General features: G+C 37.1%; 38 protein-coding genes and 1 CRISPR repeat array. Of the genes, 17 read left to right on the forward strand and 21 right to left on the reverse strand.

Annotated elements, in window-relative coordinates; translation table 11 throughout:
• Positions 1 to 61: 61 nt before the first annotated feature.
• A CRISPR array of direct repeats spans positions 62 to 485; the repeat unit is 46 nt; unit sequence GTTGTGAATTGCTTTCAGTTCTTTAATTTTAGAGATTATTCACAGG.
• Between the two features lie 107 nt (positions 486 to 592).
• The 3 genes from cas2 to cas9 all read right to left on the reverse strand — a co-directional run bounded on the left by cas2 (position 593) and on the right by cas9 (position 6,115).
• Positions 593 to 898, reverse strand: a complete 306-nt coding sequence (gene cas2 / locus HCG49_RS15460) for a CRISPR-associated endonuclease Cas2 (protein WP_205764419.1) — start codon at positions 896 to 898, stop codon at positions 593 to 595.
• Between the two features lie 160 nt (positions 899 to 1,058).
• Positions 1,059 to 1,976, reverse strand: coding sequence for a type II CRISPR-associated endonuclease Cas1 (gene cas1 / locus HCG49_RS15465; RefSeq protein ID WP_168470431.1), 918 nt, complete (start codon positions 1,974 to 1,976; stop codon positions 1,059 to 1,061).
• A gap of 11 nt (positions 1,977 to 1,987) precedes the next feature.
• The gene (cas9, locus tag HCG49_RS15470) at positions 1,988 to 6,115 is read right to left on the reverse strand and encodes a type II CRISPR RNA-guided endonuclease Cas9 (protein WP_168470432.1); all 4,128 of its coding nucleotides are present in this window, start codon (positions 6,113 to 6,115) and stop codon (positions 1,988 to 1,990) included.
• A gap of 1,478 nt (positions 6,116 to 7,593) precedes the next feature.
• Between cas9 and HCG49_RS15475 the strand changes: the two genes are divergently transcribed.
• Positions 7,594 to 7,914, forward strand: coding sequence for a hypothetical protein (locus tag HCG49_RS15475; RefSeq protein WP_168470433.1), 321 nt, complete (start codon positions 7,594 to 7,596; stop codon positions 7,912 to 7,914).
• Between the two features lie 174 nt (positions 7,915 to 8,088).
• On the opposite strand, the gene HCG49_RS15480 is transcribed toward HCG49_RS15475, so the two are convergent.
• From HCG49_RS15480 to HCG49_RS15500, 5 genes are all read right to left on the reverse strand, one after another.
• Positions 8,089 to 8,985, reverse strand: a complete 897-nt coding sequence (locus HCG49_RS15480; RefSeq protein WP_168470434.1) for an endonuclease/exonuclease/phosphatase family protein — start codon at positions 8,983 to 8,985, stop codon at positions 8,089 to 8,091.
• Between the two features lie 172 nt (positions 8,986 to 9,157).
• On the reverse strand, positions 9,158 to 11,461 hold the full coding sequence (locus tag HCG49_RS15485) for a beta-N-acetylhexosaminidase (protein WP_168470435.1): 2,304 nt from the start codon (positions 11,459 to 11,461) through the stop codon (positions 9,158 to 9,160).
• 360 nt (positions 11,462 to 11,821) lie between these two features.
• On the reverse strand, positions 11,822 to 13,918 hold the full coding sequence (locus tag HCG49_RS15490) for an alpha-L-fucosidase (RefSeq protein WP_168470436.1): 2,097 nt from the start codon (positions 13,916 to 13,918) through the stop codon (positions 11,822 to 11,824).
• Between the two features lie 204 nt (positions 13,919 to 14,122).
• Positions 14,123 to 15,865, reverse strand: a complete 1,743-nt coding sequence (locus HCG49_RS15495) for a RagB/SusD family nutrient uptake outer membrane protein (protein ID WP_168470437.1) — start codon at positions 15,863 to 15,865, stop codon at positions 14,123 to 14,125.
• 28 nt (positions 15,866 to 15,893) lie between these two features.
• The gene (locus HCG49_RS15500) at positions 15,894 to 19,130 is read right to left on the reverse strand and encodes a SusC/RagA family TonB-linked outer membrane protein (protein ID WP_168470438.1); all 3,237 of its coding nucleotides are present in this window, start codon (positions 19,128 to 19,130) and stop codon (positions 15,894 to 15,896) included.
• Between the two features lie 392 nt (positions 19,131 to 19,522).
• Between HCG49_RS15500 and HCG49_RS15505 the strand changes: the two genes are divergently transcribed.
• The 7 genes from HCG49_RS15505 to HCG49_RS15535 all read left to right on the forward strand — a co-directional run bounded on the left by HCG49_RS15505 (position 19,523) and on the right by HCG49_RS15535 (position 31,025).
• Positions 19,523 to 23,563 (forward strand): hybrid sensor histidine kinase/response regulator transcription factor, encoded by a 4,041-nt coding sequence (locus tag HCG49_RS15505; RefSeq protein WP_168470439.1) that lies wholly within the window; start codon positions 19,523 to 19,525, stop codon positions 23,561 to 23,563.
• A gap of 1,561 nt (positions 23,564 to 25,124) precedes the next feature.
• A complete protein-coding gene (locus tag HCG49_RS15510; RefSeq protein WP_168470440.1) occupies positions 25,125 to 25,826 on the forward strand; it encodes a DNA alkylation repair protein in 702 nt (233 codons plus the stop codon).
• Between the two features lie 135 nt (positions 25,827 to 25,961).
• Positions 25,962 to 26,657 carry a hypothetical protein gene (locus tag HCG49_RS15515; RefSeq protein ID WP_168470441.1) on the forward strand — a complete coding sequence of 232 codons (696 nt, stop codon included), beginning with the start codon at positions 25,962 to 25,964 and terminating at the stop codon, positions 26,655 to 26,657.
• 80 nt (positions 26,658 to 26,737) lie between these two features.
• Positions 26,738 to 27,079 (forward strand): Crp/Fnr family transcriptional regulator, encoded by a 342-nt coding sequence (locus tag HCG49_RS15520; protein ID WP_168470442.1) that lies wholly within the window; start codon positions 26,738 to 26,740, stop codon positions 27,077 to 27,079.
• A 740-nt stretch (positions 27,080 to 27,819) separates the two neighbouring features.
• Positions 27,820 to 29,406, forward strand: a complete 1,587-nt coding sequence (locus HCG49_RS15525) for a glycoside hydrolase family 16 protein (RefSeq protein ID WP_168470443.1) — start codon at positions 27,820 to 27,822, stop codon at positions 29,404 to 29,406.
• A gap of 447 nt (positions 29,407 to 29,853) precedes the next feature.
• The gene (locus tag HCG49_RS15530; RefSeq protein ID WP_168470444.1) at positions 29,854 to 30,588 is read left to right on the forward strand and encodes a hypothetical protein; all 735 of its coding nucleotides are present in this window, start codon (positions 29,854 to 29,856) and stop codon (positions 30,586 to 30,588) included.
• Positions 30,589 to 30,902: 314 nt separating this feature from the next.
• Complete coding sequence (locus HCG49_RS15535; protein WP_317167509.1) at positions 30,903 to 31,025, forward strand: M81 family metallopeptidase; 123 nt, start codon at positions 30,903 to 30,905, stop codon at positions 31,023 to 31,025.
• 98 nt (positions 31,026 to 31,123) lie between these two features.
• Here the strand turns inward: HCG49_RS15535 and HCG49_RS15540 are convergent, their stop codons facing one another.
• Entirely contained in the window at positions 31,124 to 32,308 is a 1,185-nt protein-coding gene (locus HCG49_RS15540; protein ID WP_168470445.1) for a helix-turn-helix domain-containing protein, read from the reverse strand.
• A 638-nt stretch (positions 32,309 to 32,946) separates the two neighbouring features.
• Here HCG49_RS15540 and HCG49_RS15545 point away from each other — a divergent pair.
• From HCG49_RS15545 to HCG49_RS15570, 6 genes are all read left to right on the forward strand, one after another.
• Positions 32,947 to 33,387 (forward strand): SRPBCC domain-containing protein, encoded by a 441-nt coding sequence (locus HCG49_RS15545; RefSeq protein WP_168470446.1) that lies wholly within the window; start codon positions 32,947 to 32,949, stop codon positions 33,385 to 33,387.
• A gap of 4 nt (positions 33,388 to 33,391) precedes the next feature.
• Positions 33,392 to 33,592 (forward strand): hypothetical protein, encoded by a 201-nt coding sequence (locus HCG49_RS15550; protein ID WP_168470447.1) that lies wholly within the window; start codon positions 33,392 to 33,394, stop codon positions 33,590 to 33,592.
• Between the two features lie 255 nt (positions 33,593 to 33,847).
• Positions 33,848 to 34,675: a DUF5694 domain-containing protein gene (locus HCG49_RS15555; RefSeq protein ID WP_168470448.1), complete on the forward strand. Its 828-nt coding sequence runs from the start codon at positions 33,848 to 33,850 to the stop codon at positions 34,673 to 34,675.
• Positions 34,676 to 35,118: 443 nt separating this feature from the next.
• The gene (locus HCG49_RS15560) at positions 35,119 to 35,667 is read left to right on the forward strand and encodes a GNAT family N-acetyltransferase (RefSeq protein ID WP_168470449.1); all 549 of its coding nucleotides are present in this window, start codon (positions 35,119 to 35,121) and stop codon (positions 35,665 to 35,667) included.
• Between the two features lie 245 nt (positions 35,668 to 35,912).
• Positions 35,913 to 36,677, forward strand: a complete 765-nt coding sequence (locus HCG49_RS15565; RefSeq protein ID WP_168470450.1) for a DUF1796 family putative cysteine peptidase — start codon at positions 35,913 to 35,915, stop codon at positions 36,675 to 36,677.
• Between the two features lie 264 nt (positions 36,678 to 36,941).
• Positions 36,942 to 38,507 (forward strand): M81 family metallopeptidase, encoded by a 1,566-nt coding sequence (locus tag HCG49_RS15570; RefSeq protein WP_168470451.1) that lies wholly within the window; start codon positions 36,942 to 36,944, stop codon positions 38,505 to 38,507.
• A 498-nt stretch (positions 38,508 to 39,005) separates the two neighbouring features.
• Here HCG49_RS15570 and HCG49_RS15575 read toward each other — a convergent pair whose 3' ends face one another.
• The 5 genes from HCG49_RS15575 to HCG49_RS15595 all read right to left on the reverse strand — a co-directional run bounded on the left by HCG49_RS15575 (position 39,006) and on the right by HCG49_RS15595 (position 43,737).
• A complete protein-coding gene (locus HCG49_RS15575; protein ID WP_168470452.1) occupies positions 39,006 to 39,638 on the reverse strand; it encodes an SDR family oxidoreductase in 633 nt (210 codons plus the stop codon).
• Positions 39,639 to 39,659: 21 nt separating this feature from the next.
• Positions 39,660 to 39,935 carry a zinc-binding dehydrogenase gene (locus tag HCG49_RS15580; RefSeq protein WP_168470453.1) on the reverse strand — a complete coding sequence of 92 codons (276 nt, stop codon included), beginning with the start codon at positions 39,933 to 39,935 and terminating at the stop codon, positions 39,660 to 39,662.
• A gap of 278 nt (positions 39,936 to 40,213) precedes the next feature.
• Entirely contained in the window at positions 40,214 to 41,311 is a 1,098-nt protein-coding gene (locus tag HCG49_RS15585) for an endonuclease/exonuclease/phosphatase family protein (RefSeq protein WP_168470454.1), read from the reverse strand.
• A gap of 722 nt (positions 41,312 to 42,033) precedes the next feature.
• On the reverse strand, positions 42,034 to 42,432 hold the full coding sequence (locus HCG49_RS15590) for an SRPBCC domain-containing protein (protein ID WP_317167510.1): 399 nt from the start codon (positions 42,430 to 42,432) through the stop codon (positions 42,034 to 42,036).
• A gap of 783 nt (positions 42,433 to 43,215) precedes the next feature.
• Entirely contained in the window at positions 43,216 to 43,737 is a 522-nt protein-coding gene (locus HCG49_RS15595; protein WP_168470456.1) for a YybH family protein, read from the reverse strand.
• A gap of 515 nt (positions 43,738 to 44,252) precedes the next feature.
• Here HCG49_RS15595 and HCG49_RS15600 point away from each other — a divergent pair.
• On the forward strand, positions 44,253 to 44,453 hold the full coding sequence (locus HCG49_RS15600) for a hypothetical protein (RefSeq protein WP_168470457.1): 201 nt from the start codon (positions 44,253 to 44,255) through the stop codon (positions 44,451 to 44,453).
• A 90-nt stretch (positions 44,454 to 44,543) separates the two neighbouring features.
• Complete coding sequence (locus HCG49_RS15605) at positions 44,544 to 45,221, forward strand: class I SAM-dependent methyltransferase (RefSeq protein ID WP_168470458.1); 678 nt, start codon at positions 44,544 to 44,546, stop codon at positions 45,219 to 45,221.
• 112 nt (positions 45,222 to 45,333) lie between these two features.
• On the opposite strand, the gene HCG49_RS15610 is transcribed toward HCG49_RS15605, so the two are convergent.
• On the reverse strand, positions 45,334 to 45,792 hold the full coding sequence (locus HCG49_RS15610) for a GNAT family N-acetyltransferase (RefSeq protein WP_168470459.1): 459 nt from the start codon (positions 45,790 to 45,792) through the stop codon (positions 45,334 to 45,336).
• Between the two features lie 746 nt (positions 45,793 to 46,538).
• On the opposite strand from HCG49_RS15610, the gene HCG49_RS15615 reads away from it, so the two are divergent.
• Entirely contained in the window at positions 46,539 to 47,783 is a 1,245-nt protein-coding gene (locus HCG49_RS15615) for an amidohydrolase family protein (RefSeq protein WP_168470460.1), read from the forward strand.
• A 215-nt stretch (positions 47,784 to 47,998) separates the two neighbouring features.
• Here HCG49_RS15615 and HCG49_RS15620 read toward each other — a convergent pair whose 3' ends face one another.
• The 6 genes from HCG49_RS15620 to HCG49_RS15645 form a co-directional block, all read right to left on the reverse strand.
• Complete coding sequence (locus HCG49_RS15620) at positions 47,999 to 49,108, reverse strand: SGNH/GDSL hydrolase family protein (RefSeq protein WP_168470461.1); 1,110 nt, start codon at positions 49,106 to 49,108, stop codon at positions 47,999 to 48,001.
• A 108-nt stretch (positions 49,109 to 49,216) separates the two neighbouring features.
• Positions 49,217 to 50,653 carry a sulfatase gene (locus HCG49_RS15625; RefSeq protein ID WP_168470462.1) on the reverse strand — a complete coding sequence of 479 codons (1,437 nt, stop codon included), beginning with the start codon at positions 50,651 to 50,653 and terminating at the stop codon, positions 49,217 to 49,219.
• A 466-nt stretch (positions 50,654 to 51,119) separates the two neighbouring features.
• Positions 51,120 to 53,267 (reverse strand): cation:proton antiporter, encoded by a 2,148-nt coding sequence (locus HCG49_RS15630; RefSeq protein ID WP_168470463.1) that lies wholly within the window; start codon positions 53,265 to 53,267, stop codon positions 51,120 to 51,122.
• A 495-nt stretch (positions 53,268 to 53,762) separates the two neighbouring features.
• Positions 53,763 to 55,184 carry an amidohydrolase family protein gene (locus HCG49_RS15635; protein ID WP_168470464.1) on the reverse strand — a complete coding sequence of 474 codons (1,422 nt, stop codon included), beginning with the start codon at positions 55,182 to 55,184 and terminating at the stop codon, positions 53,763 to 53,765.
• Between the two features lie 17 nt (positions 55,185 to 55,201).
• Complete coding sequence (locus tag HCG49_RS15640; RefSeq protein ID WP_205764420.1) at positions 55,202 to 56,386, reverse strand: MFS transporter; 1,185 nt, start codon at positions 56,384 to 56,386, stop codon at positions 55,202 to 55,204.
• A gap of 78 nt (positions 56,387 to 56,464) precedes the next feature.
• The gene (locus HCG49_RS15645; protein ID WP_168470465.1) at positions 56,465 to 57,262 is read right to left on the reverse strand and encodes a helix-turn-helix domain-containing protein; all 798 of its coding nucleotides are present in this window, start codon (positions 57,260 to 57,262) and stop codon (positions 56,465 to 56,467) included.
• Positions 57,263 to 57,671: the final 409 nt, after the last annotated feature.

A 57,671-nucleotide genomic window follows, 5' to 3' on the forward strand; every position in this document is an offset into this window, starting at 1 on the left:
CAGTTCTTTAATTTTAGAGATTATTCACAGGTGGTTTGTCTGCCAATTTTAATGCTATCGGGTTGTGAATTGCTTTCAGTTCTTTAATTTTAGAGATTATTCACAGGTCGTTTTCTTACCAATATAGCAATGGGAGGGTTGTGAATTGCTTTCAGTTCTTTAATTTTAGAGATTATTCACAGGCCATCCCTTATACAAATCCAATCATCCTCGTTGTGAATTGCTTTCAGTTCTTTAATTTTAGAGATTATTCACAGGTTTTGCGTCAATTTTGTAAATCATTTCCGCGTTGTGAATTGCTTTCAGTTCTTTAATTTTAGAGATTATTCACAGGTAAGCAACCCCCAGAACATACCCCAAGAGGTTGTGAATTGCTTTCAGTTCTTTAATTTTAGAGATTATTCACAGGAAGTGGCGGTACAATTTACCGAGGGAAACTGTTGTGAATTGCTTTCAGTTCTTTAATTTTAGAGATTATTCACAGGATACCCGCTATAACTAGCTGGTATCCTGTTTATTACATCATTTATTAGGATTTAAAAACAAGGATCCAATGCAACCCCTTAACTACCAGCTACCTATGGTTTTTATTTCAGAACAATTCTAATTGCTGTCCTGGAGTATCGGGTTCCACTTCCGTATGACCATGAAAGAGCTCAATCATCCCAAACTGTTTGTCAGTGATTTGCATAATACAGACTTTTCCCTGTTTAGGAAGGTTGCTTTTGGTTCGCTTAATATGTACGGCTGCATTTTCCCTACTGGCACAAAAGCGTAAGTAAATACTAAACTGAAACATATTAAAGCCATCGTCCAACAGGATTTTCCGGAACCTAGTCGCTGCCTTGCGGTCCTTTCTGGTTTCTGTCGGGAGATCAAAAAATACAAGTACCCACATGCTTCTATATTGGTTTAAACGCGAAAAATGGTTCTGGTTTATCATTTAGTACTACTAATGCACATTCCTTTAAACGCCCTTAAATATTATCTTCTTTATATATGATGCAATCATGGTTAACTCCCATTATACCATCTAACAACCTATACTTCTTGTGTCTCTATATGGGAGACCATTGCTTTTGAAACTCTGGGTAAAGAATCTTTCGACTCGATCCCAAAAAACAATCATACAAACTATTGGTGGTGCGGCTCATGGCCACCATCAGCGGACTCCATTTCCCGTCAAGAAAAACATCTAAGGCAGGAATAGTCAGTAATTGTGATTTCAAATTAGTACTGAGTTCACTAATATTGCCGCCCGTTTCTACCATTTCATACACTACGGCATCCACATAAGGCCTATATGGCTCCATAATATCATCGGCCAAGCAAAAAGCATTGTACTTATTACGATGGTAAATCCCAACCGAGGGCAGCATCCCACTACTAACCAATGCTCTTGCCGTAACCGCTCTTAGAATAGCATAACCATAATTGAGTAAATTATTAGGAGGTACTCCCTTTTGGTTGCGACTAAATCCTTCGACCTCTGAAAATAGGGATTGAAAATAGTAGGCCGCGGCAATAGCTTCACGATTTCCGCTATCCCCGCTTCTTACTTCATTGGCCCATCGTTTTAATTTTAAGGCATTCTTTTCGCGCCGTAACAAATGGTTGGCCTGATTTTCAACTTTTATTTGTACCGTCTGTTGCCATAGGTTCTTTTTTAAAGGCAAGCTAGCATTCAATTGATGCCGCATCCGCTCGGTCTGCTCGGTATGCCCCACCAAAGGCTGTAATATGGAACAGGGCATATGCTGTTGATCACAAGTAATAATCGCCGTTTTATTCTCCACCAATTTTCGTATAAGTCCATTAGTAATGGTTATCTGTGGATCTTCCAATACCACATACCCCAAATCCTCTATAGGTATAGATGCTTCCTTCTTACCTTCCTCAGGAAAACTCACTACCAACTGTTCATTTTTAGTACTGAGATAGGCCGGGTTCCCAAAAAACAAGGTGCGTTTGATCATTTCTATAGTTTTTAATACTCCCCAACATGTACAATATTTCCTAAATGGTTTATTCTAACCTTAACCGCGCCTTCAAGGTGTTTTTCACTTCGACAAGAGCGGTAGGCCACATCCGCTAGCATCTTTTTAGTTTTAAATGTTTCAGCCCCTACTGCCTCTGTTTCCAAATGATGGTTGAATACATAGTTTTTTGTTGAAATTTTCTGTACCCGAAACATGTTTTCGCTAATTTCAGACTTGTTCTTTAAATCCATTAAATCGAGTTCATCTGGATTAAAACCATTTTTAGGAAAAACAAACATTTCATTTTGTTTCATCGTGAACATAAACTCCCATCCTTTTTCGTGATTCTTTTTAACAATAGGATGCCTCATACTTTTTCGGGTCACAGCCTCGTAAAAAGAAACCACTTCTTCTATTAAATTTCCTCTATCATCTCTATAAATGGCCACATGATGATTATTCCCGGTACTCACATAATCTACTGGGATCTCTTTTCCTTCACCATCAAAAATTTCCTTCCCGTTTAAATCTTTGGCTATATGTAAGGGCTCAGCATTACTTACGCCCGTAATTGTAACTCGTTTTATCTGAATACCTTTTTCTTTATTAAGCCAAATCGGATTTTCATCAAGATTGGCGAATGCTTCTTTAGGTTTACCGTTAAACAGTTTTAGTCTATCTTGAAGTATCCTTTTTACGCCTTCATCTACCACTTTATCAATTTTTAAATCAGGAGTAATTTCTTTTCTGATTGTAAATTGAGATTGTACCGTTTGCGTTTTCACCTTATCAGGGACGTTTGTTTCTGAACCATTGATAAAAATTGGATTCTTCGTTAAGGCATTTTTACCCGCAAAAGCTTTTTTAGGATCATTGTCAAACAATTCAAGCCTTTTCAGCAATGCTTCTCGATAAATCGGTTTGGTTACCGTTCCAATTTTTTCCTTGTCAAAAGAAGCATTTATCTTTTCTTCCTTGACGTCGTAAATATGGTTTTTCCCATAAATAGTTTCTTTGTGTAACTGCCCTCGTGGCGTTAGCTCAATCTTTGTTTTGTATTTTTCTTTCCCCTTAATTTTTGTTTTATTCTTGTTAAGGGTAACCACCTTGTTTTTAGTCTTGTGTGAAACCAGGATAGAAGCCAAATGTTTTTTAGCTTCCTCACGTATACTATCAAATGGTTTTTTAAACTTTCTTCCTCCTTCGTTATCCCGGTAGGTGTATTTTTCTTTTATGGCATAAATAATAGGGTCCTTATTACTATCTGCATTCATATTGTTTAGATACTGTACAAAAGCTGGTTTGGTAAAAGCTACCGTTATCGCATCCATTGCATGATGGCGATGATCGTTTCGCTTAGTCCAATCTATTATACGTGGTAGTGCCTTCCCCTCTTTATTGTACTCATAAAAAGTAAGGTCTAATTTTTCATATTTATCCCAAGTAAGTTCCTGCAATACATTTATCAATTCCCAATCGGAACGAAGTTTATCAGTAATGGTTCCCGAGGTTGCCGATACTGTTCGAGTTATACCTTTTAATAATTCAGAAGCTTTCCTTGCGATATAGGCTGAATTCCCCAAATCCCTATTTAAAAACCCTTCTGGGATATCCGCTTTGGACATCAATAATTTTTTTAATTTCCCATAAAAGATTCCTTTTTGTGCAAACACCTCTTGTACCCGTGAATCAAATTGTTTTGCCCAACCTTTGCGTTCACAATAGTCAAACGCTGTTTCATTTCCTTTTTCCAGATTGACATCCCTTAATTCAATTGTTTTGTTCGAAAATGAGTCATCAAAAAGTACAGATTGCGGAATAATATGTTCTACATCAAATTTATTGGTAAACAATTCTTCCGGTTTTATATAAGTTCCAGAATACAGCGTTTTAAACCCAATAGATTTGAGCTCTAGGTACAATTTATATTTTATCAGGTCTTTTCTACTTACATAAGAAAGACCAAATTCCTTTTTAATCTTTTCCCGGTATTCTATGTGTTCCTTTGTAGCCTTACCGATTGCCTGCGTCATTTCCTTCCGCTGCTTAGCTGTCTTTTTCAATTCCCTTGCCAACTCTACGCGTATTTCATCAGGTCTTCCCATATCTGGGTCATCCATGATAGCATTTACTACATTGATCATTTGGTTGAGAATTTTTTCCACAACAGGATTTCTCAAAGAATTTTTCTTTAAGATTTCTAAGCGGTCTTGTAGTAACCTTTCTTTGTTTTCCTCAGCGGTAATAGAATTGGAATGGTTATAACCAGCTAGCTTACAAGCTTCATCATACATTTTCCCCTCCTCTAAAAATGGATAAATCTTTCTTAAAGCCCGTACACTTAGACCCCCATAATCTTCTTGAAAAGTAACTGCTGCCAATAATTGGGCATGTTCCCTATTAAAACCAAAATTTGACTGGAGTTTATTGAGTAAACTTTCGGTGCCGGTAGTAGAATCATCATCTTCATAAGAATATAATAAATGCCAAAGTTGATAGCCTGGTTGTTTGCTAAAGTTATTCCCTACAATACCCATATCAAGATTAAATATTTTGGGATCGATTCCAATCTCCTCAAAACAAGTCCGTAGTATTTCTATTATTTCTTTGGTTGGTTTACCGTAGTCTATTTTATCATACCCCTCCAATTCCACAATCTTTTTATACACTGAAAATAAAGCTGATTGTGTTCGATTTCCCTCTATACTTTCAAAATTAATTTTCCAATCCTTGGCATTGTTTTTCGAATCTTTAAATAGCCATTTCAAAAAATCACGGTCTTTCATAGACTCCACCAGATTCAACTCATTAAAAAGCAACTGTTTTGTTTCATCTTCAATGCTAAAAAACTCATTTTCATTAGATTTTAGACTTACTCTAATCGCATTAATATTTTGCCAAACCTTGGCTTGTTGAAATACGGGAGAAGATTTAGGAGCAACTCTTGGGCCTACTAACTTCTTTTTAGTTGTATTTCCTACGGTGACATCTCGTTCAACAGATTCAAATTCACATATATTGATAAGGCCTTTTTGAGATTTTAACCTTCTTTGGTAAAAAATAGTAATATCTCGTAATTCCTTTCGAATCTCCTCAGTTAATTCAGGATAGTATTTAGATTGCTCCTTCCAGATGGCGTCAAATTCATCCATATAATCCTGACGGTAAAACACTTGATTTTTAAGTGATGTATGAGGCTTTGTTTTGATCAGATTATATTGAAATTGTCCAACTGTGAGGTTATTAAAATAAAGCTCCTTACTCCTATCACTTATCGCCCCCAAATAACCACTAGATTGATTGATTTGATTATTTATTTCCGTAAGTATATAAGCAATCTGTGGTAACGACAATTTTCCAGAGATAGCATTGGTTCGCCATTCGTATTCTTGAAGCTTCTTAGTTGCCCCTTTATTTTCAGCTCTTTCCGTACCTATTTTCTTTTCAAAATATTGTCCTGTAGTTGTTTTGTTCAACCCTTGAAGAGCTTCCTTATGAAAGTCCGTTAAATAATTAGGATAAAATTGCTTTTGGAAATTCCAGATAGCATCAAATTCTCCTTGTAAATCGGAACGATAGTAGTCTGGCAATAACTTTTTACCTTCCTTAATTAAACAATATGAAAGTTGCCCAGGAGTAAGTTTTTCATTATTAAGCCTTTTCGCTACAGCCATACCATCTATAAGCTGTCCTTCTTCCTGATTATTGGCCTTTCTACTACTTTTGTACCCACGCTTCTTATTTATCATCAAAAGAACCCTTGCAAAATCTTCTTTTGAAATCTTTTCGGATGGAGCCTTAGCCCTTAATTCATAAGTACTATGAGTTGTTTTGTTTTGTTCTGAAAGAGCCGTTTCCTTAGTAATAAAACCAATTTTGGTCAGGATTTCTATTACAGCCTCACGTCTTTGTTTGTAACGCTGTAGATTTCGACGCATTCCACGTTTTAGGGTACGGTCAGCATTAATCGTAATTGTATTCCCTTTTGTAAAATCTTGTTGCTCGTCCGTAGATAAAGGAATAACACGTACTCCAGTTCTAACTATAGCGGATACTTCATTTTCACTATCTGCTTCGTTTACAAATGCCCAACCTATGGATGTCGTTCCCAAATCCAATCCTAAAATTCGTTTCATATTTGGTTTTTAATTTTATTAGTTTATATTTACAGAACTGAAAGCAATTCACAATAAGGATTATTCCGTTGTGAGAACATTCAAGGACGCCCTCGCCTTTCTACGGGGGCTTTTTTATATCATCAATTTAACAAAGTGCATGTAAGATAATTCCGAATATAAGAAGAATTTTCTTTAAGTTAACACTTTTCTGTTTTTAGAATCAGCTTTTTTTTATAATAAAGTCTTGCAGAACAATATTAACGGCAGTCGCCGCTAATAGTATTTAATTAAAATTCTATAAATAACTGTTGTAAAGCACCTATCTTCTTACCATTTACCATTAAAAAGTGCTTTTAAAAGAACAATTCACTTTTAACGCACTAATCTCCAATTCTTCTCGCCATAGACACCTTAGCAATAATAGAATAACACAAGCTTTAGGCTTTGAAGTCCGGTTTGTGTCAATTTTTTTCAATATTTACTAGGGTTACGGAGCTATTTGACACAAAAAAGGGAAGTTTTCTAAATCTCAAGTTTTATTTACATCCTAAAAACCTGATAAATTGTACACCCAGATAAACGAGTATGTTTATTGCTACTGAAAAAACATCAATAAACACAGGCGTTCCGAAGGTTTTCTCTATTCAATTCATATAATTCCTGAAAACCCTCCTCACTCTAAACAACTACTTTTTAGTGTTTTATAATATGTAACATCGCTTTAGCGTGTTACCCTCTTGCTATTCCACCTCTTTTGGTTCCCAAAAGAATATTAGAAAACACAAACCCTTAGAATTATGGTTGTCCCTCACAAATAGTTCTAAACAGAGCCGTACATCTTATATAAGGAAACAACATTTTTTTTATCCCCTTCTCCCCTACTCCAATTCTTTTTTTATATCCTTTTTTATCATCCATATCCGACAACGATTTTGGCTTATTTAGGATTTATAAAAAGAGCGCTAAAAGTGGTCGAAAAAAGCAGAAAAAAAGCGCCTGATTATGCAATCCGATTAAGGCGAAATCGGTTCATTTTTGTGATGAAAAAGGAGCTATAAAACAATGCCATATACCCATAAAGGATACCGTTTTAATTCTCAAAAAAACACTTTAGTTATATGCTAATTTAACACTACCAAATTTGGGCATAGAAGTAAACTAGTAATGGACTAGCAGTGGACAAGGAGTGGACTAGCGGTGGTATCATATACAAACATTAATAAACATAAAACAAACATATTTAAACTCTCTAGAGAAAAATAAAAAAGACTTGACCATTTTTTAATCACTTAACAAAACCAGCAAGAAAAATCAATTTAAAACCAGCTTAAACATGCCTTGTTTCTTATTTTAAATATGTTTTCAGACACTCAAACCTACTTTGAATGGTAAGTATTGTCGGCCTGTTAATTAACACATTAGATGTCTTTAAAATACTTTTTATACTGTAAATTAAACGATTACTGCAATTTACCACCAAATAGTATCATTTAACATTGCTTTCAAAAATAAAATATTTTATAAAAAATATAGGTCCAAAATCCTTGAAAAATCACGGCGGAATTAAGCCGATTTTCTCTTTAGAAAATGGCTTGTTTCCAAGACCGTTTTTACGATGCTTTTTTGCCGAAATTTTATGGAGGAAAAAAGGCGGAGTTTGCTATCGAGGTAAAACCATTAAAAATGTATCGTTGACCGAGCTAAAGCATTTCAAACTAGAAAGTACAGAATTTCCTAAATTTGAATTCACTGCCCTAAATGATGACCATTATACAAATGAAAACACAAAGAGAAAAGTTATGGTGTTTAAAACTTAGTTCATTCACTGTATACCTTGTGTTACGGAATTCCCTTAATTAAACAAATAGGTTGATAAACATTAAAAAAGCCAGCGGATAAAATCAAGTATCTCAAATATCTTTGAGTTGCATGTCAAATCTTTTTGTCAAGGTAGAACTGCACCGTTGGCTCGATTTACTTCTTTTAAAAACCTACAATTCAAATTCAGCTAAAACTGGATAATGGTCTGATAAATAATAGGTGTCATTTTTGTTTAACACAGTTGCCTTTACGCATTTTGCGGCTAAAAAAGGGGAACTCAAAATATAATCTATTCGTGTGGAGCTAATAGGTCGTCCCTCCCCTTTTTCAGATTCAAAAACTTGGGTGGGACAGCTTACCCTATCATCCCATGAAGACGTAAACCTTTGAACAACATCAATTAGTGGATAACCCAGAAAAGATCCAAGTACACCATAGTCCAATTCACCGTCCAATAAGTTCCTAACATGCTCGTGTTCAATTTCCGAAGCTCTTTTATTATCCAAGAGCGTAGGGTTGTTTTTATACAAGTGGGCATCAAACGGGGATAGGGCGTTAAAATCCCCTAACACCAAATATTTGTTTTGCCCAGTGGAAAGCTCTGATAGTTTGCTTTGAATAATCTTTGCCTCCTCCCTTCTTTTTTGATGGCTAAATGGTGAAAAATGAACTATAAAAATATCTATGTCGTAAACCTTGCAATGCAAGGCCCCGTGGTGCATGTCGTCCAGGATCTTTTCTTTGACCACTATGGGTTCCTTGGAAGTGATCCCTACGGAATAGCCGGACGTTTTTAAAATTTCGGCGTAATTATGCCCCCATTTCTTAGCATCCGCCAACAGTGTTTTTTGTGTATAGCCACACAATTCCTGCAACGCAAATACATCCGGATTTTGAGTATTTATCCAATCTATAAATTTACTTTTCCGGTCGATATCCTTGCCCCAATCAAAACCATTCCAAATATTATAGGTCATCACTTTTAGTTTCTCTTGAGATTGCAGCTCGTAGGTAGTTGAATAAAATGCTAGGATTAGAAAAACCCTGAGATTTATCTTAATCATCATTCGCTATAGGATTAAGGGTTAATGGCTTGTAGCTATGTTTCAATTCTTATTTTTTTAGTTCTTTTAAAAGTCTTTCCAAACTCTGGTCTACTAACACCAACCGTGAATCTAGAAACTATTACTTATTATTTTTTTCCTTAGAAGATGAATTTCCTCTAGCGGGAAGTTTAAACTACTCAACGACAATCTCATCTACTTTTATAGTTGCATTGGCTCCGGACATATGATGTTCTTGCGGAATAGGATTTATGTGTTTTCCAATAATTTTAAGACTCTTTACCTTAACTGGATTAAACCCAATCTGAAAAGGTATTTTGTTTCTTCCTTGAACATGGCTAATGTCTATTTTATCAGTTTCACCTAATTTATAATAATCCTTTCCGTTCTCGGACCCATGGACTTCCACATTTTTTGGCGGATAAATACCAGCAATCGTAAAGCGTAGCGCATCAAATTTAACCTCCTTTACAGCGGTCAAGGAATCAAATTCTATTGTTACTTCCATACCATTTTTGAAGGATACCCAGTTAGGATCACTTTTATTCAATTTACCATAGTTGAGATCCGTTAGCTTTTTCAAATCAGGGGATTCATCCAATTTTCCGGCTGCCTTATGAACATAAAAATCCATGGATGACGTATAGCCTACAGCTTCGCCATCCTTAAAAGCCCTTGCTTTAATGGAGGTAGAATGGTTTATTTTAAAGGACCCATTATATGACTTCGATTCCATGGTTGGTTCCGAGCCGTCAAGTGTATAGAAAATTTCCAAATCATTCACTTCAGTTTTTAAAGCTATTTCGATATGATCTCCCTGACCTGTATGGTCTATCCAAGGGCTAAATGCACTTACGGCGTACCGAACACCTTGATTATCCAATCGTAAAAATTGGGTTTGAAGGCGATTTGTAAAGTTGTCCCAGTCTTTGATCTCCGGAGAGGTCCAGCCACTCTCTGCTATGGCATACAATCTTGGAAAAGTCATATAGGTAAGCTTGCCCCAGTCGCTTATAGACTCTGTCCACATATTGGCCTGAATCCCTTTTATTAGGCCAGCTTCCTCTTCTGAAATATCTTTGGGAATAACATCATAGCTATAGGCAGTGGATAATAATAATTGGGAATAGCCTAAATTTGGCTCTAAGTCGTCGTGTCCCTGCTTTAGATCTATATAACAATAGTTGCTGGGGGTCATGATTACTTCATGTCCCATCTTGGCGGCTTCTATACCGCCTTCCTCGCCTCGCCAACTCATGACCGTGGCATTGGGAGCCAGGCCACCTTCCAATATTTCATCCCAACCAATCATGATTTTGCCACGGGCGTTGATGATTTTTTCAATTCGCTTTATAAAATAGCTTTGTAGTTCGTAAACATCCTTTAACCCCTCTTCCTTTATTTTACGTTGAGCATCGGGATCTTTTAACCATTGGCTTTTGTTGCATTCGTCCCCTCCAATATGCATATAATTAAAAGGAAATAGGTCCATCACCTCATTCAACATTTTTTCGGCAAATACAAAAGTCTCCTCTTTTCCTGGGTTCAAAGTATTATTTTTCACCACACCCCCAGTAGCCACATATTTTTCGGAATTGACGCAGCCAATTTCTGGGTAGGAAGCTACCATGGCCTGGGCATGCCCTGGCATATCAATTTCGGGAACCACCTCTATAAAACGTTCTTTGGCATATGCTACAATCTCTTTGATATCCTCTTGGGTATAATAGCCCCCGTAGGAAGGCTTTTCCCCTGGTTTTTGAATAGGCCTTCCAAACCAATTGGAAACATTCTCGTCAGTGATATTGTAATCCATACGCCATGCCCCAACCTCCGTAAGCTTGGGATAGCTCTTAATTTCTACCCGCCAACCTTGATCATCGGTCAGATGCCAATGAAACCGGTTCAGTTTGGATTCTGCCATAAAATCCAGCACTTCCATCACTTGCTCCTTATCAAAAAAATGACGGGATACATCTAACATATAACCCCTCCATTCAAAAGCGGGCTTGTCCTGAATACGCACCGAAGGGACTCCCCAGACTATGTTGGGTTGCAACTTTCCACTGTAAAAGGACACCGGCAATAATTGCTTTAGAGACTGTAGCGCATAAAAGAATCCGGCTTCCGAACCAGCCATTATACTGATTTTTTTAGGGTTTACTTCCAAGTTATAAGCCTCTTCTACAATAGTTGCGTCCGTTGAAAAAACTATGTCCCCCTTGTCACCAATATCCACTTTTGGTTTCCATCCTGACACAACTGTAAATTGATCAAAAAACAAATTGGCAAGAGCCAATTGGGCTCTGGATTCTACCGAAACGGTCGTATTTTCATTTATTTCAAAATACCCTATTTCTACCATCAATTGTTCGGGTTGTGGAATAATGGCAACCTCACCTATTTCTATGTTTTTTTGCACACAAGACATATTGGCCAAGGCTGCCAAAAGAAGTATAATGCTATATTTATTTATCATTTCATAATTTGTTTATTATTCATTGTATACTGATCCCTGCCAAACAAAACTGAGCCGTTTATTATATATCCTAGCACTATAAAATTAATTGTAAAAGCCTTTCTTCACAGTAACAAAAAAGCTCTTTATAGCCTAGCATACTAGTATTTTTGAATTACTTTTAAACTATTGTTCCTGCTTAGCAATTACTGTTATTACCCTTTTAAATACATTCCAAACATTATAGACATCATTTTAATCTCCCCTAGGCTCTTACCCCTTAAAAAGAGGTATTGAAGACTAGGATTGGAAAAGCATAGAGTGATAAAATTTAATCATTCACTTTAGGTTAAGAACAAGTTATTTTTATTGAAAGGTCATTTATTTAGTAAACACCCCTATTTCACCAACAGATAATCTTTTATCATCATCAATTATTTTAACACCTTTCAATTTAATGTATCTTGCTTCAGATGTTTTAAATTTTACCGTTTGTTCTATAGGATTATTTTTAATATTCGAAAACTCCCCTGTAGAGGCTATTGTCCATGTTTTATTATCTGTACTTGTTGAAAATTCATATTGCGAAATAATGCCAAATGGCCATCTGCCCTGAATTGGCATATAGGTAAAACCTTGCAACAAATACGTCTTTCCTAAATCAATAATAACTTCGTTGGGACTATCTTTTGCTCCGCTAGTCCAAGAACTTGTAAGATTATCGTCAATAATCCTATAAGCATCTTTAAGATTTCCTGAACTTACTTTAAGCACCTCCCAATCTTTCTTACTGATATCAAAATAAACTTCTCTAATCCCTGTTTTTTCCGCGTTTTCGGGATTATACGAAATTGCTTTTATCGTTGTAGGCTTATTTAATTTAAAAGCTGTATCGTATTTCCGGGAGTTTTCTGATGGTTCCGAACCATCTAAGGTGTAATAGATAATTATATTTTTATCGGCAACCTCCATGGTTACTATAGCCTTTTTATCCCTAGTGATAATAGGCTGTGTAAGTAAATTTGGAGCACGGTATAATTCTATGTTTGAAATAATCGGTTCTGCTTTTGATCCGGTAATATTTACTCTAATTTCTGAAGCTTCGATCGAATCAAATCTTAATATTCTTTTTACACCAATAGTCGTTTGCTTGTCTATAAGTTTCCAATTTCCATCTACTTTAGCCTCTACGGTAAATCCATATACCCGTTGACCTAGCGCAATATATTCTTGAAGTAAAATCCTATTTACTTCGGTTGGTTTATCAAATGACATGCTAATGGATGCTGTGGTAACCCCATCATCTGTTGTCCAATATGTTTTCTCATCCCCATCATTTACATTGTTAGCTACAAACTCAGAATGATTTCCTCTAACATTTGTTGCGCTCACTTTAATGCCTTTGGCTACATCATTAGCAAAATCTTTATCTATTTGCTGTTTTAATGCCTTTAATTGTGCAGCATCCTTCTCGTGTATCAACCCTCTGTTATCTACGGGCAGATTTAATAACAAAGAAGCATTTCTACCCACAGATTCATAATAAATGTTAACTAAATGTTCTAAAGATTTCACTTGAGAATCTTCGGATGGATGATAGTACCACCCTGGTCTAATGGATACATCACATTCCGCCGGCACCCAATGGGTACCATTTTCATGGCCAGAAAGCAACTCTTTGTACTTAGGATACCCCGGATATACCTTGTTTCTTTCTAATAAACTCCAATTTGTTTCATTAGCCCAGCCTTCCTCATTACCCACCCAACGAACTCCCGGACCACCATCTCCAAAAATAACCGCATTGGGCTGCAATTCCCTTACTATTTCTATGGCCTTATCCCATTGATAATAAGTTTTATTATCAATTTTACGTGTTTCGTTGGCTCCTCCATAATAACCAGTACCTCCATTGGCCCCATCGAACCAAACTTCAAAAATCTCCCCATAATTGGTTAATAGTTCTCGTAATTGATTGTGAAAATAGCTTACATATTCTGGTTTGCCATAGTCGGCATGGTTCCTATCCCAAGGTGATAAATACACCCCCATTTTTAATCCATATTCCGCGCAAGCTTCGGACAAATCCTTTAACACATCACCTTTACCGTTCTTCCAAGGAGAATTTTTTACGGAATGTTCTGTGTATTTTGATGGCCATAAACAAAACCCATCATGGTGCTTGGCAGTTATAATAACCCCTTTCATGCCGGCTTCCTTCATGGTTTTCACCCATTGCCTGGCATCCAATCGTGTGGGGTTGAACTGTGCCGGTTTTTCACTTCCCATTCCCCATTCCATATTGGTGAACGTATTCATATTAAAATGAATAAAGCCATAATACTCCATATTGTGCCATGCCAATTGGCGTTCTGTAGGCAAAGGTCCGTATGGTTCGGGACCATCATTGTTCTGCGCATGGGAAATGCAGAAATTTAGTACTGCTATAAGTACAATATTTAGATAAAATTTACTCATATATAAAAAATTATAACTATCACTTATTTTAGTCCTCGGGCGATAAACCCAAAACTTCTATATCACTGCCTGACGGATACTTCCTTAGATTAAGAATAAAGGAGAGACTGATAAAAGCCTCTCCTTAATAACTCAACTAACTAATAAAAAACTACATTTAAAATCCATGTTCATCTTAACGATCATGATATTATTTCGGGATTATTATTCCCATCCTGGGTTCTGTTTCAATTCACCATTTGGATATAAACCTATTTGACTTGGAGGAATGGGATATAAATAATTTTTGTCCTCATTAAATTGTCGTGTTCTGGATGTACCTTGATAGGGCTCTATAAAACCATCAGCATTCGTCCTAGCAAAAGGCTCGTTTACTGCGTTGGGGTATACTTCGGGATTAAATTTGGCGCCCAATGGGTTCTGGGCTAAAAGTTGCCCCGCTTTCCATCTAACAATATCATCCCTACGCATTCCCTCTGCAGCCAATTCAACTCTTCTCTCCCTTCGAATTTCGTCTATTAGAACAGATACCGCAGGGATTTCTGCAATACTTCCATCAAAATCCGAATCTGGATCACGCACCAAGTCTACTAGGGTCATATGAGGCATTCCTACTCTATTTCTTAGAAGATTAATGGATATATCCAAATCACTTTGTGAAAGCGTACCAAGTTCTGCCTTTGCTTCCGCATAGATCAAGTATATTTCGCCTAAACGGAAAATGTATACTCCATCATCTGCCGCACCGGGGATTTGTAAAGACCTATCTGTGTTGCTAAACTTTTTTATTGCATAGCCAGAAGGCCAGTTACTATTGAAAGGAGGTACTCGCCCATTATCCTCATTAAAATATTCATCCGGCCCTGCCAATTTTAAATCGCCTTTGTTCCAAATAGTTTGCGACATCCTAGGGTCTCTATTAGCCATCTCGTCTTCTATAAAGTCATAATCAGTTGTTTCATCAAACAACGGACTTAATGAAATAGGAAGCCCATCGGCAGCTAAAAAATCATCAGCAAGAGACTTGGAAATACCGGTCATTGCTTGTAATAAAATAAAACGTTGCGACCAATGCGTAATACCTAGATCCGTGGAAAAGTGTCTAGCTAAAATGGTCTCAGAACTGGTTCCTGGTAACGGTAAGGTGAAATAGTTGTAAAAACTATTCTCCGGTCCTCCATCTTGGTGCAGTGCGTATCCATTCTCGTTCATTATTGCTTCTGCCGAAATTACTGCTTGGTTAAGTAAATCTGCATAGGGCTCTGATTTCTCATGGTATTTTCTAAATGTTCCTTCATAAAGTGCAATTCTTGCTTTTAGGGCATGTGCCACATAACCATCAATATTTTCTTTATTACCAATTTCCAGAGGTAGATGGGCAATAGCAAAATCAAGATCGGCCATAATGTTTGTTATAACTGTAGCTCTGGGATCCCTTGCTTTGTATACCTCAGGATCAGTCTCAGAAAGGGCCTTATCAAACCAAGGAACATCCCCATATTTTCTTACTTTATCAAAATAAAGGTATGCTCTGAAAAATCGACCTTCGGCCCGCCACCTATTTTTTGCTTCTTCCGACAATGTAGAGGTTTCAATATTATCCAAAAAGAAATTTACGGATCTTATATTACCAAAATCCCATCCACCTCCACCATAGCTCGGGGGGTTATCATTTATAGTATTTGCACCAAATGCAAAAATGTTTCCATCATTTTGAGCTATTTGGTTGTCACTATCATTATCTGCAGTCCAAATAAAGTCAACAAATCCACGCCCTTCTCTTGGAAAATAATCATAAAACTGGTTAGCGTAAACCTCAAAATCACTATCTGTTTTAAAAAAGTTTGATGCTGTGATTGAGCTCTCTGGCTCCAATTCCAAGGGGTCACTGCAAGCACCCAATAGGAGGATTAACAAGAATCCACATTTATATATATAGTTTTTCATTTTTAAAGTTTTAATAAGTTTAACCATTTTAGAAGGTAAAATTAAGTCCCAAGGAATATGAACGAGCAAAAGCATAACTTTTACCAGATCCCCAACCATTAAATCCGTCTCTACTAATTTCAGGATCAAAACCCTCTATGATATCATCAATCTCAAACAAGTTTTGCCCAGTGAAATAGATATTGGCCGATTCAATAAAGCTCTTCTCCATTAACACTTTTGGCAAAGCATAGTTTATTGTTAATTGCTTCATTCTTAAATAGGAGAAATCCTGTAAATACCTATCAGACGTTTCATTATTAAAATTACCTTGGTTACCAAGGACACGTGGCCAATACCCGTCCTTATTACTTTCCGTCCAATAATTTAAATGATTTACTTGTGGTGTACCGTTCTCATCTGGCCAGAACAGCCCCCCCCCAAGGTTTAGGTCTCTTTTTCCTACCCCTTGCATAAACATATCGATGGAGAAATTCTTCCATCGAGACCCAAGACTAATACCGTAGGTGTAACGCGGGGTACTGTTTCCTATAATTTTCAAATCTCCCGGGTTGTCAACGGTTACAACTCCATTGTCTATTATATTATTTCCATCTTGGTCTACATACCATACGTCGCCACCTTCAATTTGAAGTCCCGTTCTATTAGAATAGTCTAGTCCAGAGGCAAGATACTCCTCTCTTGAGTCAAATAAACCATTGGTTTCATAGCCCCAAATTTCTCCAATTTTTTGTCCTTCATAAAAGGCAGCCGATAAGCTTTTCGTTGGATTGTCATACTTGGTGATTTCACCTTGAGAATCTGCAATATTAAAGCCTAGGTTATAATCTAACTCGCCAATCCTATCTCTCCACATTAATTCAAACTCCCAACCTTTGGTGATAGACTCCACAGCATTTGCCTGAGGAGCCCCAGTACCCAAGGTAGCTGGCAGCGCCGTTGCTGGACCAAGTTGATCCACAACCTCTCTTTCATAGTAATCAAAAGAAAATTGCATTCGGGATTTCAGTAACGAAGCATCTATCCCGATATTCTTAGTAGTTGCTGTTTCCCAAGTTAACGAACTACTAACAAGTGAAGGACGTCTAATTGATAATGGACGATTGCCATTTAAAATTGTTCCTGGCCTAAACGAATTTAGTGTAGGCAAATAGGGGAAGAAATCAAGATTATTTGAGTCAAGTGATTGATTCCCCAGTGAACCGTATGATCCTCTAAATTTAAAATCATTGACTACAGACTTTAATCCCTCGAAAAAAGATTCGTTAGAAATCCTCCAACCAGCAGAAACTGATGGAAAAAATGCCCAACGATCTGCTTTTGGAAAACGGGAAGTTGCATCATATCTACCGCTCAATTCTAGAAGATACTTATCTTTGAAAATATAGTTCAAGCGATAAAAATAGCCTTGTAATCCCCAAGAAATATTAAATTCTGAAGCTGTTGCCGTACCTGTTGTAAGGTTTAAAGATGGTAGTTCATCTGTAAGTAAGTTTGTGTTACTGGAGTTAGAAAAACCAAATGATTTACTTTCCTCATTAAAACCTAAGGCCGCTTTAAAATAATGACTTTCAGCGAATGTTTTTTCATACTCTGTATAAATATTAATCGCGTAATAATCATTTATCTCATCGTTGAGGTATAATGCGGTTGGTGTGGTATGAACTGTACTTGCTGCATTTAATTCCGATGGCCCTTCAAAACGTTCCACCATTTTTTTGTGCTGTTTCCTATGTTGATTATAGGCGTTGAAGGAATATGAACCGTTAATTTTAAGCCCCTCCAAGGGTATTATCACCCCTCCAACAGTTACCCAAGAGTCATTTGTCTGGGTTTTATCCCTACCACCATCTTTTAATAGGGCGAGTGGGGATTCTGTATTTGTCCCATCAGGATTCTCAATCGGGATAAAAATATTCTTTCTGGTAAGATCGTGCCACAAGGTACCTACTCCTGGATAGGTAAAAGGGGCGTCTTTATTGGTACGTGTAAAAACAGTGTTCAAATTAAGTTCTAGCCAGTTGGTAACATTAAAATCAAATTTCCCTCTAATATTAGATCGTGTATAACTGTCATTTCCATATTTTAAAATCCCCTCTTGATCGAGTCTTCCTGCGGATACAAAATAGGATAGGTTATCATTTCCACCCCTTATGGAAACATTGCTTTGGGAAATAGGGTTAGAGTTAGCAAAAATAGTTTCAAACCAATCTGTATTGCCCACATATATATACTTTGTAGGGTCATTGGGATTGATAATTGCTGCAGGGTTATTTTCAGGATCATTGAAATAAGCCGTTAAGCGTTCTTTCGTCTCTGCATTGAAAGGAGCCCCCGTTCCAAGGTTTTTACTCTTTTCCTCTCTAAACTGTACCAATTGCATTGAATTTACTAAGTCCGGAATCTCCGTAGGTTTATTTAAAGAATAGTTATGACTTACTTCGACCATAGGCTTGGCATTTTTATTTCCTTTTTTTGTAGTAATCAGCACCACACCAAAAGCTGCCCTTGAACCATAAATAGCCGCCGCAGAAGCATCTTTCAGCACCGAGACACTGGCTACTTCATTCGGGTTAAGTATATTAGGGTCCATTTCTACACCATCAACAAGAACCAAAGGTCCGCCACCATTGGTAGAGGTAAATCCCCTAATATTAAAAGATGCCCCCGATCCCGCAGCACCATCAGAAAAATTAATATTAAGATTGGGTAATAATCCTTGTAGACCTTGTCCTAAGCTAGTTATTGGTCGATCCTCCAAAGCTTCAGCCGACGTTACAGATACCGCCCCTGTCAAGTTAATCTTCTTTTGTGTTCCATACCCAACTACGACTACTTCCTCTAGGCCAGCCGCATCTTCCTCCAAAATCACAGAAAGCTTTGTTTGCCCGTTAACAGAAATTTCTTTTGTAGCGAACCCCAAATAAGAGATTACCAATATGGCCTTCTGGTCGGAAACGGTTATATTGTAAAAACCATCAAAATCGGCTGTCACTCCATTAGTGGTTCCTTTTTCCACAACGTTCGCTCCAGATAATGGGTTCCCATTTATATCTGTAATTGTTCCGCTTACCGTTTGTTGTTCTAGGATATTGACAGAACTGGGGATAACTGTAATTGTTTTACCCGTTTTTGAAATAATCTTTGTATCGTTTTCAGTGTGGCTCATTGCTACCTGAAAACTCAGTGCCATTAATAGCAGAGGGAAAGATCCACATCTCCTTTTAAATTTGGAAGTGGTAATCTTCCGTAAATTTTGATTCATACTCATTTAGTTTGGTGGTTAATTATTGCTTTATGATACTCCCTCGTTTTCCATGGTTTATGAAATTATTCATGGCTCAAAAAAGTAGTCCATCAAATCTATTGGTCAATGAGTAAATATATAGACAGATAACTGGTTTCCTTGGGGGTTGAATTATACGATACGCCTCCTAAAAACTAACTTTTTATGGGGTTCATTTGTACTTTCACCAACCACAACATCCATATATTCATTTAATTACAAGACTTTTACAACTACCTACAACACTAAAAACCAAAATATTTACCATAGGTGAAATTTCAATTTTTCCTGGATGATCCGCTAAATCGTATATTTGAATCATGTCCATTAATAATATTGTATTTTTAACATCCCCAGAACGTTTATAATGAATGGCACCAACACGGAAGCATTTTTTTTTATTGATAGCCTTATTTTGCAACACCATTTTTGGGCAAAAAGAAATCAACACCCTTCCTTTCTTTTCGTTGAATGTCAAAGATGGGCTGTCACAAAATTATATTACATGCAGTACGCAGGATTTTGAAGGCTTTATTTGGATCGGCACAAGAAATGGTCTTTATAAATATAATGGTTACCATTTTGAACAAATCAATCTTAAGGATACGGGAATTGAAGACAATCACATCAACAGCCTATTTAGGGATATTGCCCATAATTTATGGATAGGAACAAACCAAGGTCCAGTACTCTACAATTATAAAACCGGAGAAGTTGTATCCAAATTCTTGGAGCATACCGCACTGAATGAAACTATTACGACTTTTTTTCAAATAGATAAAAAAGTTATATGGATGGGTACCAACAATGGTAATCTAATCTCCTACAACACCACCACAAATAAAATTAAAAGTTATACTCATTCCAATATCAGGAGCGTATCTAACATCACCAAGGTCGATTCTAATACATTGTTGGTAAGTTATAAATTGGGTGGAATACTATCTTTTTCTATTAAAGACGAAAAATTTTCTATTCCTGAAGGATATGAAAGTGTAGAAGAAACAGGAATAAACGCTTTGATCCCCATAAAACCAAGAACTTACTTGGTAGCCACCCTAAATGGAATTTTTATATACAAAATTGGCCATAAACCTGTTGAATTAAATAATATTGATAGCACAATAAACACCAATGCATTAAAATCCATTATCAGCTTTTTACCTAATGACAACCAAAAAATATGGCTGGGTACTGATGGTCACGGTATATTGGAATATGACATTCCTTCAGGGAAACTTGAAGCAATGCACTTCTCTTCTTTATCCCCTTCCTTCTCTGTCACTTCCATGTTTAAAGCCACGGATAATTCCATTTGGGTGGGAACCACTAACCAAGGTTTAAAAATAATTAATCCTTATAAAAGTAAATTTAACCATTGGACTTTTGAAAAAGGCAATAAGACTGGTTTAAGTAGTAATTCTGTTTTGGGGTTGACGGAAACCGACCAAGGAAAAATAGCCTTGGCGTTGGACGGTGGTGGCATCAATCTATTTGACCCGCACACGAAAATTTTTGAACACTATTATAAAAATCGGGAAGAAAAAAGGGTAAACAATACCGTGATTCAGGATAAAAATAATCGTATTTGGGCAGGAACATACAACCATAGCTACCATGTTTCAGGATTTTCCCATTATAACAGCCTAGAACCCCTGAACACTCCTATACCAAAAGAACTCCAAAATACTTCTGTTAAATCCTTTCTCCGGGACAATCAAGATAATTTATGGATCGGTACCCATGCTGATGGGATATACCATTACCAAAATAAAACTGGTGAGATAACAAAGTTTAAGCAGAAAAATCCACTTACCCAAAACGCCCAAACCTACTGCATATACCAAACCGCTGATTCCAAAATCTGGTTTGGATGTTATTCCGGCCTTTACGTATATAACCCTGAAAATGATTCCTTAACAGAATACTTTCCACAAAAAGGATCCCATTTTAAACAAATAACCTCCATTGAAGAATGGGATGGTGATAATTTATGGATAAGTACCAAAAACGGACTATTTAATATTAATAGAAAATCCAATAAAACAGCTCTCTATACAGAGAAACAAGGCTTGCCCAGTGATGTGGTTAATTCCCTATTGCTGGATTCTTCAAAATTTTTATGGTTGGGAACCGACAAAGGACTTTCACGATTAAATCCCATCACCATGGAAATTCGAAACTTCGGACGAGAGGATGGTATTCACGGACTTGAATTTAATGAAAATGCCAGATTAAGAGGGAGTGACGGCACTCTATATTTCGGAAACACTAACGGAGTATACTTCTTCCACCCAAACCAAATAAAAACCAATCCGATTGCACCCGATATAGTTCTGACGGATTTTAAAATCACCTCCGATAACAATACTACATCTCCAAATATCATTACGGAACAAAGGCCCATCAACCAAGTAAAAGAAATCAATTTAAACCACAAACAAAATTTCTTCACCCTATACTTTACAGCATTAAATTTTACAAATCCTGACAAGAACCAGTATAAATTTAAACTTTTGGGTTTCGATAAGGATTGGATATTTACCAGCAATGAAAGAAAGGCCACTTATACGAATATTCCTCCGGGGGATTATACTTTTAAGGTCCAGGCTAGCAACAATGATGGTATATGGAACGCTACTCCAAAAACAATAAAAATAACGATATCCCCCCCTTGGTGGCAAACCTGGTGGGCCAGGGTTTTATTTATTGTATTGGTTATTGGATCTTTAATCTTGGCCAACACCTATACGTTAAAGCAAATAAAATTAAAAAATGCACTAAAAATTGAACGCTTGGAAAAGAACAATCAGATTCAGTTAAATGAATTCAAGACCAAGTTATTTACCAACCTTACCCATGAATTAAGAACTCCCTTGACGATGATATTGAGTCCATTGGATAAATTGATTGCTACAGAAGTACAAGGGCCAGAATATAAAAGCCAGCTTACTTCCATTCAACGGAATGCTCAAAATTTACTAAAACTGATAAATGAATGGCTGGATTACCGCAAAACTACCGCAACAAAACCAATAATAAGGCCAGTCAATTTGAATTTATCCCAGTTTTCCGAAGCTATTACAGGATCCTTTAAGGAACTGGCCAGTAACAAATCCATAGGGATTACGTTTGTTTCGCATTCCCCATCCTTAAAATGTTATTTTGACCCTAGTGCCATAGAAAAAGTCATATCTAATCTTATTTCCAATGCTATAAAATATTCTGGAGAAGGTAGCGAAATTACTATACAGATCGGAAAATCCAACCACAAAATGGATGGTGGGCCATATGCCTTTTTTAAAATCGATGATGAAGGGAAAGGGATTTCATTTGAAAAACAGGAACAAATATTTCAACGTTTTAATTCGTTAGGCGAGAATCCTACCGTAAGTACGGGTATAGGTCTTTCTTTATCCAAAGAATTAGTAGAGACCCATCACGGGAAACTTAAATTTACATCCAAACAAGAGAAAGGTAGTACCTTTACGATGTTTCTTCCCTTAGGTACCGCTCATTTTACAGAAGAACAACTGTATAATACTTCGAATAATCACTATACCTCAACTAGCATAAAGGAAAAAACAGGAATTCAAAAAAATGTTACATCCAATATAAACCCTGTCAACAACTTTCATACAGAATCGGATTATACGGTACTGATTGTAGAAGACCAAGATGAAATACGTGAATACATAGCCAAAGAAATGGCAGATTTTTTTAAGGTCATTCAAGCCAATAATGGCGAAGATGGGTTCTCTAAAGCACTTGAATTCATGCCAGACCTCGTACTCTCAGATATTTTAATGCCCAAAGCAACAGGTTTAGAACTCTGTAAAAACCTAAAGAACAACCTCAAAACCAGCCATATACCCATCATTTTATTGACCGCTTTATCCGATGAAAAAAGCCAAGTCCAAGGATTGAAAGATGGGGCCGAAGACTATATTACCAAGCCATTTAACATTAATGCATTATTCTTTAAAATAAAATCGATAATTGAAAACAGAAAATTGGTCTCTCAAAGATATCAGATTGAAACAATAATGAAACCAAAGGAGTTGGCCAAGTCTACGCCTGATAAAGATTTCCTTGAAAAGGTCGTAAATATTATCCATAACAATATTTCGGAACCAAATTTTACCATTGACAAATTGATAATAGAATTGGGCATGAGCAGAACTCCTTTCTTTAAGAAGATAAAGAGTTTGACCAATTTGACCCCGAACGAATTTTTAAAGATCGTCCGTTTGCGACATGCCGCCCAATTACTCCTAAAAACTGATCTGAATATTTCAGAAATAAGTTTTGAAGTGGGGTTCCTGTCCACTAAGTATTTTCGTTCAACCTTTAAAAAACAATTTGGAGAAACTCCGTCAAGTTATAGGGATAAGAGAATAAAGGTATCCTGATCACTTGTTCTTATGTTCATTATATTAAGGACCGTTTTTACGATGCTTTTTTGCCGAAATTTTATGGAGGAAAAAAGGCGGAGTTTGCTATCGAGGTAAAACCATTAAAAATGTATCGATGACCGAGCTAAAGCATTTCAAACTGGAAAGCACAGAATTATACCAAAGGTTATCAACAAGGCATCAGCGATGATTAATTTTTGAACGGGACAAGATATTAGAAAATATTTTAGCTTCATCTCCTCCCCCAGGACCGAAATAAAAAACTATGCATTCTAACTAATTATTCGGCTCGCCAATAGACATGGGCTGCATATCTTGAACAAGGTGTATAATAAACAGCTTGGAATATTACTACTCGGATTCCCCTAAGGATAAGCTCTTTTTTCTGACTTTAGTTGGGTAACAATCGCAATAATTTTTATTAAAAAACGTTCTCATACTCTACTATAAAAAACACGGCTTTGAATTTAAAAAGATTAAGAATATTTTTCGGGTTTTGGTTAATCTGTCTAATAATCACATTAATATGGTCGCAGCTGCTTTATTCATCTTCACACTATAAAACTAGATTATCAATTCAGTATGCAGAATTTTACACATTTACTTCGATAGGATGGTTATGGTTTTCTCCTATGCTTTTAATGATACTAGATAAGATATATGAAAAGAGGATTTATCGGGTTCTGATAGCATTAACGCCACTAATTATAACTTTAATATATTATTCGATATTATGGAAGTACCAAACTCCTGAAATCGATTTTAGACTATTTGCGGGATATTACTATCGATATCCATATTGTATCGATATAATTTTATCTATTTTCTTAGCAACAATAATTGAAATAGTTCTGATTGAAGTAAAAGCGAAGAAAACGTATGCCAGACGAATGAATGGTTCCGCTATTAATTGACGGAATACACCCCTCAAAACGCCCAACTGAACCTTGTATTGAGCACTTTTTACCGCTAAAAATGCCATATAATATCATCTAAAACTAATAGGGTTTCCCACAAGGTTTTCAATACGCCCGTCACCTATTCGGTGAGCATTTATATAAATAAGCCTGAATACCCCTATAAACAGGGGCTTTAAGAGGTAGGTTCTAGACCCTCCGGCTCCACTTGTTGACTACCAAATTAACACAAAAACCCTGTAAACCCTTAGTTTACAGGGTTTTTTGTTTTATTCAATATCATAATATAACACTAACTAAAAAGTCATCAATTCGCTGAGTATTGTGCATCTGCAAAACCACTAACCAAATAGATCATAATTGCCTTTTTTTATGTGTTTTATAAAATTATTATCTTTTTCATCCTTATTTACGAATTTGAAGACATGTCCTTTTATACACTCCTAAACAAATAGTTGTATATTCTCGCTTTTCAATAAATTGCTTATATTAACTAGCTAGGTATAAAACCCTTAAATTAAAAACCAATACCATAAGGATAACCGAAATCATGTCGCAAAGACAATTTCAGCTATGCGAATTACATACCTGTACTGAGCGCAGCCGAAGTATGACCCTTAATAAACAATAAATATCCACATATGAATCCAGACGAGGTAATAGAGCTTCTCGAGGCCAACAAAAACGAGCGCGGTATTCAGAATTGGAAAAAGCTGAACCCAGATCCAGATGGTTTAAAAAGTTTTGGAATTGGACTTACTGTTCTTCGTAAACTATCCAAGCAGATTGGTCGTGACCATTCTTTGGCGCAACAACTTTGGAAGAGCGACCTCTACGATGCAAAAATTATAGCGCTTCTAATTGATGATCCAAAACAAATTACCCGAGAACAGGCAGAGAAACAAGTAGACAATATGAAACAAGGATTTTTGGCTCATGTATTTTCTTCATGCGATGCAACATTGGCTAAAACATCCTTTGTCGTTGAACTATTGACTGATTGGATAAATAGCGATCATACGATCCGTAAGGGATGTGGTTATGGCCTACTTTATGAAGTGTCGAAGTCTAAGAAAAAAGACGCCCCGGACGATGCGTTTTTTTTGCAAAAAATAGACCAAATTCACGATACATTCTATGGTGAAAAAAATAGTATACAAGTGGCAATGGGCGGGGCACTTCTTGGTATCGGTAAACGCAATATAATTCTAAATGCCGCAGCCCTAAAAGTGGCAAAAAAAATAGGTCCTATTCCTATCGAATCGGGCATTAGTAAATGCGAACCTTTTGATGTTGTCAAACATCTTACAAGTGATTATTTAAAGGAAAAACTAGGGATATAAAATAAGACAACCAATGCGACACCAATTAATAAGTATACTCAATACCCATACCAACATATAAGAAGCTTTAAAACTATCGCCTATACTGAACGTACTAATTTATTCAAACAAAGATTAACTAACATGGTTACAAAAATGGATAATCATTTAACAATAGAACCGCGTTTTTGTGGCCCCATAAATAGCGGAAATGGAGGTTATGTTTGTGGGTTACTTTCAAATTATGTCGATTATACTGCAGAAGTTACACTACGGCAGCCACCTCCATTAAATACAGAAATGGATGTTGTGGTTGAAGAAAATGAATTGCGCTTAATGCTTTCAAATGAAACAATAGCCTCAGTAACCTCGGGGACAATCGATTTTGAAGCCCCACAAGCCCCAGACTTCCATATGGCTGTAGAAGCTTCAAAGAATTATCTAGGGTTTAAAGATCATCCGTATCCATATTGTTTTGTATGTGGACCAAATAGAAATTCTCCGGATGCACTTTGTATTTTTCCCGGAAAAAGCTCGAACGACAGTATAATAGCCGCTCCATGGGAACCTGATAAACTCTTAGCTGATACAGATGGTAATGTTAAAAATGAATTTGTTTGGGCAGCATTGGATTGCCCTGGAGGAATTGTCGTTTTGGAAGAAAGTAAAATGATATTGTTGGGTAGAATGACAGCTAAGATTAAATTCAAAATACAAGTTGGGGAGAAATGTGTAGTTATCGGCTGGTTAAAAAGACAAGAAGGTAGAAAATTGTATTCCGGTACCGCTATATATACCGAAAGTAAAGGATTGTGCGCGGTTGCCAATGCTATTTGGATCGACACTAAGTAAAACAAATCATAACAAAAATAAATTCCATTAACACGCAGGATGATTCAATTCATTACAATTTATTTACAAATTTATACTTTATGAATATAACAGACTTCCTGATATCCTATGTACCATTCTCTCACGATGAACTAAATGACATCCTCTCTCATTTTACGAAAGAACACGTACAAAAAAATCAGCTCTTGGTAAAAGAAGGTGAAATTTGCCGGCAATTATATTTTATTGAAAAAGGCATGGGTAGAAGTTATTACCTGAAAGAAGATGGAAAAGAGGTGACACAATGGTTCTTTGGCGTTGGTAATTTTATGTCTAGAGCAGATAACTTTTTTAATCAATGCCCAAGTTTTTACTATTTGGAGGTTTTAGAAGATGTACGATTTAATACTCTCAAAAAAACCGGTCAGAGAAAAGGTTTATGAAAAGATGTTTGAATGGATTAATGCCCATTATTAATAAGGTTGAAAAAGCAGAACATCACCGGAAAAATTAAAACGCTCTCTATTCCATTAAAAGTTCGTTTATTTTTATTCAGGTGGTATTGACACTTTCCGTCTTTTATGGAAGAAAATTAAATAGTATCAGAAAATAAATAGCACATTTCATAAGCTTCTCTATACTATTTGTCGGAAAGCCATAGAACCTTTTTGACAATAAAACTTTCAGCATTTGATCTTCAATACTGCTATCTGCAGCCATGGAGAGTTCCTTAAATCACCGTTTTATTTCTCTTAGATATTTATTATTAAAACAAGCGGTGTTCATACCTTTTTTCGAGGAAAGGCATCAACCTCATTCTAATATATGTAACTGAAATGTTACGACAATGTAACCTAATTGTAACGATGCTAATTAGTTAAATAAAATTTGATGTCTATAAATTTGGTTTGAAGTAAAAATTGCCCTGATAAAGTTTAACTGTTAAGCTTGTGGTTTTTCGTATATGTTTTTTAACTAAAAAAAAAAAAACGAGTGCAAAACTACGCACTTTTTGCTCATTACAGTAAAATTATTTTTTAGGGTTGCCCTTATTCAATAGCTAAGATGTAACGGCATAATTAAAAATGGTTAAACACTCTATTATTTAAAGAAACAGGAAGAACCACACACAAACCTTTTCTTTTTACTATTTGCAATTTAAATAACCTAAAAACCAACCTAAATGAAAAACAAATTAATTATCTTTTTTTCTTTAATTCAATTCTTTGGATGCGAAAAGGCAAGGGACGAAATTAACGATCAACCTACTAGTGAAAACCTAAACATCACCACTAGTGAGAACCTTTTAATGTCAACATCATCAAATTTTGAATTGATTTGGCAAGATGACTTCAATGGGTCCTCCCTGGACACTACCAAATGGAGCCGGATTACCGAGGGAAGCCCAGACTGGAAAAACTATATGACCGATGACGATCAGGTCTATGATGTATCTAATGGATACCTTCATTTGAAAGGTATAGTTAACCCAGATACTCAAACCGATCCGAGACCTTACCTGACAGGGGGTGTTTGGACCCGAGGCAAATTCAATTTTACCTATGGCAAGGTTGAAGTGCGTGCTAAGATGGATTCTGCACAAGGATCTTGGCCGGCAATCTGGTTGCTGGGAAGTACAAATGAGTATGGTGGTTGGCCCGATTATGGGGAAATTGATATCATGGAACATCTCAATTTTGACAACTTTATCTATTCAACCATCCATAGTAACACAAAAAGTTCTCCAAGTAGTAAAACAGCAACTGTAAATACCAGTGACTTTAATGTCTATGGAGTGGAATGGCACCCTAATAGAATCGTATTTTCTATTAATGGCACTACGACATTTACTTACCTAAAAGAAGAAGGTGCCGATTGGCGCCAATGGCCGTTCGATAGGGATTTTCATCTGATTTTGTCCCAACAACTCGGAGGTAGCTGGGTTGGTAATGTCAACCCCAATCAATTGCCGGTAGATTATGTCATTGATTATGTGAAATACTACGAATATAATCCTTCTCCCGCGCCACCATCTGGATCGAATCAACATATAAAAATACAGATGAATGGAAACACTTCCAATACCTGGAATCATTTAACAGAAGTTACCCTCATTCATAACGGTACTGAGTATGTGCTACCGGCAGGTCATAATGCGCCTTCAATTTTAGGAGATGGGATAGGTGCCGACGGCGCTAGTACCGGTTACTATGGATTAGATTCAAACGGGTTGTTAGTTATCGACCTAGGGCAAGGTTACCAGTTTGAAGCTGTAAAATTAGGAGTATATAACGGCGATACCCGTACTTATGAAAATGTAGAAGTATCTGTTTCACCAGATGGATCAACTTATGGCGCTACCATCGTTAAAGATGTGCAAAGCTCAAGTACATTTGCTTTGCCCGAAGCTTATCAGTTTATAAAAATACAAATGCAAGGTAGTACCGCAAATATGTGGAGCCATTTAACGGAAGTTACACTAATTGATGGCAGCAGTGAGTTTGTAATGCCAACAGGTCATAATGCACCTTCGGTTTTAGGAGATGGCATAGGGGTAGATGGCGCTAGCACTGGATACTACGGGTTAGACGCCAGTGGATTATTGGTGATTGATTTGGGGCAAAAAATTAATTTTAATGCTTTAAAATTAGGGGTGTTTAATGGGGATAGTCGCACGTATCAGGGTGTAGAGGTATCGCTATCAAAAGATGGAGTGACTTACGGAACTATAGCAACACAGGATATACAAAATTCTCAGATTTTCTTTTGAATAAGTATTTAATTAATCACCCGTCAATCAGGTGAGCTAGGAGATAGAACAATGCTAAACATTCAAAATAGTGTTTAGTATTGTTCTCTTATACATTTTTAGACCTACAAGAGTTTTTGAAGTTCCCCTGACCATTTTTTGCAAAGGTTTACTCTTTCCTAAATCAACTTTAGTAGTTTTCTAAGATTTTATTAAAAAGAGTTGGATACCCTAAAAACAATAGGTTTTAGGGAGTTTTAAGTATGACTTTACATTAGCTCTAGAACACGAATTATTTGCTAAAGTTGGAACCATAAAATAACGGCGGATTCAGATACATCCGTATCTACTCGGTTTTTCTATTCAATTTGTATTTGTTAAATTAGTTGCTTACAAGGCATAACCAATCTAATACATACCGTTGTAATTAACATTATAACGGAATTTGAAATATTCATATTAAAAGAAATGAAAAACTTTATCTTATTATTTCTATCAATCCATCTAATTGCATGTAATTCTGATGATTCAATGGATGAACCAAATAGTCATTTAGAAGGAAATTTAGAAATTAGCTCATCCAAAGATCTAGAAAGCCCAAAAATTAAGGCATATGAATCAATTAGCGGAAATCTAATTATAAAAAGCACCTACGATATTGAGAACTTAAATTCTTTACAGAACTTAAAACAAGTTGGAGGTATTTTTATTAAAGGCAACCAAAACTTAAAATCCTTATCAGGATTAGAAAATATTCAAAAAATAGCGTTCTTGGAAATTGAAAATAATCCCCAACTGGCATCGTTAAACGGCCTTGAAAATTTAATCGAGATTTCTCGAGACTTCATTATTAAAAATAACGATGATCTCATTAATTTAAATGCGTTAAATAAGTTAACGAAAATAGGCAATCAGTTTTTTCTTTTCGACAACCTATCCTTGACAACTTTAGACGGATTAGACAATTTAAAAGAGTCAGATCAACTATTAATCACCAATAATATCAACTTAACCAACATCAATGCCTTAGGCGGTATTTATTCTTCTTCTGATATAAGGATTGATTCAAATGATTCATTAGGAGATTTTTGTGCCTTAACGCATTTCGCACAGGAAAATAGCGAGTCTATTTATTTTATAGCTAGGTTTAATAAGTATAACCCAACGCTAGAAGATTTGATAAATAATGATTGCTCTATATAATACTATTATAAACATGGGCTAACCCAATTAACGGGTGTAATCTAAAAAGTGTACTGTAGGATCCGAATAAAGGAAAGAGTTAACCTGATACCTCCACACCCCTACTCCACACTGATCCCTAACTAAGAAAGGATCACATGCTTCTAATTTATTCCCTTTCGTTATTTAATTCTTTTTTTTGCTAAGGGTTGTGCTCTTTTTACTTGCAAATCTTTGATACCAAAAACCTTAAAATTATTAAAATAAAATGGCCTTTATAACGGACTTTTCTTTGATATACATGGTGCCATGAGTATGGTTGAATAGATGTCGTTATTTGGATAGGTTATGCCTGGGCAGATGAACCGCGCAACCATGCCGTAGTGAAGGTTAACGGTGATGATAAGGAAAAGGTTATAAAATATCCTCATACCTCCCACACAAGAATCGCAACTTAAATTTGGGTAATAAAAGTATTTAGAAATAGGCAAAGTAGCTCCGTAATTTATTTTGAGCACCTATTTTATAAATTGTTAAAAAGAAGGTATGATATTAGTTAGGAACAATTATAACTATTCTCCCGAACTTTTAGTACATATTCGCTTGGGCTAAGGTCCATTAAATTCTTAAAAGCCTTGCTAAAAGAACTTCTACTGGCAAAACCACACTCCTCGGCTAGGGCATCCATAGTGTTGTGCTCTAAAAAACCGTTATCCATCAAACATTTAGCGTGTTCCATGCGTAAATTATTCTTATAAGTGGTAAAACTTAGACCGTAATGTTGGTGTATGAAATACGATAAATGGTGGGCAGGCATTTCCATTTCCCTAGCAAATTTACTTACAGTAAAATCTCGATCCAAATACATTTTTTTTTGACCAAGAAGCTCCAATTTCTCTTTTATCTCGGTTTCATCCAAGCCAAATTTTAAGTTTGCATCTAAGTCTGTAGGTTTGTCTTTAATAACTTGTTGTTTTCTTGAACGGGGATACCCATGAAGGATCATGGGGAAATAAATCGGAATAACTCCAATTACAAAGAAAATTAAATACAGTAAAACCGTTATTATAACACTTGCGTTTTCGAAACCAAAAAAGTGGTTAAAAATACTGACATCCATCCATTTTTCAATGGCATGTACCATTGCTACTAAAGACATCCCCATTAGCATCAGCCAAAAAAACATCAACCAATTATTCAATGTAGTCTTAAACCTATCGTTGGCTCCTTCTTTTAAGAAAGCCCATAACTTAGGTAACAAGACCAACAAGAAAACACATTGCCATACATGACGAAGAAAATAATGTTGGTACAAAGTCAATAACCAATAATGGGCCCTAAATCTATTTTCAGTATCCGTGATTGCCCCCTGTAAAATCTCCCCGTACACTGTACTCGGGGCTGCATAAACAGCGACCACATCTATTACCCCCAATAAAAATGGCACAAACAATAACCAGTATGTTTTTTTCCAGTAAAATTGATCCTCTATTAAGGCCTCGAAATAAAAATAGGCAGGAACTATTATGAGGTGATATAGTGTAAGGGGCCATAAAAAAAACCAAGAGAATTTATTAAGGTGCCCTGCTTCAACAATATAGGTCTGCAAGGTATAAATAGAAATAATAAAGTAAAAACAGCCTAAAAATAAGGTGGCTTTGGTGTTCGTAGATTTTTTAAAGAACAACAAGGAGGTTAAAACGAAGCCAAAGATCGCGGTTATTAATAAAATGCTGTTCAAACTACAATTATTTAAAAAATTAATTCCCCTGTATTACTTGGACGATAGCCACTATATTGAAACTAAAATAGCGTTTAAGGGATATCGGTCCATTTGTCTTGAATAAAATTCCGGAAACCAAATGTAATATTTAATTTACCTTTTATAAAAAAAAGCAATTTAAATTATACATAAATATTTCAATTTTGAAGTACTATATTCCTACATATTTAAATTTTATTTCCTTAACGATATAGACCCCAAGGATTAGCAAGCAAGCGTAAGGTAAAAGCTATCCTAGTAATTTTTCTTTTTATATAATCAACCGACAAAGTATTGTAAAAATAATATTTACAATAATAAGGACGTATTGGTCCACCCAAAGCCCTTGGCCTTTCCATTATGTGAATGGTATAGTACTGAGAAAGATATTTTTTTAGATGCGGTCTCTAAAAACAGGCAACAAACACTTCATGTTTTAAACAGATTTCTAATGATTAAATAACTAGAATTGTTTCTCTAGTAGACTTTATTTTACTTAGCTGTAGACTAAAATCATCTTGATTACTGTTTGCTGCCTCATACTTTAGCCGCAGATAAGTTCGGAGTGTTATTTCAAATTTATACATTTGAGATAATCAACAACTTAAGAATTTAATATGAGACTAGAATCTAAAGCAGCTATACAAATTCAAAAAGCAATAGAGGAAGTTTTTGAAGGCATTGTAAATCCAGAGAAAATGACGAAATATTTCATTTCGAAAAGTAGTGGAAGGTTGCAAACTGGTAAAGACGTACTTTGGAAATTTCCTGAATTTGATGAAAAGTTCCCAGTCACAGAAATCAAAATAGAAAACAATCGTTCAATTTCTTTCGTCTGGGACCCAGAAACTGTTGTAAAAATCACATTAGAAAAATTACCAGACAATAGTACCTTGGTAAAGGTAAACGAAAACGGAAAAGAATTTAATGAAGATAATCTAAAATGGGCTTTAGAAAATTCAGCAGGATGGGCAAATTTCCTAGCTTGTATGAAGGCCTATCTGGAGTATGGAATCCAACTTCGAAAAGGTGCATTTGACTTTATGCGAAAATCATAAAAATATGCTCCAAATAAAAATATCAGCAAAACAACATGCAGGTATTGCAAAAATGACTTTTGTTATTGCATTTCCCGATTCTCTGACTAAGGTAGAATACAAAATAAATTGCCCCAAGAGATTGAATAGGTTGACTGCTTATAACCAAGTGAAGGGTCTAGAAGATATTGACGATAAGGTAAGCTCCAAAATATTCTTTCAATAAAAAGGACTAAACCCGGATGCCTACCCAACTAAAGGAGTTATTTAAGGTTATAGAATTGAAAAATTAGATATTCGGCTGCCCCAACAAGTCAGATGTTTAGACGAAAACAGATGAACTAGTAAAAGGTCAAAAAGCAGCTAAAAGAAATAAATACTGGCACCCAATTGCTATAATTGATTGAGCCACAACACTAAAATAAACATATAAACCTAAACCTGCGAGCCCAACTGTTATTCAAAAAATATCTGATCATTTATGAAATACCTTCTTCTTTCCTTTTCCATACTGACATTTTTAGCTTGCAATTCGGAGTCGAAAGCTACACTAGAAAAGGAAACTAATATTGAGAACACCGACAAAATACGTGTATTAAACTTCGCCTCAGTCCACCTAAGCGGAAGTACCGACGCCTATTCTTCCATCACAGACGTAAACAGTCCAAAGGCCACAGCGGACATACAGGAAATAGTCAACCGACTGGTAAAATTCAAACCAACTATAATCTGTGTAGAAATTCCACCAGAAAGCACCGAATTTATTAATACAACCTATCAAAAATACAAGACAGACCAGTCGAACCGAATTAATTATTCTGAAGAAGTAAATGTAATTGGACTTGAAGTGGCTCGTTTGAGTGGAACAAAAAAAATATACGGAATAGATAACGCAATCGGATTTGACTATCCTAAACTCGTTGAATTAGCTAATAAGAATTCTTCAGACAGTCTTTATGTTCAAAACATCATGAGTAGTTATGAAACTCTAAATAACAAACCGCTTCTTGAGCAGTACTCCGAAATAAACACTACTAAGTACAAAATGGAAACATATGACCTATATAATTTTCTGGCAACGATGCATACGCCAAAAAACTTTGAGGGAGCTGATATAATAGCTGATTTCTACAAAAGAAATTTGAGAATGTATGCGAATTTTTCAGATGTTCCTTTAACAAAGAATGATAGGGTTTTAATTATAATGGGAGCTACACACACCGCATATTTTGATATCTTCCTTGGAAATAGTACTAAATATATTCTGGAAAACGCAATGGAATACACAAACTATAAGGAAAAGAACTAGGCACTACAAAATATGTATGCTATAGATTGGTCTATAACATAGTTTGAACACCCTACTAATTTTTCAAAACTATATTTTATATAGAGAGGTTGGTACTGTGCCATATACCAATACCTTGGCAACAATGACCACTTATTCTACTCAATAAAAGCAATACTACTATGTTGGGGAATATTAGAAAATCTGTTTGCTATTTTAGAACATATAAACTATTACTATAACAACTAATGATTGATAATCGGTGTGATGTCTTATATATATATATATATATATATATATATATATATATTAAAATAAGAGATTAAAAACCGTAAGTTTAGCCAAAGATTTAGTTAGATATTGAATTTAAATAAGGAGGCAACATTGCTAAGAAATCACAGCTTGATTCTCACAAGGCTTGATAAACTTATCATTGTTATGCATTTTTTAAACAGCCTAAAAAAGTGGAGACAAAAAACTACAGATTAAAGGAAATAGAATCGGCTGATATAAAAAACATTCACAAAGGCCTATCCAACCCAGACATAACAAGATATTATGACGTACACTTCTCCACGCTAAAAGAAACAGAAGAACAAATGGAATGGTACAAAAATTTAAAAAAAGAAGGAACTGGAATTTGGTGGGGAATTTACGATAAACAGAATAATAATTTTTGTGGCGCTGGAGGATTCAACAATTTAGAAAGCCAACATAAAAAAGCTGAAATTGGACTATGGCTTTTAAAAGAGTATTGGGGAAAAGAAATTCTAAAAGAAATAATGCCCAAACTTTTTGAGCATGGTTTTACTCAACTGAATTTGCATCGAATAGAAGGTTTTGTCGTTAGCGAAAATTCGAAATGTAAAAGTGCCTTAGAAAAAATAAACTTCAAGTACGAAGGAACGATGAGAGAATGTGAAATCAAAAATGGAGAAAAAATCAATGTTGACATTTATTCAATATTAAAAAGTGAATGGTTCAAACAAAACCGCACTACAAGTAATGGTTAAGGGCGTTACCCCTGGCCATAAGGGACTTGTACCCTTTGGACTAATTATCTACCTTGCATTAATTATATGATGCTAAGCATACACATATATAAAAATAATTGCCCAATTTTGGGCTTAAACAAAGGGCGTTGCAAGTTCAGTACATTTGATTTTCCTTCAGAAAATCCTCGTACATAAACCCTCAACTTTTCTTAAACGTAACCCTTGTAAAGCATTTCCAAATAACGAGAGGAACTATAATTAATATGATAAGAATAATTAAAAAATATTTGAGAAATCAAAATTCATTAAATACTGAGATTATTTTAAAAGCAACTGAAATAAGTAATACAATAAACAGTTGGTTATCTACTAACTATTACGAAAAGGTTTCAATGGGCCAAAATTGTAATAGTTCATGGTATTTAAAAGAAACTGGAAACAAGAACACATCGTATCCATATGACTGGATATTCTCTAGTGGAGAAATCATCACTCATACCATAAAAGATGAATTTAAAACATTTCTTGATAAGGATATGATTTTTGATATAAAAAAAAATAAAGCAGGTCATTCTTTGTATCATTCATATCTTTTTAACCATAGAAATCCGTTGAAATCTGATGAAGATTATAATTATTATGACCGAGGCGTTAAGAGGTTTCTAAACCTCTTAAAAGATACAAATAATAACATCCTTTTTGTTTGTACAGTTATTCAAGAGAAGGAAAAAAGGCGTGATTGGGCCAACGGATTTGACAGAGATTTTAAATTGCCAATTAATCAAGATTTAAATTCATTTACAGAAACTATTGAATTGATACAAAGTATCAATAAGAATGTCAAATTTATCTTTATAAATCAATTAACGGAAGGTAAAATCAACTTAGAGGTTAAAACAATTAACGCCGACTGCCTATGGATAGATTTTTGTTCAGAAGGCTCAAATTCAGGAGTAAAATACCGAAATAAATTTGATGATCTAATAATGAAAATCATATACAAAGGTATGTATCAAAAAAATACTTAACATCATGTACCCTTGTGGGCACTATCAAAAAACCAACCTTAGCAGTCGAGTGAATGGTTCTGACCTTATAGGACGGATCTCCTATTCTTATCCAATGCCTTCCCTTATTGGATTCAATTTTCTTGTGAATATTAAATTTTGTAATCTTTATATTTCAAATGATATTAGATAAATTCTTATATTCAATCCTTTTATATAGAATTTTAAGGAAATACTATAAATCCTTCCTTATCGCTAACAATTTAAATAACCTAAACCATCGAAATGTTGAAACCACTTTACAATTGCTACATTTTACTAGTAGTCCTCATGGCTTCCTGTCAGCAAACCAATAAGACAAAAGAACTCCCTAAAATTGCTATTGCAGGTCTGGGAATAGAAAGCAGCACCTTTTCACCTGCCTTAACCCATGAAGAAGCTTTTCATGCCAAAGAAGGAGATTCCATATTTGCAAAATACCCATTTCTACAAATTGATTCTTTAAACAGAAATAGGGCCCAATGGGTGCCTACCTTAGTTGGAAAATCATTGCCCGGAGGAACGGTAACCAGGGAAACCTATGAATCTTTGGTTACGAAAACCTTAAAATCATTAAAAGAAAACGGGCCCTACGATGGACTTTTTTTTGATATTCATGGTGCGATGAGTGTCGTGGGATTAGACGATCCAGAGGGCGACCTGATTGAACGAATTAGAGCGGTAATCGGGACAGAGGTGCTTATATCTACCTCTATGGACCTACATGGAAACGTATCCAAGAAATTGGCCAAACACACCGATTTAATAACTTGCTACCGTATGGCACCCCACGAGGATGCCATCGAATCCAAAAAAAGAGCCGTCGACAATCTGCTAGAACGACTAGAAAATGGCAAAGGCAGGCCTGCATATAAAGCTTGGATCCCTGTCCCCATATTATTGCCTGGAGAAAAAACCAGCACCCGTATTGAACCAGGTAAAAGTCTTTACGCAAAAGTTCCTCATGTCGCCAATGAAGAAGGCGTAATAGATGCCGCTATTTGGATTGGTTATGCCTGGGCCGATGAACCGCGAAACCATGCTGTAGTGATGGTTACCGGTGATGATAAAGAAAAAGTTGAAAAAGGTGCAGAATCATTAGCCCAAAGTTTTTGGGATGTCCGCAACGAATTTGAATTTGTTGCCCCAACGACCACCTTGGAAGAAGGTTTAAAACTGGCTCTTGCCAGTGAAAAACACCCATTTATAATCAGCGATATGGGAGATAACCCAACCGCTGGTGGTGCCGGTGACGTTACTTGGACATTACAACAATTATTAGCCCGCCCCGAGTTTAAATCAGACAAGGGCCCTTCCTTGATTTATGCCTCCATCCCTGGTCCTGAGTTTGTTGCTAAAGCACAAGAAATAGGTGTTGGCGGAAAAATTAAGGCAATGGCAGGTGCGGCAGTAGATGACCGATTTGCTGGTCCCTTGGAACTAGAAGGAACCATAGAAGCCATTAAAAAAGGTGATAGGAATGCAGAAGTAGAGGTTGTTGTTAAAATTGGCAGTATACATGTAATCGTGACTAAAAAAAGGAAACCGTACCATCATTTAAGCGATTTTACCGACTTAGGCCTAAACCCTAAAGAAACAGACATCGTTGTGGTGAAGATAGGTTACTTGGTACCTGAACTTTATGATATGCGTGGCGATTGGGTAATGGCATTAACCCCAGGTGGTGTTGACCAAGATCTTCATCGATTGGGTTATAAACGTATCAATAGACCTATGTTTCCGTTAGACAGCACCATGGTAGAACCAGATTTGAAAGCCAATTTTATTCCAGCCTCCAATGCAACCGAATAATAATGAAGAATCGGAATCTATTCATTCCGTACAAAGAGGGCTTTTTCTTGCAAACAACAGCTATGTATAGCGGACGATACACGCCAAAAAGCACCGTGACATTTTTATGATTCCATTCTCTAGTAGTGGCTTCCACTGATTCAGTAGGCTAACTGCTAGAAAAAGAGAAATTGTAATTAAAAATCATGTCAGAATTTAAACCAGCCTTAAGCCGTTTTCTTTTTGGAAAACGGCTTAATTCCAATGCTTTTTTAGGATGCTTTTTTGCCGATACCCAATCCGACCATCATTGCAATGATTGTATAAAATACAAAAAAGCGTTCAATTTAAAGTACTCCAAAGACCTGTTACCTTATAGACAACAAAATCTGTAATTTAATTTTCAATAATAATTCACCTCAAATACCTTTTGCCACATACAATTACCATATTCAATTCGTCTATACCTTCAACGATCCGGCACAAGCTTCCCAGTATTTTTTTTAGCTCCTTTTTTCTCTACGAACGAACGGCCTTTTCTATAGGAGTCTCACCGGCTAGAATTTCAAAAACCCGATTTTTTTGTACCTCATCTTCCAATACTTGAACCAATATTTTAGCGACATCTGCTCTAGAGATACTTCCTTGCTTTTCTAATTTTCCTTTTAATTCAATATGACCTGTACTTTCTTTATCCGTCAGGGCACCGGGTCTTACGATACTATAGTCTAACCCACTAGCCTTTAGATAATCATCTGCATTTTGTTTCGCTTTTAGATAATCTTCCAGATCCTCACTCATAGAAGGGTTATCGGCCCCCATAGAGCTTAACATAACAAACTTCCCGACTCCGGCATGCTTAGCAGCATCGGTTAGTCTTTTTGCTCCTTCCTGATCTACGGCTATCACATGTTTGCCTTTAGAACCCGCAGCAAAAATCACTTTGTCCGCATTTTTTACGGCATCACTTAGATCTTCCTTTAGATCGGCCAGCACAGTAGCTACTTTTTCGTTTTCGAAATGATCTTTTTGCTCCTGTGTTCTAACCATGGCTATGGGCCTATAGTTTTTCGATTCTTGTAATAAACTGATGATAATTCTTCCAGTAGTACCGTTCGCGCCGGCAACTAATACGTTTTGTTCTTTACTCATGATCTTTTTTTTTAAAATTATTTAAACGACAGCTATTAGCACATTTTTTTTAAAAGTAAAAGACAGGCTTATGACCACTTTTTCTTTTGCTTTTCCCTGAGCCAAATATTCATATGCATCATCGCCATCTTCGAGCGAATAAACAAGATCGACTATTGGCTTAATTTTTTTATTTTCGACCAGTATTGTGATAGCCTTCAATTGCTCAACATTAGACTGCATCCAGGTTAGTTTATATGCAGCCGATTTCTCTTCAATCAATTTTGATAACTCCTCGGGTAGCTTATAATTGGTCATACCCAATTGTTTTGCTGTTTACTCATCAGGAGGGCCTACTATCGTGGTTACTTTTCCACCTTCTTTAATGATTCCAAAAGCTTCTCAACAACCACACCACTGAAGTCATAACCGATTGTACTAGGTAATTTTAAAGGAACCATGGAAGTACTCATTTCATCAGCACCTTAAATATACCATTAATCTACCTTATCCGATAAAATACGGCTTTCTATTCTAGGGCTTGGTCAATTTTATATCTCTTTTCGTTGTTTTTTAAAGATAGTATCGCCTTATCGCTATTTATTGTTGCTGCCCTCGTACGGTGTTGGCACATCCTGCTTATTAACTCCTTTTTTAGCAGTAATTTCTTTGGCTCTTTGATATTCCTCGGGATTTGCTGTTAGTCCTTCTTGACTGGCACCCCTAGAAGGATTGAACCTTAGTGAGGTATAAAGAGGAAAGTGATCCGAGCCAATAGACGGTAATCGCTGAATAGAATGCAAGGTAAAATGATCACTATGAAAAAGATGATCTAAAGGCCAACGCATGAACGGATATGCCGCATGAAAAGTATTGAACATTCCCCTTCCTATTCGCGGATCTAATAAACCACTAATCTTACGGAAAAGATGTGTCGTTGAGGACCATGCTACATCGTTAAGGTCTCCTGTCACTATGATAGGTTTTGTGCTCTTGTCTACACTACGAGCTACAATGATCAATTCTGCATCACGTGGCGCAGACTTTGTGTTTTCAGTCGGACTCGGTGGTGCTGGGTGGAGGAAATGTGCACGAACCCTGTCACCTGTCCGCAATTCTATGGACACATGTATGGAGGGGACATTTTTCTCTACTAAAAATGAAATTTCCTGATCATGTAAAGGCAGTTTTGAATAAAGGTGAATCCCATAAAGATTGTCAAGTGGACATTTGACAGCATATGGCATATCAGATTCCAACACCTTTAGTTGTTCTTCCCACCACCGATCAGATTCTAAGGTTACCAGAATATCTGGCTGGTATTTATTCACCAATTTTAGTAAAGCTTCCACATTTCGGTTGGTAGTAAGAACATTAGAGGTGATAATGCTGAGTTGCCCTCCAGGGCTATTTTCCTTCGCTCCTTTCACCTCCTTGGGCCAAAAGGGTGTATAGGGCAATATCCACCACAATTGCCAAATAAAACAAGCGCCGTTCCCAAAAACAAGCATCCAAGTTATAGGATATTCTAAATTTAAAAAAAAGATACTTACTAGTAACAAGACCAATGAAAAAAGCATGATTTGTACTCTGGGAAAGTCCATACTCCTTATAATCCAGTGTGTACCCTTAGACAATGGCAGTATGGTAACTAATACAGTAAGAATGGTACAAATACTAATAAAAATGAGCATGTTAATGATTGTTTACTATTATTGATTGTCTAAAAAGTAGGATGATTTGGCATTTTAAGATTGATATTACCAAAGGCTCTTGGCAGTTAGTTATTTATATCTGACTAGCGCCTGTTTTTTTTACGCTCATGGATAATACTATTTACCTCCATCAAACCAACATAGCCGGTATTTGACAAGAAATAATTTTACCCGCCAGTAAGATACCCCAAATAACCTACAATCCAATGTTGACCAGGTCTTTTAGGTGCTAATTTATATATTTTTTAGGCTTCATATTTCTAACAGTTTTTGTTTAACATCTCTATGATGTTCCGCTATAAATATGGTGATTTTCTGTAAAAGGAATTCGCTCCTACTCCAACCTCATCGTCTAGATAAACTACCTTAGCATTACAAATATCCATCAAAGCGAATGTTATTATTCGGATGGGCTCATGTGGGTTAGCATCCGATCCTCATAAAAGAAATAACATAATCACGGACCGCTATGTTTGCTTCTAAAGCAACTAATCTAAGTAACACTAATTAAACCTAGCTATAGCATTAGAAGAGGAGGGAGAATTATTTTGAATTATATGCATGCAGTAACTGACAAAAGGTAAACCCCTCATCTATATCTATAATGGTGCGGGTGCCCTCGCTTATAACCTTTAAAAAGCTGTTTTAAGTTTTCATTATTGTAGAGAATATTGGGTAAATAACGGTTTCTGATAAATGCGTTATTTATTTTTTAAAACATTGTTTAAGTTTTGGAAAAACATCTTCCAACCATTTATAATGCCCGATTTCATTGTTTGATCTTTTTGCTTGTTATTCGCAAAACTTGAATATAGTACTATCCTTGTTTCTGTTCCAATAGTTTGGAATTTAACTTCCGTGGTCACCGGCACATTGTTTTCCCTATCTTCGTCCCAAGAGTCTTTGTAAACAATCCGATCTGATTTTTGCAGTAAAAGGTACTCGCCTTTTGTTGGGTACACCACACCTTCGGGAGATTTCATATGTATCCTACCCCCCCCTACTTTCGGATCAAGTTCTGCTTTTACAACTGAAAACCCTATTGGGAAAAACCATTGCTGGAATGTTTTCAAATCTGTCCAAGCATTATAAAGGCTGATATATCCGCTTCGGTTTCAAAATCTAGTACTAGTGTTGGATCTAAATAATTAGATGTTTTATATCTCTTTTCCATCTTAATTACCCTTATGCTAAATAAACTGCTTATATCCGTGCTCTATGAACCGGTAACGATCAATTTTAAGTCTTAAAGGATAAGTTGCGGCAATGCCATAGGGGAAAAAGGAGGAGTTTGCCAATTAAACCAACACTAAATTTATGCCTAATATCTAAAGAATAGCTTGTGCACAATTTTTCGCTATCAAAAACACCTAGGTGTCCGTTTGATCCAGAATTTTAGAAACAACATGAATTGCAAACCGGATGTCCATAGAAGGTTGTAGCCTCTATAATTATAGAATGAAGTATACAAAAAAGCGCGGCTTGGTAAAAGCACTTAGCAAGCCGCGCCAAACATTTAATTATGAAATAAAATTAAGAAATCCAATTTACTAAAAATAATGATACCATCCAATCTAAGATGTTTTTCACTACTAAAAACGACACCTTGGCCATTTAAAGGTTACGAGCTGCCCCGAAAGGTATTCAAAACACAACAAGCCCGGATGCTCCAAGATGCTACGCCTTTTGTAAGGAGCCACGCATCACTAAGCCAAAACAATCTATTTCCCGGTAAAAGAAAATATAGGATTATCACAAGAAAAATTAGCGAGGGAGGCTAGCTAATAAGGAGGGGGAATAATTTAAATCCGATTGCCAAAAGCTATGTGTCAGCCGCGCTTCGTAGCGCTATTAAATATATATTTTACTGTCGTAAGTCATTCCTATTCTTCCAGCTTCTCATCCTTCTTTAAGGGGGAATGATGTTCATGTACTATCCTCCAGCCGTTTTTAGTCTTAACAAATAACAATGAAATTTGATCATTGACCACGACAAGGTCTTCTTCGAATTTTAAATGGAAATCTGAGTGAAAAGTCATATTGGCCACTTGATCGTATACCGCAATTTTCATATCATTCATATCAAATTTCAATATTTCAGTAACCGAGCCAAATACATTCCTTTCAAATTCTTCATTTTCAGTCCCACCGTTTCGCAGTTCTCCTTTTTTAAATTCAGTAAACTTTGGGCTGTATGCATGAAAAGAGATGAGCCTGTCAAGATCGCCATCCTTTACACTTTGGGCAATACTATCCATGGTCAATTTAACCTCCTGCATTGCTTCTGAAAATTCATCGTTTATCAGGTCTATTGGCGTTTCTACAACTTTTTGTTCCTTTTCTTTACAGGAAATGAGTAATACTCCAAAAAGTATCAATAGCGTAAATAAGAGTTTTGATTTCATAATTCCACAGTTTACATATTACTAATCGTACAGTAAGTTATGGATTTTAAACGACTCTAAATTTCCCTATATGCTGGTTGTTAAGAATCATGTATAAACTGTTCATACCGAGGTGTACGTTGCGACATCTAAACCCAAATTTTGGTTTTGTTTGCCGTTGACCTTCCTGGTGATTCATATAAATGAAGCCAACCATATCTCCCACGTTTTATTTTTGCAATCAGTTTTTTTATGAAATCTTTTAATCTGGTTTATCCTTAACTAAGAAAGGCATACTTCCTTATGCCATCTTAAATAAACGCTACGTATAGGCTGTTAGCCCTGGGGTAAAAGAAAAGTGTTCTTATAAAAAACGTAATTATTGCAACGATACACTATGACGAGAAAGTTTCAAGAATCAATTATATAAAAATCCGAAAAATTGTTTAGCCCAAAATCCTAGAAGTAGTTCTACTTTTGTGTTATAAATAATAATGACGAAATTGGTTTAACTAAACCATTAACATATAGCAAATATGAATAAGTCCATAAAAATAATTTTGGTTGTAGCCGGCACTGTGCTATTAGGATATGGAATATATACCTTTATAGTACCAGAAACCGTAGTAAGTATAGGATCTTTAGACCTTATTAAAGCTCAAAATGACAACAAGGCCTATATTGCCATTGGCTTGGGACTGGTGATTCTCCTTTTAGGCTTATTTAAAAGCAAATAAAACGACAAGAAACCTGTAAATGGCAATTTAAAAGACATTGGGACACCTTTAAACATCCTTTTTTAGTATGTTTTGACCTAAAGGGAATTTATGAATACAAAAGAAAATACAACCCAAAGAGAAAAAAAGCCTTGGCCTACTAAAGCTGCCATGGAACAGGTCTATGAAATGAAACTTTGGGGTGGCAACAACGCTGATTTTTATTCAGGTGAAGGATCACATGATCCTGAAATAGTATTTCCATATTTAGCTGCTGTAACATCATTTTTAACCTCTTTTGAAAGTCCACTTACGGTCTGTGATTTAGGTTGTGGCGATTTTAATGTAGGAATAGAATTGGTACAACATACTAAAAAATATGTTGCACTAGATATCGTAGCAGACCTTATAGAATACAATAAAGAAAAATTTAAAGAAGAGAATTTAGAATTCCTTTGTTTGGATATTGCTGTAGCTGATTTGCCGTCTGGGGATTGTGCTATCATAAGACAGGTACTCCAACATTTATCGAATACCGAGGTACAAAGTATCGTGAATAAGTTAACTGCCTTTAAATATGTTATTTTAACAGAACATTTACCTGAAGGAGATTTTGTACCCAACAAAGAGATTATTTCAGGACAAGGAATTAGACTCAAAAAACAAAGCGGCATAAATCTATTAGCACCACCCTTTAATTTTAAGGTAAAAGAAGAGAAACAATTATTGTCTGTTACTTTAAAGGATGGTAAAGGAGTAATCGTAACTACCCTTTATACAACTTCTTAAGCTCCCCATTAATTGTCCCAAGGGGATATTCAACTATTTTTTCCCAGATGAATGTCTCATAAATATGATTTGGCAAACTTATATTTGTAACACACGTATAAAATAATCCGAATCACTGTACCAAACCTTCAGCTTTCCTTTTCATAAGTAAGCGCCCTTCATTGTCTAAATAATAGTTATCCGAGGCTAAAAAAGTTTCAAATCCAAGCTTATTATAAATTTGGAGTGCCGATGCGTTTTCCGGATGCACTGTTAAACAAATTTCCTTACAATGATTGGCCTCCAATAGGGTTATCAGCTCTTGCGTTAATTTCTTTCCGATCTGTCTTCCTCTAGCTGCTGGATGAACACCGACAGACAAAATCCAGCCCTGATTTGTGTTAGCCGTAAGATTCCCCAAAACATATCCTAAAACTTCATCCCCCTCTTGGGCTATTAAAAAATAATCCTCAGAAATATCAAAAAGCTGTCGTAAAACGAATAGCGGATAACTTCCATCCTTAAAACACAATGTTTCAATTTCATGGACTACTTTTAAATCTTCTAATGTTGCTTTTTTTATTCTAATCATGCCTTCTTTTTAGTCGTAGCTCCTATGGTTATCACGTGTAAAAAATCCCGGAAACTTATAGTAGGACTAGCAGTTCAGACCGATATTAAAGTATCCATAGTATTGAGAGGTACAAAGGTAAAAAAATGCAAAACTTACACAGGAAATCCCCCTCATAAATCTAGAATTAAAGTATCTTACTTTTGGCCTGATTCAGCATTCAAGAAATAATGGGCCCTGGCCCATACCTTAACAACTCTTTAAGCGATGAATGGCACCGTCTTACCATAGATAGCATGCCTACGTTCACAAAGAGCCCTAAGTTATCCCTAGGTATTTCAAAGTTGCGCTATAATTTTCAAATGAATCAGGTATCCCTAGCCAGAAAACCAATTTCGAAAGAGTATTTATCTATAATCCATTCTGTTATAGATTTTTGTAATTATTAAAAATAGAGTAAAAATGAGCTTATAAAACCCCTTCTCTTTCGAGGGAATCCTTTCACTCCCTTCACAAGATATCATCTGACTGATATATAGTTCTTTAGGAAAGATTTAACTTAAACAATAGGGTCCTAATGTTAAATTGTATTCTTTTATATTTTAATTTTGAGTCGACTTCAGCCAATAAAACTTATACCGGAAACTTTGTTCAATTTTAGGTATAAGTCCTGTTCATATTTGATTGACCAACAAATAATATTCAAATAACATTCACTATGTTAAACCCCATGGGTTTGATTAGTATTTACATAAAATCATTCTAAGATGAGAAAGAAGTTTTTTAATGCGAAATTTTATCGCAACGATGCAGCAACCGAAATGGTGGTAGAAGATGGAAAAATCATTCAGATCGGAACTAACTTGCCCAAGTGTGAAGAAGAAATCGACCTCAATGGAAAACTTGTTTTACCTCCTTATGTAGATCCCCATTTACATTTGGACTATGTATATACCGGACGTAATGACGGAGGGAAAATTAACTCAGGAACACTTTTCGAAGGTATTGCACGTTGGCATAATATCAAAAAATCACAAACGAAAGAAGATGCTAAAGAACGTGCATTGACTGCCATCCAGGAAGAGGTTTCTCAGGGTGTCCAATTTATCCGTACCCACATCGACGTGACAGACCCAAAACTTCTGGGGATGGAGGTGATGCTCGAACTGCGGGAAGAACTGAAGGATTTAGTAACCATCCAAATTGTATCTTTCCCTCAAGAAGGGATGTACGCCTATAAAGGCGGCTATGAACTGGTTGAAGAAGGCCTAAAGATGGGTGCCGATTGTGTAGGAGGCATTCCGCATTTCGAATGGGCCCGTGAAATCGGTGATAAATCTGTACACAGTATTGTAGAGCTTGCCCTAAAACATGACAAAATGATTGACGTGCACTGTGATGAAACGGATGATCCCATGTCGCGTTTTGTCGAACTACTCAATGCCTTGGTGATGATAGAAGGTATTGGTCCTAAAACAGCTGCCAGTCATACATGTTCCTTTGGCAGTGTTGACAATGCCTATGCTTTTCGCATGATGGGTTTATTTAAGGCCAGCGGTATCAACTTTATTTCATGCCCTACAGAAAATGCCTATCTACAGGGGCGTCAAGATACTTATCCCAAGCGTCGTGGACTGACCCGAGTAAAAGAATTTCTACAAGAAGGTATCAATGTATGCTTTGCACAAGACTCCATCAATGATCCTTGGTATCCACTAGGTAATGGAAATATGATGAATATCCTAGACAACGGTATTCACTTAACTCAGGTTGCTTCATTCGCAGAATTAGAAACCGCTTTCAATTTGATAACTTATAACGGTGCTAAAACGATGATGCTAGAAGATCAATATGGTTTAGATGTAGGCAAACCGGCCAACTTTATAGTGGTCAACGAATTTTCGGTTTTTGAAGCTATTCGTAAAAGAGTAGAAGTATTGGCATCTGTACGAAAAGGCGAATTCTTATTCCGCCGAAGAGAACCGGAATATGAAATTCCTTTAATCCTTTAAATTTGTTTCCGTGATTTTCAATATCATAAAAGCATCCAAAAAGGACTGTTATCAACCACGATAACAGTCCTTTTTTAGTTTAGATACCCCTCCCTTCTTCGCTACTACCCATTAATTCCTCAAAAAAATGGGGTAAATGAACCCTTCCCTAGAAATGGAAATGGTTATTCTGAGCAGAACGGTGTGTATGAGGGGCTGTGCGAACCGTACTTCCTTTAGGGTATATTCAAAATATCACGTATTAATTTTTCATAAACACTTGCATACTGTATCATTCCATAATCGTTGGGGTGGATATAATCTACAAACATATCATCTACAAACCCCAGGTCCTCTTTTGTCAAGAGGTATACCTTGGTAAAACCCGCTGCTTTTAAGCTGTCAAAAGCCCTGCCCAATTCCTTATTCAAGATTTTGGTCTTACTACTATTATTTCTGTTCGTAAAACTGTTGGCATATCCTAGGTGTGCCGTCAATATAACGGGAACATCTGGCCTTATAGCTTTTAACTTCTTCACGGCTTCCATAGCTAGGCTATAGGTATCGTCCCTATCCGGACTCAGGTTTGGCAAACAGTCTAAAATATATACGCTAGCATCAATTTCTGTCATTAAATCTACCAGTGCTGGTTCCAATCTGCCATTTCCAGAAAACCCAAGATTAACCACCGGCACTCCTAATTTCCGTTCTACAATATTTGTCCATGCCATCCCGGGCCGGGAAGCACAGGCGCCCTGACAAATAGAAGTACCGTAGGCCACAATGGCTTTCTCTTTTCTTAGGGGCAAGGGCTCAAGAATAAATGTTTCATCAACCCCTATTTCTAAGGTCTCTACCTCATTGTACAAGGGTAAAAACAATTGAAATTCCCTTCCCTTCTTCATATCGGATTGGGCATCTCCATCTACTTTAAAGGTATAACTGCTTATGCCATCGATATGGTAGCCCCCCCAAGCACGAAACCATTCCCCATCACTAATCTTCCCATATAAATCTAAGCCGCTTACTCCCGTTGCCGGCATATGTGGCATGGCTACGCTTCCTTTTAGTTTGTATTTTACTTGAATGCTATTGGCATTGGACCGGAACCGGATGGACAAGCCTGCTGACTGCTTTGATAATTCCCATACGGCCTTTCTTAGCTTTTCTTCCGACCTCTCTGGCAGTCGGTGGTACACAGATCTTACTTCCTTAGCCCAAGCCTGACCTGCAATAACAGGAAACTCGTTATTAGCAGGGTTCCACCACTTTAGTTCAGTTTTCTCTTGTGCAAAAGAAATATGAGCCACAAAAAGCAGCAGCGATAGTAGGTGTATTTTCTTCATAATTTTATGTTGTGTTTTAAGTGTCCAAATGTGCTCTCCTTTGGTTTTGTAATTCAGTATTCCCTGGAATATGACAATAACTGCTCTTATATTTTAATGCAGCGCGAATTATCGTTTCAGATTTGCTTGTAAGGCTTGTTTTAGTTCCTGTACCACAGCGGACTGTTGATCGGCTATATTTTTGGTTTCTCCTTCTGCAGTGGTATGGTCGTACAGTTCTACAAAACCATCCTTATGAAATATCATACGGTGTGTTTTGGTTCTTATAGAGCTAACATCATTGAAATACGAGATTGCAAAACCACCTGCAGTTGTCGGTTCTTCCAATATGTTCCTAAGGGATACTCCCTGTACAAACTCAGGCATGGCAACGCCCGTTAAATCACATAGGGTGGGAAAGACATCAAGTGTCTGCACGATGGCCTTGGTATTTTCGCCTGCTTGGGACATACCGGGGTAATGGATGACCATAGGAGAATGCAATGACTCTTCGAACAAGCTGTGTTTTCCCCAAATAGCATGTTCTCCCAAGTGATACCCATGGTCTCCCCATAGCACCACTATGGTATTTTTATCGGCTCCGGTACGTTTTAATTCGGCCAGAATTTTTCCTACCTGGGCATCGGCATAACTCACGGCAGCCGCATAATGCCTCCGTATTTCATCGGCAAAATCCGTATCGATATTGGGATCCTTGCCCCATAAATTGTATTGGTTAAATTCTCCGGAGGCATGCCAAGTGGTTCTTCCTACTGGTTTTTGAGGATGTTGTGTCTCCGGAAGGGCTACCTCTTTGTATTGCTCTAAATACGATTTTGGCGCTCCAAACGGCAGGTGCGGCTTTATAATTCCTACAGCCATAAAAAAAGGCTTGTCACTATCTGTGGCAAGTTCTCTTAATTGTGCCAAGGCTTCATTGGTAATAGCCCCATCGGGATAAATGGCATCATTGCCTTCTACGGCCTGAAAAACGGCCATGTCCTTGGCATTTTTACGGATTTCCCCATGTGCCAATCCATGCATGGCCCCCCGCGGATGTTCCCATTGGGCCACGGGCATCAGCTGTTTGTCCCAGGCCGCTGGCATTTCAATGATGGTACTATCGTTCCAATTAGCACCGCCCCTACCGCCAGGGTGATGCGATACCTTGCCCACAGACACCGTGGTATAGCCCTGTGTCCTAAACCACTCGGGCATACTAGGTGCCACCTTATCCTTGCCTTGTGCTATTTTATCGGCCCGCATAAAAAGGGCATTATTACTAGAAGGCCCGTACAAACCTGTTAATAAGGTGTAACGAGAAGGTCCGCAACTAGGCGCATTTACATAGTGGTTCTGAAAAGAGACACCCTTTTGTGCCAAGGCGTCCATATGGGGAGAATGAATATAATTTGCTCCAAAACTTTTTAGCTCAGGACGCAGATCGTCTACACAAATCAACAAAACATTGGGTTTTTGCACGCGTTCTGGTTCTTGGCAAGCCGTCATCGATAACACCCCTAAAACGATCCCAAAAATAGGTAGTAATATTTTCTTAATTAGCATTAATATTTATTTATATGAGTAATATAGTATTCTTTATGGTTATGAAAACTATTCGCATTTCAATGGAACCTACAACCTTTTTATTCTAATCCATAAATATAAGTATTGTAAGTAAAGGACAAAGGATCGCTACATCAATCTACATGGAGCTAGATAATCCAAATAATCAGGGGCACGCCCTTATCAAGGCCTACAATTATTTTTTGCGTTAGGGATGGCGGCGGCATCCCCGCAGCGTAGCAAGGGATATAGCCAAGAGCCCGCCCGACGAAGGAGGGAACGCCCAAAGCACCATGCTTATACCTATTAGAATGTTAAAAATTTTACCTCAGCAGTACGACCTGCTAAACCCGTACTTTCCGATTGTGCTCCATAGTATAAAAAGGCCGATGGCGATTAAAAATCCCACGTTCATTATTATCTTGGAAATACATCTGCCTTATAAGCTTGTTCCTGTGCACTATCCTTACTTTCTTCGGAACAGTCGTGCTATCGTCACCCCTATTTCATCAAGTTTCTCTAGGGGCTCTGTAAGGGCCGGGTTCATCAAGTCTATTGGGGTGGTATCGGCAACACCCGCTTGTTTGGGATAGATAAGAATAAAGCTATTGTCCCGAAAATATTTATTTAAATACCCCGGTATTTTTTCCATACTACTCTGATATGATGGCTTATCCTTTCGGCTCATCACAATGATCAAATTATCGTCTTTATGAAAATCCTTTGCTAGGATTAAAAATTCGTCCCAATCGTCAAACTGGTTGAATTCGCATTCAAGGGGATGCTTTACATGTATTTCCTTTATATATTTTAAGGTTGCCTCTGTGGCGTAAAACACCAGTTTTGCTCCGGAATTACGAGATATATTCCACACTTTAACCAACCAAAAAGCAAAGCCCATTTCTTTTTCTGCTTTCTCTGGCACCAGAATAATATTTCTTTTAATGGTACCAAATGGCTGGGTAGGTTTATAGATCAGTGTGGTAGTATTACACTTGGTCAGAATCCCCTCTGTCAAATTTCCCAAGAAAGAATCTGAGATCCCTTTTTTAATATGGAGGCCCAAAATTAAATCGGTGATCTTATGTTCTTTTACCACGCTGGTTATTCCGTTTACTATATTAAGGTCGTAGCGCAGCAATTGGTGCAGGTTGTTATCTGTTGCCGATGCTGTCACTGCCGCTTTGTTCAATATTTTCCTAGCATTTTTTTCTGCCGCCCCATCGGTAGTATTGTTGTTAATAATACTCAGGGCATACAAACTTTCCTTGCTTTTTTTAGACTGTATGGTCACCCCTAAATTGATCAGCTCATCCGTGGTTTCGGTATTGCTTATTGGGATAAGGATATTTTCATAATCGTCGGCATCGTCTATATTGGTATCCGAAACTTCTAAAAGGGCCATATTCTTAGCTCCTTTTTGTGCCACAAAAGAGGCATGGGTACAGGTAAATAAGATCATTAAAATGGTCCCGTTTAAAACGCTTTCACTCAGCAGCCTAATAGGCTCCCCATCGGCGGTTTCCCCAACAATAATATTATACCCTATTAATACGGCCGCCAAGGTTGCTGCCGCTTGCGCATTGCTCAAGCCAAAAATCAACCTTCTTTCGTCATTCGATAATCGATAGGTTTTTTGGGTCAGCCAGGCGGCAATAAATTTCGCAGAAGTAGCCACTACAATCATTATCCCCGCTACTTTAAGGGTTTCCCAGTCTTTAAAAAACACCCGGTAATCTATGAGCATTCCTACTCCTATTAGGAAGAAGGGTATAAAAATGGCATTCCCCACAAAGTCTATCCTATTCATCAAGGGAGAGGTATGTGGAATTAGCCTATTAAGGGCCAGGCCTGTTAAAAAGGCCCCTATAATCGCTTCTATGCCGGCTAATTGGGCCAGCACGGCTCCTAAGAATACCATTACCAGCACAAATATATATTGTGCCACATTATCGTCGAACCGCTTAAAAAACCAACTGCCTATGATTGGAAAAATAAACATTACTATAAGTCCAAATACCAGAATAGAAACCGTTAATCGTACCCAAAAGGCAGTATTTACCTCTCCGGCAGACATGCCTACGATTACCGCCAGCACCAATAAAGCTAAGGTATCGGTGATCATTGTTCCGCCTACGGTAAGATTCACCGCTCTGTTCTTAGCGACTCCCAATTTACTGATCAGTGGGTAGGCAATTAAGGTATGGGAAGCGAACATACTGGCCAACAAAATAGCGCTGGGCAATGAAAATTGTAACATATAAATACCTGTTAGCGTCCCCAAAACCATAGGAATCAAAAAAGTATATGCCCCAAAGACCAGGCTTTTTTTACTGTTTTTTTTAAAATCGCCCAGATCAATTTCCAATCCGGCAAGGAACATAATATACAGCAGTCCGGCCGTCCCCGAAAGAATAATACTGCTATCGCGTTCCATCAGAAAAAAGCCATTGGGCCCAATAACGGCACCGGCAATAATAAGTCCCAAAAGCGGGGGGATTTTTAATTTGTTCAGAAGGATGGGGGCAAATAATATAATGACCAGGATAAGGAGAAATTTCAATACCGGATCTGTTAGCGGCAAGCTGGGATCAAAGCTGGTTAAAAATAACATATAGCGTGATTTAGTAATTAATATAGCGCAATTCTCCGTCCTTTAGGGAACAAACTGCTGCCTTACTTTTTTTCTATTCCTCTTTATTTCCTTTGTAAGACCATCGTAATTGCCGGGCAATATACGTGAATTATGGACTGATTTATTTTTTTTAAGAAAACATAAACAGCCTCCGTTACCGACTCATTGTCAGCCCCTTAAGAATCCTAAAAAGTAAAAACATTAAGTTTTAATCGAAAATCATCTCCAGATCCCTATTAGCTTTTTTTCTTTGGGCGTTCCCTCCTTCGTCGGGCGGGCTCTTGGCTATATCCCTTGCTACGCTGCGGGGATGCCGCCGCCATCCCTAACGCGGAACTTCTTTCTATTGAGACCGTATCTGTTCCCGCTTCCTATTACTTCTATCAACTTTTAATATTGCGACCAATAATTAAGCCCAATACAAAGAGGCGTTCCTTTGCATTGGGCTTAAAAGTAAGAATAAAACCAGACGCCTTATTTTGTCTCCGCCGCCTTTATTTTTACTTCTTCCAACATATGGTCTAGAGCAGTTCTATCATAATGAATCCCTTTAGCAACAACGGCATGTATACTTTGTGTATTTTTAATATCCTTTATCGGGTTATCATTTAGCAACACTATATCTGCTTTTTTGCCTGTGGCTATTTCCCCATAATTATTTTTATGCAGGAAGTCTGGTGAATTTATGACCGATGCTTGTAGCGCCTCCAAGGGTGTTAGGCCATAGTGCACCAATAGGGCCAATTCCTGGTGGATTCCTATTCCAGGGAAATTGAAAGAATTTAGGTATCCGGCATCTGTACCGGCCATAATCTTAACACCTGCCTTTTGTAAAAGGGGTAAAATAGATGCCGATTTCTCAAACACCTCGTGTCTTTTTGCTATAGCAGCCGCATCGTCCTGTGCTGCCCTATTTACACGCCATTCGTAAGTACGTTGCAATCCTTCGCCTATATACTGCAGGTAAGGATCGTTTTTATGATCGTTTTGATCTAGAAATACTACGGTATGGCTACTGTTTAGGGTTGGGGTAACGGCCACACCTTTTTTGGCCATTTCTCTATAGGTACGCATTGCAGCGGCCGTATCAAAATTCTCAAGGATATACTCGTTAACGGCACGACCTCTAATTTCGCCTTTTTCAATACTCTTTGCTAAACTCGCTTCATCTTTTACACCGGCTCTCCATGCGTAATAGATGTGCTCCACACCACTCAATCCGGCATCCATCACCTCTTGCAAGGTCAGTACCCCAGGAGAATGCCCTGTAATTTCCCAACCTCTTTTACGCACCTCTTTTAAGGCTTCTAAATAAAGTTGTGGACTAAGGGTGTTGTCGGTGATTTTCACAAAATCGACTTTCAATGTTTCTAAAGAATCCAGGGCCTGGAACAATTCTGAACTAGATCCTATTTCCAGATCCCCTGGCCAAATAGAATTGATGCCTTCTATTTTTGGACCAGAAGTAAATATAGTAGGCCCGTTTAGACTGCCCTCGTTAATGGCTTCACGCCATTCAATAACCTTGTCACTAATATCACCGGCACAATCCCGTACGGTAGTAACCCCATGCGCCAAATACAAGGGCAGTAGGTTTTTATTTTCTTCTACAATATTATCGCCTCCAAAATGCACGTGCATATCCCATAGTCCGGGCATGGCAAAACGATTTCCCCCATCGATGAGCTCGCTGGTTTTATAGTGCTTAACTTTCTTATTGGGAATTACAGCAAGGATCTGTTCGTCTTGAATTACAATAGCTCGGTCCTTTTGTATTTTTCCGGTTTGGATATCCATCACCTTTACGGAATGAATAATAAGATCTACGGCTTTATCTTGTGCCCTTGCGAAAGCAGCTGCGATAAGAAGTAAAAAAGTACTTAAAATAGTTTTCATATGTAATGTTTAGATGGTTATTTTCTTAGGTTGATCACCAATGCGATGGCGACAAAAATGGCTCCGAGCACACATACGCCGGTCCAATGCCAATAGGTCCATGCCATGGCACCCATCAAGGAACCTATAGAACCACCGGCAAAGGAAGCAGAGATATAAATGGTATTTAGCCTACTCCTTGCTTCGGGCACTAGGGCAAAAACTTTTGACTGATTGGATACATGGGTCACTTGCAGACCGATATCGAGCAATACCACCCCAAGGATTAACCCTAATAAGGAGGTTGCCGAGAAATCCATCACTACGAAAGCCAGAAAAACGGCAAAAATGCCAATCCTTATAGCGAATTGGGCTCCTTTTTTATCAATCCATTTCCCTGCCATCGGGGCTGCTAAAGCACCACAAGTACCAATAAGACCAAATAGCCCCACCATATCGCTTTCATAAAAGAACGGCTTGCCTTCTAGTAAAAAAACCAAGGTCGTCCAGAAAATACTAAAGGCCCCAAACATAAAGAATCCGGTTACTGCCGCTGTTCTCAACACCGGGAGTTCTTTTATATACCCCAGCATGGAACGCATTAGTCCGCCATAGCTACCCAAAAATTCGGGTTCATTTTTTGGGAGTTTCCAATATAACAAGGCCATGAGCAATATCATTACCAAGGTCCCAAAATAAAATACAGTGCGCCAACCAAAGGCAGCTCCCATAAATCCGCTCAGTGTTCTAGATAATAAAATCCCTACCAGGAGTCCGCTCATCACCTGTCCCAGTACTTTCCCCCTATTCTTATCATTGGCTAGACTTGCAGCCATGGGCAGTAACAATTGAGGAACGGCAGAAAAGAACCCTATATATAAACTAGCGGCAAGGAGTACGTAAAAATTACCGGCCATTGCTGCCGCAAAAAGGGCTAGAGCGGCACCAACGAGTTTTATTAGAATAAGTTTCTTGCGCTCCACTTTATCGCCTAGAGGAACAACAAAAAACAAACCAAGGGTATAGCCAACCTGGGTGATGGTAGCGATCCAACTTACCCGTTGTTCGCTTACGCCAAAAGTCTCGGCGATTTGGATAAGCAAAGGTTGATTATAATATATATTGGCCACCACTACCCCACAGGTAACTGCCATCAGTAAAATTAACATCCCGCTCAGATTACTGCTAGATGCCGAAGCATCTATCTGTGCTACTTTTTGCATTTGGAAAAATTTGCGCCAAAATTACAGATGTTTCCCTTGAATGAATGGTACTCACTATGGCAGTGAAGGTACTATCACCTACTGTTCCCTAAATTCTACTGGAGTAAGGTCGGTATATTTTTTAAAGAAGCGCGAAAAATAAGAGGTATCCTTAAATCCTAAGTCATAGGCTATTCCTTTAACATCCGTATCGGTCAATGCAAGCAGGCGTTTTGCTTCTAGCAGTAGCCTTTCCCTAATATGATCCCCAGCAGATTGGTTGGTCATCGCACTACAGACCTGGGTCAAATAACTAGCGTTCACATGAAGTTGGTCGGCATAAAACCCTACACTGTGCTGTTCGGTATAATGCTCTTCTAGCTGTATTAGAAAACGGTTAAGGATATGATTTTTTGCCGAATGCTGATCCCCGGGGTAGGCGCTGGTATGCCATCCCTGTAAAAGATGCAAAACAATTTGCAGCCTATGTTGAATTATACTGGCCGATGTCTCGTGTTTAAAGGCTTGCAATTCATGCAGCAATTGTGCGTTTTGAGCTTCAGTGAGTTCCAAAAAAGAATTGGACCGGGGCGAAAATAAAGGCCATAGATGTCCGTCTGAAAGCAAAATCTTATTGCTGAACATCAGTTGCCACCCAAAGGTGTCGGCAGACATTTTCCATTCGTGGGCCTGTCCCGGGGATAGGAAAAAAACAACCTTCTCCTTTACTTCCAGGGGCCTAAAATCTATAGTATGGGTGCCGCTGCCTTTGGTGATGAGAAGGATCATAAAAAAATCGTGCTTGTGTGCAGCCTCTATCACGGGCATATTAATGGGCCGATGGTGAATAATATTAAATGCTTCCTTATCAAAGGAAAGGTTTACAATATCACTCATACCAAGAATCGGTAGCCCCATAGGTACAAAGATAACGTATCGCCCTTAATTTTAAAGGGAAATAAAGCTGGGCATTATGAAGGTATGACGGGGGAAAGTACCTTCGAAAATATTGGTCTGTCCGTGAAAATTGACACGCGATAAAAAATTAGGAAAGTTGCCCCTTATCCTACAAATTAAACTTCTTAAAAAATTTGTTTTTCCTTACAAAGGTAGTAAACTCATGAAAAAATATTTTTTTTTGGAATCTTCCTTGTAAATTACTGTTTTTACTTACCTACACTCTATATAGGTAAGCATTAGCCCCTTAGAAATTTTTACATAAAAGCTTTGTAATCCTAAATAGGACTAAAAAGTCCCATTTTTTTATTTGTATGATTGCCTCGACATAAATACTATACTTTTTATA

The organism is Arenibacter sp. 6A1 (genome assembly GCF_012272855.1).
Taxonomy (GTDB): domain Bacteria; phylum Bacteroidota; class Bacteroidia; order Flavobacteriales; family Flavobacteriaceae; genus Arenibacter.

Bases quoted from the DNA above. Each gene is read 5' to 3' on its own strand.
- cas2 (WP_205764419.1), bottom strand. From the start codon at position 898: ATGTGGGTACTTGTATTTTTTGATCTCCCGACAGAAACCAGAAAGGAC.
- cas1 (WP_168470431.1), bottom strand. From the start codon at position 1,976: ATGATCAAACGCACCTTGTTTTTTGGGAACCCGGCCTATCTCAGTACT.
- cas9 (WP_168470432.1), bottom strand. From the start codon at position 6,115: ATGAAACGAATTTTAGGATTGGATTTGGGAACGACATCCATAGGTTGG.
- HCG49_RS15480 (WP_168470434.1), bottom strand. From the start codon at position 8,985: ATGATGATTAAGATAAATCTCAGGGTTTTTCTAATCCTAGCATTTTAT.
- HCG49_RS15485 (WP_168470435.1), bottom strand. From the start codon at position 11,461: ATGATAAATAAATATAGCATTATACTTCTTTTGGCAGCCTTGGCCAAT.
- HCG49_RS15490 (WP_168470436.1), bottom strand. From the start codon at position 13,918: ATGAGTAAATTTTATCTAAATATTGTACTTATAGCAGTACTAAATTTC.
- HCG49_RS15495 (WP_168470437.1), bottom strand. From the start codon at position 15,865: ATGAAAAACTATATATATAAATGTGGATTCTTGTTAATCCTCCTATTG.
- HCG49_RS15500 (WP_168470438.1), bottom strand. From the start codon at position 19,130: ATGAATCAAAATTTACGGAAGATTACCACTTCCAAATTTAAAAGGAGA.
- HCG49_RS15505 (WP_168470439.1), top strand. From the start codon at position 19,523: ATGGCACCAACACGGAAGCATTTTTTTTTATTGATAGCCTTATTTTGC.
- HCG49_RS15510 (WP_168470440.1), top strand. From the start codon at position 25,125: ATGAATCCAGACGAGGTAATAGAGCTTCTCGAGGCCAACAAAAACGAG.
- HCG49_RS15515 (WP_168470441.1), top strand. From the start codon at position 25,962: ATGGATAATCATTTAACAATAGAACCGCGTTTTTGTGGCCCCATAAAT.
- HCG49_RS15520 (WP_168470442.1), top strand. From the start codon at position 26,738: ATGAATATAACAGACTTCCTGATATCCTATGTACCATTCTCTCACGAT.
- HCG49_RS15525 (WP_168470443.1), top strand. From the start codon at position 27,820: ATGAAAAACAAATTAATTATCTTTTTTTCTTTAATTCAATTCTTTGGA.
- HCG49_RS15530 (WP_168470444.1), top strand. From the start codon at position 29,854: ATGAAAAACTTTATCTTATTATTTCTATCAATCCATCTAATTGCATGT.
- HCG49_RS15545 (WP_168470446.1), top strand. From the start codon at position 32,947: ATGAGACTAGAATCTAAAGCAGCTATACAAATTCAAAAAGCAATAGAG.
- HCG49_RS15550 (WP_168470447.1), top strand. From the start codon at position 33,392: ATGCTCCAAATAAAAATATCAGCAAAACAACATGCAGGTATTGCAAAA.
- HCG49_RS15555 (WP_168470448.1), top strand. From the start codon at position 33,848: ATGAAATACCTTCTTCTTTCCTTTTCCATACTGACATTTTTAGCTTGC.
- HCG49_RS15565 (WP_168470450.1), top strand. From the start codon at position 35,913: ATGATAAGAATAATTAAAAAATATTTGAGAAATCAAAATTCATTAAAT.
- HCG49_RS15570 (WP_168470451.1), top strand. From the start codon at position 36,942: ATGTTGAAACCACTTTACAATTGCTACATTTTACTAGTAGTCCTCATG.
- HCG49_RS15575 (WP_168470452.1), bottom strand. From the start codon at position 39,638: ATGAGTAAAGAACAAAACGTATTAGTTGCCGGCGCGAACGGTACTACT.
- HCG49_RS15580 (WP_168470453.1), bottom strand. From the start codon at position 39,935: ATGACCAATTATAAGCTACCCGAGGAGTTATCAAAATTGATTGAAGAG.
- HCG49_RS15585 (WP_168470454.1), bottom strand. From the start codon at position 41,311: ATGCTCATTTTTATTAGTATTTGTACCATTCTTACTGTATTAGTTACC.
- HCG49_RS15595 (WP_168470456.1), bottom strand. From the start codon at position 43,737: ATGAAATCAAAACTCTTATTTACGCTATTGATACTTTTTGGAGTATTA.
- HCG49_RS15600 (WP_168470457.1), top strand. From the start codon at position 44,253: ATGAATAAGTCCATAAAAATAATTTTGGTTGTAGCCGGCACTGTGCTA.
- HCG49_RS15605 (WP_168470458.1), top strand. From the start codon at position 44,544: ATGAATACAAAAGAAAATACAACCCAAAGAGAAAAAAAGCCTTGGCCT.
- HCG49_RS15610 (WP_168470459.1), bottom strand. From the start codon at position 45,792: ATGATTAGAATAAAAAAAGCAACATTAGAAGATTTAAAAGTAGTCCAT.
- HCG49_RS15615 (WP_168470460.1), top strand. From the start codon at position 46,539: ATGAGAAAGAAGTTTTTTAATGCGAAATTTTATCGCAACGATGCAGCA.
- HCG49_RS15620 (WP_168470461.1), bottom strand. From the start codon at position 49,108: ATGAAGAAAATACACCTACTATCGCTGCTGCTTTTTGTGGCTCATATT.
- HCG49_RS15625 (WP_168470462.1), bottom strand. From the start codon at position 50,653: ATGCTAATTAAGAAAATATTACTACCTATTTTTGGGATCGTTTTAGGG.
- HCG49_RS15630 (WP_168470463.1), bottom strand. From the start codon at position 53,267: ATGTTATTTTTAACCAGCTTTGATCCCAGCTTGCCGCTAACAGATCCG.
- HCG49_RS15635 (WP_168470464.1), bottom strand. From the start codon at position 55,184: ATGAAAACTATTTTAAGTACTTTTTTACTTCTTATCGCAGCTGCTTTC.
- HCG49_RS15640 (WP_205764420.1), bottom strand. From the start codon at position 56,386: ATGCAAAAAGTAGCACAGATAGATGCTTCGGCATCTAGCAGTAATCTG.
- HCG49_RS15645 (WP_168470465.1), bottom strand. From the start codon at position 57,262: ATGAGTGATATTGTAAACCTTTCCTTTGATAAGGAAGCATTTAATATT.